We start from the raw sequence: 55439 nt of genomic DNA, 5'->3' as shown, positions 1-55439 counted from the left end.
TGCGATGACGGCGGCCTGACGGCCTACACCGCCGGCGTGGCCGGCGAAGGATTTGGACAGGACCGCCAGGGGGCTGGTCTGGACGGGGACCGCGCGGCGGCGGCCGTGAGCTTTGCCATTGGGCATGAAAGGGCCTCTCCCACTGCCTGCGAGGTTAGCTGTCGGATTCGGATGGGAGACACCCGGCCGTGGTGATGCACGAAAGGCATCAGGCACGGCTTCACCCCAAGGCCTGCCGGAAGCAGGCCGATATTGGGTTCCCCGTCTCTGCCGGACGATTTTGCGAACGGATCCCGGGCAGCGGCAGAGTTAGGCAAGTCTGCTCAGGAGTGCCGCATTCGGAGAAACCGGCACGGCTTCAGACCCTACGTCACAACAGCCACATTTGTCACATTTAGATAACGGCGTGTCAGAATCCCTCGGTTCCGAGGCTTGCGGAATATACCCCCTGGGGGTATCCTTGAGGTGTTGTCAGTGAAGTGGTATGTCCCGGCCGGTGCCCCGCACCGCCTTCACAGCCGTTCAACCCCAGCGCCCATCAAATCCTTCGTCTTCAAGGAATGGAAACTGACATGTGTGGAACTGAACACCGTACCGAACTGCCCCTCGTTTCAGCGGCTACAGGTTGCGGCTGCTGCTCAACCGAAGCGTCTTCCGCGCCCGCCACAACTGCCGGTGCCACCGGCACCGAATTTGCCGTGGAGGGCCTGACCTGCGGGCATTGCGTTCAGACCGTTCAGAAGGCGCTGTCCGCACTTGAGGGTGTGGAATCCGCCTCTGTTGATCTCGTGCCGGGCGGCCGTTCCCGTCTGACTGTCGGCGGTAAAGCCGACCGTTCCGCTGTGCGTGAGGCTGTTACCTCCGCCGGCTACACACTCATCAGCAACTGACCACTCCAAGCTCCTCCGGCAGCGAGCCTGCCTGGAGTGAGGCGGCGTCTCCTCTCAAAGGAGGAACCATGGAAGACCACACCCAGCACCACGGCGGCCACGCAGGCCACCACAACTCGCACACACCCGCCACCGAATCCCAGGACCCGTCGCCTGCAGCGGTCAGCACGGTCACGGTTACCGAGCACGACCACTCCCACAGCCACCACGAGGGCCATGGCGGGCAGGATGACCACGCAGTCCACAGCCATGGCCAGCACGCCGGGCACAGCACCGCGATGTTCAAAAACAGGTTCTGGCTGACCCTGGCCCTGTCCATCCCGGTCGTCTATTTCAGCCCGATGGTCGGGCACATCCTGGGCTACATGGCCCCGATGTTCCCCGGCTCGGCCTGGATCCCGCCCGTTTTGGGCACGGTGATCTTCCTCTACGGCGGCCAGCCCTTCCTTAAGGGCGGCTGGCGGGAACTGAAGGACCGCACCCCGGGCATGATGCTGCTGATCGGGATGGCCATCACGGTCGCGTTCGCCGCGTCCTGGGTCACCAGCCTTGGTATCGGCGGATTTGATCTGGACTTCTGGTGGGAGCTGGCCCTGCTGGTGGCGATCATGCTGCTGGGCCACTGGATCGAAATGCGGGCCCTGGGCTCGGCGCAGGGCGCCCTGGATGCCCTCGCGGCGCTGCTGCCTGACGAGGCCGAACGCGTCACCGACGCCGGCACCGAAACCGTTCCGGTGTCCGCGCTAGCCGAAGGCGACATGGTCCTGGTCCGCTCCGGCGCCCGGATGCCCGCCGACGGAACCGTCGTGGACGGCCAGGCCGAGTTCGACGAGTCCATGATCACCGGTGAATCCAAAACCGTCCCCCGCGGTCCCGGGGACACGGTCGTGGCAGGAACGGTCGCGACGGATAACAGCGTCCGGGTCCAGGTCACCGCCGTCGGTGAGAACACCGCACTGGCTGGGATCCAGCGTCTTGTCGCCGAAGCGCAGGCGTCCTCCTCCAAGGCCCAGGCATTGGCGGACCGGGCCGCGGCCTTCCTGTTCTACTTCGCCGCCGGCGCAGGCGTGCTGACCTTCATCGTCTGGACGCTGCTCGGGAGCGTCCCGGAGGCTGTCACCCGGACCGTCACCGTGCTGGTGATCGCCTGCCCCCACGCCCTGGGCCTGGCCATCCCGCTGGTCATCGCCATTTCCACCGAGCAGGCAGCCCGTGCCGGGGTGCTGATCAAGAACCGGATGGCGCTGGAGCGCATGCGCACCATCGACGTCGTCCTGTTCGATAAGACCGGCACCCTCACCACGGGCGAGCCGGAACTGAAGGACATCGCACCCGTTTCCGGCGGGGACGCTGACGCGCTGCTGGCACTGGCCGCGGCCGTGGAGGCCGATAGTGAACACCCCGTGGCACGGGCCATCGTCCGGGCGGCGCGGGAGCGGAACCTGAGCATTCCGCAGGCCAGGGACTTCAGTTCCCTGACCGGGCGCGGCGTCCGCGCCACCGTGGATGGCCGCACTGTCCATGTTGGCGGGCCTGCGCTGCTGCGCGAACTGGGCACCACCGAACCCGACGCGCTGGCACAATCCACCAGCACCTGGATGGGCCGCGGCGCGGCGGTGCTGCACGTGATCGACGGACACGAGGTTCTGGGAGCTGTCAGCCTGGAGGACAGCATCCGCCCCGAGTCACGGCAGGCCGTCGCCGCGCTGCAGCACCGCGGCGTGAAGGTCGCCATGATCACCGGTGACGCCCGCCAGGTCGCCCAGGCCGTGGCCGAGGACCTGCGCATCGATGAGGTGTTCGCCGAAGTCCTTCCTGCGGACAAGGACAAGAAGGTCGCAGAGCTCCAGGCCCGTGGGATGAAAGTCGCCATGGTCGGTGACGGGGTGAACGACTCCCCGGCACTGGCACGGGCTGAGGTCGGCATCGCCATCGGCGCCGGCACAGATGTGGCCATGGAATCAGCCGGGGTTGTCCTGGCCGGGAACGATCCCCGGGCTGTGTTGTCGATGGTGGACCTGTCCCGGGCCAGCTACGCGAAGATGTGGCAAAACCTCATCTGGGCCACCGGCTACAACGTCCTCGCGGTTCCTTTGGCAGCCGGTGTCCTGGCCTTCGCCGGGGTCGTGCTGTCCCCGGCAGCAGGGGCGGTGCTGATGTCCGTGTCAACGATAGTGGTGGCACTGAACGCCCAGCTGCTGCGGAGGGTGAAACTCAATCCCTCCCAGGCACGTTAGACAAGAGGCTGTAACCGGCAGGGGGTACCCCCCCTGCCGGTAGGCTTAAGACTCTGAACAACCTGCACGGAAGGGAGGAAACGTTGTGAGCGCACCATCTCGTGGACCCTTCACCGCGTTCCTCCTACGTGCAGGCTTCCTGACGGCCGCCCTGGCCATCATCGCCGGCATCTTCGGCATGCACATCATGACCGGGGCGCACCACATGAGCGCCGGGCACACTATGCCGGCGGCAGCCGCCCAGCCAACCGTGCACCTGGACAACCTCCCCTCCAGCCACTCCCATCCACCGGGAGCGTCAACGGACGGGGCTGCAGTTACTCCAGCGGCAACAGACTCGTCTTCCTGCGCCCCTGCAGGTTCCTGCCCGGAGATGTCCGCCGGGGGCAACGCCTGCGTTTTGTCTCCGGGAAACACCTCCCTGACCGCCCCTGCGCCGGGAACAGCACCCTATGCCTTACCGGACTTCGGCGCGGCGGCTGCAGCCAGCACGGGCTATTCCTACTCACCGGAGAGTCCCTCTCCCGGTGACCTCTGTATCAGCCGGACGTAAACACGCCCGACGGCGCCGTGCCATGCCCGGCGCACCTCCAGCCACTTCTGCACGCATAAGACACGCCGCCCGTAACGGGCCGCCGCATGCAATCCCCAGGCGCTACGCGCCGCTGATACTTTTGAGGACCCTGATTTCCATGAAAAAGACCCTGACCATTTCCGCTGCCGCCATCGCAGCAGCAATCGCCCTCGCCGGCTGCGCGGCCGGTTCGGGAACCGGCACGTCGGATTCGAGCAGCATGCCGGGCATGAACCACGGCAGCTCGGCGATGCCGTCCAGCTCAGCCCCGGCCACTTCCGCGGCAGCCTCGGCTGAGTTTAACGACGCGGACACCATGTTCGCGCAGATGATGATCCCGCACCACGCACAGGCCGTGACCATGAGCGACATGATTCTTGAGAAAGAGGGAATCCCTGCCCCGGTGACGGACCTGGCCACCAATATCAAGGCCGCCCAGGGACCGGAAATCGAGAAGATGACCGGCTGGCTTGAAAGCTGGGGACAGCCCACCGAAGCGCCCACCGGCGCCCACTCAGGCCACAGCATGTCCGGGGTGATGGGCGAGGAAGACATGGCAAAACTCGAAGCCGCCCAGGGCACCGAGGCCGCCAAACTGTTCCTGACCCAGATGATCGCCCACCACGAAGGCGCCGTCCAGATGGCCAAGACAGAAACCACCGACGGCAAGAACGCCGACGCGGTCCAGCTCAGCAAGGACATCGTCAGCGACCAGGAAGCCGAAATCCAGGAAATGAAAGACCTGCTGGCCACCCTGTAGCCAGCACACCACCGGCACCGGCCCCGTCCCCCCGTGGGGCCGGTGCCTTCCCCCACCTTCATTTTCCTTGGACCACTTTGGAGTTCCCCGTGTCCCTGCACTTCATGAACCGAGGACGTTCCGCCGCCGGGCTCACCGCGGCCGCCGCCCTCCTGCTGACCCTGTCCGCCTGTTCCTCCGGCCCAACACCCGGCACCGCACCATCCACTGCCGCAGCCGGCCTGCCCAGCTCCCACGTCCACGGCCTGAGCGTGAACCGCGAAACCGACCAGGTCCTGCTGGCCACCCATGAAGGCCTCTTCGACGTCACCAAGCAGCCCAAATCCCCCGCCACCCAGATCGGTGACACCAACGACCTGATGGGCTTCACCGCAGCCGCTGACCAAGGCGTGTTCTACGCTTCCGGGCACCCCGGCCCCGGCTCGGACCTGCCCAACCCCATGGGTCTGATCCGATCCGCGGACGGCGGCAAAACATGGGAACAGCTCTCCCGCCAAGGCGAGTCCGACTTCCACGCCCTCGCTACGGCCAGATCCGGGATTGTCGCCTACGACGGAACGCTGCAGACCAGCCCGGACGGGAAAACCTGGACCCCGGCCACCGCCGAGTTCGTACCGGCCGTTTTGGCCGGCAACCCCGAAACCGACACCGTTCTCGCCACCACCCGCGACGGTCTCCAACGCTCCACCGACGGCGGGAAGACCTGGCAACTGAACGCCGCAGCCCCTGTCGTCCAGTTCGTCGCGTTCGCCAGCGGCACCGAAGTCTTCGGCATCGAACCCGACGGTTCAGTCCACTACTCAGCAGACGCCGGAAGCACCTGGACCCAGACAGGCCACATCGAAGGCCAGGTCCAGGCGATCACCGCCGTGAAGAAGACCGACGACAAACCATGGATCTGGGCCGCGACCACTGAAGGGCTCGTCGTATCCACCGACGGCGGCATGGTGTTCCATGCCCCTGCCGCTACCCAATGAATGCCGCCGGGCCTGCTGCCCTCACAGGCGGTACCTGCAGGCTGATGACCGTGGCAGTGTAGGCGCATTGTTGGAGGATCAGGAAAGGGTCTGGTTCGTGGACCCCGCCACGCTGCGGGACGTGGTCGTGGACCGGGAAGCCATGGAAGCCCGGCTTGCCGGCTGCACTGACCTGGAACGCGTCTGGGTTCTATCCCTTCTGGGCCGGGGCGAGGAAGCAGTCAGCGAAGCCCAACAACTGCTGGCCGCCTCCACGGACCCCTTCCGCGCCCTGCTCGTCCTCGCCTACGCCTATCAACGGCTGTATCGCTGGCGGGACGCTGCACGGGTGCAGGAACGGGCCCTCCGCGCTGCACGCACGAAGTTCAGGGAAGCCCAGGTCCGCCACCAGATCGGGCGGCGGCTATTTGACGAGGGTCTCTACCTCGCTGCCGCGGCCGAGTTCGAGTGGGCTGCTGACCTGTTCAAAGCCGCCGGACGTCCCCGTGCGGCACTCACCTCCTACAGGGCAAAAGAACGGGCACTAAAGGTCCACCGGCAAAGCCGGCTCCCGGACTAAAGGGCAGTTACCTGCCAGCAGGAGGACAGCCATACTGGCGCATAGACAGCACGACCAGGGATGGAAAGGAGGTGCACACCGAACACAGGCCCGGACACCGCAAACACCATCCATGCGGTCCGGAACATTTTTCAGCTACTCAAACCTTTGGAAGAGAGTACAAAATGACGCACGGAAGCACTCACAAACTGCTCGATGCCTACCCCAAGGACCTTGGCGGCATTGACCCGCACAAGATGGCCGAATGCATCGCGGCCTGTTTTGACTGCGCACAAGCCTGTACCGCCTGCGCGGATGCCTGTCTCAGCGAGGACATGGTGGCCGAGCTGACCAAATGCATCCGCACCGATCTGGACTGTGCCGACATCTGCACCACGACAGGGAACATCCTCTCCCGCCACACCGGCTACGACGCCAACATCACCCGCGCCGTGCTCCAGGCCTGCGCCACCATATGCAAGGTCTGCGGCGATGAATGCGAACAGCACGCAGACATGCACGAGCACTGCCGGATCTGCGCCGAAGCGTGCCGGCGCTGCGAGACAGCCTGCAACGAACTCCTCGCCTCCCTCGGCTGACTAAAGCCGGGCTATCCGCGGTACCCTCATGGTGAAGGCCCGCCGTAGCGCGGGCCTTCACCAACTAGCCGCCCGACGGCGGAATGGGCTGCAGGGCTCCTAAGGTGACTTTGACCAGCCTGAGCACGGCTTCATGTGAAGAAAGTTGCGTTGCAGCCCCCAGGGCATGGAGACAGAAAGCTGCCAGCTCATCCGGGGCAACGTCCGCGCGAAACACCTTCGCGTCAGCCCCCTCTTCAATGAGCCCTGCGAGGAAATCCTGAAGGTGTCGCTGGGCCCGCCCCGCATGTCCTGCCTGATGCAGCCGTGCCGCGTCGGCGTCGTCGCGGCCCGAGCGGGACAGGAAAGCATAGGCATGTAAGACGGCTTCAAGCTGCTGCAAGGAACCAGCAGTCTGTTCTTTGATGCGGACCAGTTCATCCAGATGCGCCTGAACCTGGCGCTCATGCCAGGACAAAAGGATTGACTCCACATCCGGGAAGTACTTATAGAGGGTGGCCCGACCGATGCCTGTCTCCTGAGCGATCGCAGACATCGTTACCCCCAACGCTCCATGACCGGCAAAGAGTCGCGCAGCGGCGTCAAGAACCGCGCCGCGCACGGCGTCCCGGTGAGTCTCGACCGTCTCATTCCAAAGCCTTGGCATATCCGAATGCTACAACCTGTCATCCAATAGACACAGTGCCGTTTCCGATACATACTGTTTTACAAAATCAAACGAAGGACCATGATGGCGAACCCCGGCTCCAACCCAGACCACATAGACAGCAGAGAAACCCCGCGGCACAAGACGCCCTTGTGGGTGAAGGGATTTCTGATCGCTGCAGCTGTGCTGGTGGTGGTCTTTGCGGTCCTGCACCTCAGCGGCGGAATGGTCATGAACCACACGCCATGAAACTGATGCCCCCCGCGGTGCGCAAGGCAGCCCTGACCATCCACATCATCTCCTCCGTGGGATGGCTCGGCGCCATCGCGGCGTTCCTGGTCCTGGCCATCGCCGGACTCACAGCCTCTGACGCGCAGCTGGCCCGCGCCGCGTACGTGGGCATGAACCTCGTCGGCTGGATGATCATCTTCCCGCTCAGCCTGGCCTCCCTGATCTCCGGAATCATCCAAGGCCTTGGCACCGTGTGGGGCCTGTTCCGGCACTACTGGGTCCTGATCAAGCTCATCATCACCGCACTGGCCACCGCCCTGTTGCTAGTCCATCTGCAGCCGGTCACCGCGATGGCCGGCATGGCCCTTGCAGCAGATCTCGGCCCCTCGGAGATGAACTGGATGAGGGTCCAACTGGTCTTCGACGCCAGCGCGGCGATACTGGCGCTGCTCGTCACCAGCGTCCTCTCTGTCTACAAACCCCGGGGACTGACCCGGCATGGACAGAGAACTCTCAACAAGCAGCAGGCTCAGGCCGGCCGGTAAAACGACCTGCAGTTCGGCGGGCTGCCGTCAGGGCAGTTTCCCGGCACGCCGGCACCGGGCTGGGCCCCTTCCGAGGTAAAGACAGCCCGAAACGGGCCCAGGTGCGTATGTTTTAGTTGTTTCCGGCGTTGTCTTTCAGCCATTGACGGAAGTCCACGATTTCCTTTTCCTGGGTTGCGATCCCGGAGGCGGATTCGTCCCGCAACCTGGCATGCACGGCACGCGATTGGGGTTCAAGGAATTCGATGATGCCCCCGGTATGGTGCGGGATCATCAGCCTGACAAATTCGATATCGAATGCTTCGCCGTCCGGTACTTCGGCCAACTGCTTCATCTGAGCCTGCATCTCTTGCTCCATGGCCGCCATTACCTCCTGGGCTTCAGCCGGGGCCTGGGCGGCTGCTTGCTCCGGGGTCAGCCCGTACCACTGTTCAAGCCAGCGGGCGAACAAGTCGATCTGCTCCTGCTGCCCCTTAATGATGTCCCGGGCATGATTGCGGATATGGTTATCGGCGCCACGCTCAAGCTCCATTTCGGCCATGTCTATCGCCGCCTGATGGTGTGGAATGATCGCCGCGAGGAAGGTCGTTTCCAGTTCCTTGCCTTCAAGCGCGGCCAGGATTTCGCCGAAGCGGTAGGAAAGCGGCGACGTAGCCTCAGGCTGGATGTCACCCTGCTTCTGGACCTGAATTTGTGCAGAAGTTTCTGAGACAGGCAGGGCCGCCGATGCGGCAGGCGCGCCCACGAGCACGGTAGCCGCGATGGTCAGGCAGGCAAAAGCCGGGCGGACAGGCGAGGGTGCAGATTTCATTTCGGTCTCCAATGTTTTGGTTCTTATTCACGATCGCCGGCGAAAAACAGAGACCTGCCAGCGGAAGCCGGTGCACGTCACCCACAGTTGGGCAACCACACGGCGCAAGACGCGAATCCGAGCAGAGCTGGCTGTCGTCGCCCCCGCGACCTGAAAACGTCCAGTGCTCGTCCGGCGCTCAGGGTACTTACGATCTGCCCGCCAGCGTTCGCGTTGGCTGACTCTTAGCTGGATCAGTACCGGTCAAGGATGGATTGCATCTGGGTGATTTCTTCCTGCTGGGACTTCACGATCGAATCGCACAGCTCGATGATTTCCGGGTCGGTGATGTCCGATTCCTGGCAGACCAGGATCGCCCGGGAGTGGTGCGGGATCATGGATTTGAGGAACTGCTCATTTCCCACGAACGTTTCCGTCCTTCCCAGCGCGAACACGCCGGCAAACAGCACAGCGAACCCGACCAGTAGGGCGATATTCGCTTTCTTGTTTTTGAACATCGACCACATGCCGATGATCATCACGATGGCCATCGCCGAGACCATCAGCAGTGCCATCCAGAAGTTGCTCAGGTTGAAGTAAAAGTGATCGATCGAGCGGACCATCGACATCGACAACACCCACATCAGCCCGAGGCTCACCAACAGAATGACACCGAATTTCAGATACATCCGGGCTGAGCCGTGCCCGCTGGTGCCGTGTCCGGAGCCTTTGCTCCCGTTGGCGGCCGGGTCGTCATGTTGGTGCTGTGCTGCTTGCTGTTGCCGGTGCCCAACGTTTCCGGGCCGGCTTCCGGGGTTATTCGCTGCGCTCATAAAGGGGACTCCTTTCAAGCCCGCAGATCCCCGCTCCCCGCCTGTGCGGGCGCATGATCGGGATGGGGGTCTGAACGGGATTTTGCGGGACCGGGCCGGGGCCGGGTCCCGCCGTCGGTCATGTTCTGGAGTGGTTTATCCGAGTGAGGACAGAAGTTCCTGGCATGCTGTCTCGCAGCGGCGGCAGGCTTCGGCGCAGACCCGGCAGTGCTCGTGCATTCCGGCGTGCCGTTCGCACTCGTCACCACAGGCTTTGCAGGCGGTACGACAGGCCTCGAGGACGGCCCGGGTGAGGTTGGCGTCATAGCCGGTGTGCCGGGACAGGATGTTGCCCGTCGTTACGCAAATATCGGCGCAGTCCAGGTTGGTGCGGATGCACTTGGTCAGGTCCGCGACCATGTCTTCGCTCAGGCACGCGTCGGCGCACGCGGTGCAGGTCTGCGCGCACTCGAAGCAGGCCTGGATGCACTGGGCAAGCTTTTCCTTGTCCACCCCGCCAAGATCCTTCGGGTAGGTATCGAGCATGGACGTTACATGGTGGGTCATTGGTTTCTCCTCATTACAGGGTGGGCCAACCCAAGGGGTTCGCCGTTGAATGCTCATTCGCTTCGTTGTTGCTCTGGCCCTCGTCGGGCCGAGTGGCCGGTTCGACGGCCGTCCGATCAGCTGCTGCGCGTCAAGCAGGGCCGCAGCACCAACGCGCCGGTTTTTACGTCCGGCTGATGGACAGGGCCGTCAACGACGGGGTGAGATGATCCCTCTTTTCCAGCGCCGGATCAAACCAGCCAGGCGGCAGGTAACCGTTGGCGGGAGGCGCTAGTTTCGCCTGAACAGAGGCGGCAGAGGCAGGTTCGGGATACGTCCTTTGGGCCGGCGTGATTGCTTCGGGTGTGCTTTCCTGCCGATAACAGCAGGCATGCCGGGACGGTGACCCTGCGGGATCGTCCACGGCCGCGATTGCCTCGGCAGGGTTGGTGTTCCCGGCCGTGACCGGCACGGCGTGGGAGACGGTCACGGCCACAGCTCTTGGGTGGTCCATCTGCAGGCACAGGGCAGCCGCGGCAGATGCCGTGAAAGCCACCAACAGCGAAAGGCCCAGAACGACCCGCATCACCGCCTGGACGATGACGTTCGTTCTTGCGCGTACTGGTCGTGAAATAGGGGTTGCCTCCGGTCTCGCCGGTCAGTTCAAACCCAACCCTAATAAAAGATCAGCATGCTGACTAGTTGGATGGGGTCCCTATTTAAACACCGGCGCGCCGGAGGTGCCGGCATCAGCTCCGTCTCATAACCCTTGGGATACGAGACGTCTCACTGGCTCCGTCCCGTAGGGTCCTGATTCCTTTGAAATCTCGCGACTTTCTCTGCGTGCGGCGATTCTCATAACTATGTCTCGAAACCTTCTGCTTGAATCGACGTACCAATCATTAGTTATGAGACACATTGGAGGCAGGCATGTCGAAACTTATTGGCTATGCACGGGTTTCGACGCGGCAGCAATCCACGGACCGGCAGAGGGCAGATCTACTGGCCGCCGGCGTTCGACGCGATGACCTCTACGTCGACCAGGGTGTCTCCGGAGCGCGCGCGTCGCGGCCCCAGTTCGATCGAGCACTCCATGCGCTCATGGAGGGTGACACCCTCGTCATCACGACTTTGGACCGGCTCGGGCGATCCACCCAGAATATGCTTGCCTTCGCCGACGAACTCCGCAGCAGGGGCGCCGGCCTGCGCGTCCTGAACCTGGGCGGAGGCGACGTCGACACAGCAACACCTATGGGCTCTATGTTGTTCACGATCATGGCCGCCCTTGCGCAGATGGAACACGAGATCAAGCGCGAACGCGTCACGGATTCCATAATCAAGCGAAGAGAAGCTGGCAAGGACCTTGGCGGCCGGCCCCGCCGGGTCACTGATAGCCAGATCAGAAGTGCTGTTCGCCTGGTCAAAGGTGGCGAGCCCGCGGCGCAAGTTGCCCGGGATCTCGGCATGTCCCGAGCGACGTTCTACAGACGGTCACGAGCGCTTGCCGACTAGCAGGGCGACATTTAGCGCCGCAAAAAGACCGCCACTTATCGCCAACAGTCACACAGGGCGCGGCTGAGCGATCGATCCGACATTCTCGATTCGATGCTTTCTCGGAATCCTTCGTTAGTGAGAAGCGTGTACTTTGATATCGGGCGGCTTCCCGTCCTCGCCCATTCCCAGTTGGAGGCAGACGCCCATGGGTCTCATACACGAAGGGCTCTGGAAACTCTTTTCGTCGGTACCAAAGTCGGCGACGAGGTGATGCCGGGTGACTTTGTGGACCTGTTTTGAGTTGGTTCCGCTGGCCAAGACAACACCCAGGAGATCCAGGGATGGGTTAAGTCCTACGCCGCTGTCCATGCGTGCTGCGACCGCTGCAATGCCTTTGCGACTGGACATGTCCTGGATAACCGAAGGTATCGAAACCCTGTCGGCTCTGTCCAACGCACGCTAAGATGTTGGCCCCTAACAGAACTCCGAATCGCGACGGAATGTAAGGCGGCACCGATGGCAGTTTCCGAGCTGAGACAGGCGTCGCGCGCTCAATCTTCGGTACCAGGGAACCAGGAACTCCCTTGGAAACATGCGTGGTCTCTGTTGATGGCATATATTGGCCGACGAAAATCACTGCCGCCATTGAACCGCACATACCCTTTCGGGGCCGATGCGGTGACTGATCAACGGACTACGCTGCGTGAACTAAGAGAAGACCGCAAACTCGCCGCACAGTTCGCTGGATGCCTCATCATATTGTTCTTAATAGTTTTGTTTTCACCCATTCCGGATTCAACCTGGGAGGACCCACTTCTTGAAGCGCTGTTGTGGGGCGCCCTGATCGTGCTGGTCTGGGCCGGAATACAGGGAATTGGCTATGTTCCGTCCTTTGGGGAATGGATAGAGGCTCAGGAATCGGTCCAAGCAGCCAAGGACGTCAAATTGGCTGCCCGATCAATGCCTAGTTTTACGGACTACTTTGATTCTTGGCGGATCACCAGCACCGGAGTCGATTACTTTCGTGCATACCTAAAATGGCTTATTTGGGGCCTCGTTGCTGCGGTGTGGGTCCTAACGAGCTTGGAAGTGCTCTACGGAATCTCGTGGGCACGGACTGTGGCCGCTAGTGTTCTGTTGTATATTTTCTGCCTCCTACTTATTCGGCAATTAGTAAAGGACTCTGTCGAATGGACAGTGGCCGAAGAGATCGAAGCCGAGGACGGCCGCAGCGCAGCACTGGAGCGAAAGCATTCTTACCGCACCCTCTACTGCACGACGACCAAGATCTTTCGGTGGATCTTTCTATTCTCCGCGGTTCTGTCACTCCTCGTATTCCACGCGACGGTCAATCTGGCGATCCTCGGACGACTGAGTTGGACCCACGCGGGACTCTCGCTCGGCATGGTGATTCCTGTCCTCATGGCCTACAGGTTTTCCGCCCACCTTATCCGTTCGAGAGTCTCGGACCTGGACTACGTAAAGGGCACCTCCATGGCCCGTGAAGTTATTGTTTACTGGGTTGTAGAGGCAGCCATCTTGACGCAAAAAGCTCTCGTTCCTGCAGACAACTCTTTGACTTCGAGCATCAGCTCCTCGCTGTTGGTTGTCCTGTCAGCAGTGGCGGTCGTCAGGATGGCCGGAACTGGATACAAGGAATACCGGGAAGCCCTGGTATCAGTGAAAAGCTAGTTCCTCCCAGCACCGGACCCACTATGAGCTCGCCGACGCCGCATCTGGCTAACTACGCTGGTTCTTGGCTCACTTGTAAATCGTCTCCGAGAATACGTGAATGGAACCCTTCAAGCCGATCCCTCATTACTTGGAACCCGGCCCCGGTCAGTCCGGCAAATGCACAGACCCCTAGCCCGAACAAGAAAATCCATGCCATAGCTTGGAGATTGGGATCGCCGACTTCATATGGGCCGCTTGCGGCGGAGAAAACGAGTGATCCCACGGCTACTGCACCCGCCACTGCCGCTACGAGACCGGTCCTTTTTTGGAGTACGGAATATCGGCCAAGTCTGCTTTCCAATGGCTCTATATTGACATTCTCCATGCGCCACTCAATCTGGGCTCGAGGATGACCGTCGGTTAGAAATTGTTGTTGAAGAATGTATTTTGGAGCAACCAATGTTGGTTGGAGAGCTACTGCAGACCCTGACCGTTGATCGCGATCAGTGGGAGACCTATATCCTGACAAAGGTGCTGAGATACGTTTCGTTGGCTGAGTCCTGGATGGAGTGGCTGACCAACAATCAGCAGCTTGCCTTCGAAGCCTTGGAACTGTTAAGCACTGGCCCTATTGGGACCTCATCTAACAAAGTCGCTCAGTCCCCACCGACTGAAGGGACCGCCTCTGTGGTTGGCTTCTCTTGAACTCGCTTCAAACACAGTCTGAACGCCCGCGAGAAGCAAAGGTCATCTAGCTAGCCCGTAACGGTCCATGCGACAAGCTCGCGGTTCTCGATCTAAATCGAAATCAGAATCTTCGTTTGTAAGAAGTGAACTCCAGCGGCCCGCCAAGGTGTTAAGGCTGTCCGCCGGTTCTGGAGACACTCCGTCAACTTACGCGGGCGCTGCTACGTGACCTGTTGGGCCCAGGAGGCCAGTCCTGCGGTAGTACATTTGGCGGCTTTGGCTTCCCTTCATTCCCTTCTGCTGACCAGTCGAAGGCAGGATCTGGTCTCCACTCTTTTGGATACTCGAAAGAGACTCTGTTCTTGCCAAAGTCCGCCAATCGAAAACTAGTATTTTTTCCGCGGAATATGGCCTTTTCGAATGAAGTATCTTCACTGGAGAAGGTGGCCTTCTCGAACGAGATGTTCGCGCCGATGAAGGTGGCCTCTTCAAACGAAGTGTTCGCACTGATGAAGGTGGCCTCTTCAAACGAAGTATATTTGCCGAAGAAAGAAGCCTCTCCAAAGAGGGTGTACCTCCCGCTGAACGTCACCCCCGCAAACCTAACGGAATGACCGTTGAACACCGCATTCCGGAAATCAGCGTTTTCGAGATGACATCCAGAGAACTCGAAGTCGTTTGCGGACCAGGACCAGTTCCGGAGGTGATCAGTGATGACGCTAACGATAGCCTGGCGGACTTCCATATCGTTCTGGCGATACTGAAATCGGAGTTCTTCCTCGAGGCCACCTTCCCGCCTCAGAGGTCGTTTGATCGTTAGGCCTGACTGGTGGTTGTTGCCACGTTCGGGAGAATACGGCAAGCGCAAATAGCCGCATAACACGTCAATGCACTGCTGCCGTTTCAGCCTTGACGTCTGATCGGCGACGCCAGCCATAGCGTAAACACCTGCCATTCTCACCGCGACATCAGCGTCCCCAAGCTGCTTAGCTGCGGCGCCGAAACCTTCGATGAACCTGCTCTGTTCAAGGTCACGTTGCCGCCGGTACGCGACCACTAGTGCGACAACGCCTCCAACGCCAGCCGCGATAGTCAACGCAAGCCTGGTCAGATCTGCCGGTGACGTAGTCTCGTCGCCCATATTTAGCCATGGCGCAAGCATCCAAGCCGCAAGGATGGCGACGCCAACAGCGGCCGCCAGGGAGAGCAATAGGGCAAAGAATAAGTTGATATTTCGCAATCTCCAGCGCCACATGGTGCCAATGCTTACACGACTTCAGGCAAGATGAGCGTCAGGGCGGCAAATTAAGATCCGAGGGGGAGCATGAGTAAGGAATGGGGCGCTCAAGCTCATCCCTCGTCGCCAAAACGGGGGATACACAAAGCACCGAACGCTGAGTGGGTTTTGATGTACCGCAATGGCATTCCGACACCGAGGATCGCTGCTGTTACGGGTATGGCGGCGAGCACCGTCCGCTACCACATGCGCATCGCAGCTCAGGCTGATCCTGACATCAAAGTCCAGCACAAGTTGGCCAGGGGTCCTGTCAGCCCGGCGACAGCTGGCGGGCTGCAGAGCATGGCCGACACCATCAGCTTCTACGAAAGGGAGGGCCGGCTCCCATCCATAGGCGGATACACCGCGCGAGAACGGGCACTCGCCTCATGGCTCCTTTCCAGATCGAGGGCAGCGGCCCGCGGTACCCTCTCCCCGGCCTACCGCGACGGCCTGGCCGTCATTCCTAATTGGGACAGGCAACCGACCCGGGCCGAGGAAAACGCGGCCCGTTGGTACCGCCGCCTGACTGAACTGGTTCAATACCGGCAGGACGGCAACGGCTGGCCCCTGCACCACAATGCCTCCAGTGAAGAAGAACGTGTGCTGGGGTCCTGACTGCACGGACAACGAATAGAGCTCCACAAAGGAACCCTCACGAAGGAACACGAACAAAAACTCGACGCCCAGCTCCCTCAGCTGGCACCCAATGGGGAAGGCTATTTGGGAATATTCACCAAGGGTCGCAATAACGGCACGAACTCCCTGTTTACAGCTTGTGCATCCATCTCTGCTGGTTGACCCAGTACTGGGTAGTCGTCGGGGCTGTAGCGCCCCGGACGAGATTGAATGTTGCCGTAACCGCCCCAATGGCCAGTCGCGAAGACCACGCCGACTACTGCTCTACGTTGGCGCGTGACCATCCCCTGCAAACTACTCACTGGCTATTGCTGCAGCATTTCGCATGTCAATCCAGGCAATGGCATTCGGAAGGGCCACCAGGCCAGTGGAGGTCCGGAGGTATTCTCGGATTGCAGGTCTATCTTCTGGCTGACTATGCGCATGCCGTAGCAGAACGTAGAGGGCCGTGGTATCGAGAATGAGACCCTTTTGAGCAGCGAATGGCTCAATCTCGTCACCTCTGAGAATTGTGCTGCGCACATTAGGGTCCTTATCAATCTCCCTGTTCAGCAAGTACCACATTCCTGGAATGGTGTCGGGCTTCTCCTCGAAGACATACTTAGTTACGTATCCCTGCAGGACCGCCATTTTCCCGCCCTTTGCGTTGCCACTGACACCAGTAGCGTCACCAAGGACCAACCATTGAGGATCATCCGGGTCGGTAATCCTGAAGTCTTCCCGCCGCTCTTTATCGTCCCATTCCAGGTCCATGTCCCTGACTCCGAAACCCAAGCCTTCCAAGGCATCGCGGACAGCATTCTGCAGCGGGTCATCTTGCCCTCGCAGCAGCTGCCTGCTTCCCGCCGCAGCTTCTGCCCGCGCTTTTTCAAGCTTTGCTTCCAACTCTGCACGAATGGTTTCAAACTTGCTCTTAGCCTCTTCAATGATCGCGGTCTCCTCAGCAATTCTGAGTGCGATGGCAGATTCGGCTGCGGAGTACCATTCAGGCGAGGCCCACCAATCTGGAACTCCCGGAAACTTCTTGGGCTCCAGCCGGCGCCAGCTGGCGAATGCTGCACCGATCCAAGGCCCGAGCGTAGTTACCTCGCTCGGAAGGAACCACACTTCGCCCCGGTTAGGAGCCTTTAGGGTTCCAGCCAGAATGATCCCTTGGGGGCCAACGGCGAAGGAGTCCAAAACCAGGCCGGTAGGCACTTCAGTTGGGGCGACCAGCCCAGATTGGGTGTCCCGGCTTTCTGCTGCCTCAATCAACGAGGTTCGCAGTTCTCTGTCAAACCCTTGTTTGACTGCAATTTCATGGCCAGGAATCCCCCAGCGCAGCGTTAGGGTAACGCCGCCCTCTGCAGTGTTTAGCCCCGACACCCTGTCCAGAACTGCGTAATTTCCGTAGTGATCCTTGGGCAGCACTTTAAATATGTAAAGGTGCTCAGCCACTCGCGGGTATGTGGTAGTGAAAGCATTCGTCTTATTGACCGCCTGGTATGAGTCAATAAGGATCAGTGCGTCCCACTCCGTCTGATCGACAGAGCCAAGATCGTCAATCACCTTCACCGTCCCGGGAAGGTCCACTTCCCGCTGGACTCTGTCAGCAAACTCCCCTTGGCCATCAAGGATTAGGGTTCTCGGATGTTCTCGTCGGTTCGCGATTGCGTGGGTGCCTGACAAGTAGTTTCGTCCAATCTGGATGTAGCGGAACGTCATATGGGTAGATGGATCTTTGTCGCTTTAGCCTTGGGGAGCGTATCGATTCTCGGCGCGATCTCCTTTGACGGCGGCCCCGGAATCGCTCACAGTCGACACGTTTTCAGCTGTCCTTGAGCCTCCGACCTCCGGGTAGCTTCTCTCCCCATGCCGGGTACATCTCGCCCTGGTTATGTTCTGCTTCGCGTCGGATGGTTTCTGCTTCGATGGCCTTAGCCACGAAATGTGCCCACGTGTTATCTCCCTCGGCGTAGCTGGTCGCCTTGTACGCGGCTTTGGCGCGATTGCGAAGAGCCGTGGGAATGCTTACCGTCATGTTCTCAGTCGGGGCTTCCTTGGGTTCTTCCTTCTTCGTCAGCACCTCCTGACGGCGGCCGGGCAGCATTCGCGCTAGCGGCGCGTCGGTAGTTGGGGCTGCTGCGGGCCTGGGCGGCAGCCCGAGCGCGGGTCGGCTGGTGTTTTGCTGGGTGCTCATGCATTAACCTCGTGGGATTCTGCTGCGGCGACGCGTCGCGTTACTTCCATGGCGACTCCGTGCAGGTCTTCAGCAACGCTGGATGCAGATTTTGGTCCTGCATTAGTGGCTTTGGCTTCCCCGCGCCGGATCTCCCACCACTTTGGTGCTTTGCTAAGTTCCCGTTCGAGCTCGTGCGCCAGTAGCCCGCGCTCCCGGCATGCCTGGGCAGTTGCTTCTGCGTGACGGATGGTCATTGGGAACAGCACTTCGTCGGTTCCGAAGTCGGCGATGAGGTGATCACGGGTGACCTTATGGACTTGTTTTGAGTTGGTTCCGGTTCCAACCAAGACAACACCCAAGAGGTCCAGTGATGGGTTGAGTCCAACAACGCTGTCCATGCGTGCTGCGACCGCAGCAACGCCCTTGCGGCTAGACATGTCTGTCTTTAGGGGTACCAGTGCGTACCGTGCAGCCGCGACAGCTGCCGCCTGCAGAGGTTCATTGCCGGGCGGGCAATCAAGTAGAACGAGGTCGTACTCCCCCGCGACGGTTGCGAGCATCTTTGCTAGGGCTAGGTGGGCTGCATCGCGGTCCTTTTGGGCCTTGGCTCCGAGAAATGCTGCTGCATCGTCGAGTTCGGGTCCGCCGGAGATGACGTCCAGGTTGGGTCGGACACCCGTCAGCAAGGACGGCTCTGCGCCGAAGCAGAGCGCGGCTGCCAGGCTCCTGCCGCCATCTCCTTGGTCGGAGTAGCCCAGGTCCTCAGCGAGGTTGCCCTGGGGATCCAGATCCACGAGGAGTACACGTGAGCCAGCCTCCGCGAGGAGTCCACCGACGTTGGCTACAAGGCTGGTTTTGAAGACCCCGCCTTTACCGTTGATTACCGCGATTACCCTACTGAGCGCGCCGCGGTCCAGATCATGTTTCATCGAGCCCTTCCTTTGACAAGTGTTCCCAGCGTAAACAGCATGACTTGTTTCACTTGTGAAGCTGGCTTGCGTGTCTTCACTTTTTTTACTTGTAAAAAAAGTGAAGCTGGTATGACAAGCTTTACTTCTAGAGCATGGTTCACATGTTTCGCTGTATAAGCTTTTTTTACAAGTAAAAGTCAGCCGCATAGCCAATCCCTGTAAATGGTGAGTAGGAACCGCCCTGCCCGCTTGTGGCTGTCGCCCCCTGTAGAGACCAGGCGAGCCCCCCCTATGCCTTAAACGCCACCCACGTGCTCAGCGCTCCTAGACCTGCCAGACACACTGTGCCCGCACCCCGGGGGTGTGTGTCGTCCGTGCGGAAAGAGAAATCTTGCACCATGGGGAAGTGTCCCGTTGCGCTGGTCCTCAGTGTGGGCCGGTGGACCCCGGGAGGATGAATCTCAAAGCGGTCCACATTGAACGTCAGCGCTTGTCATCCGCATATTAAGTTCGCCGCGTTGCCGGGAAGATGCGTGCCGACACTCGGACAGCCGCTGCAGCACGGTTCGTCGTCTATGCGGCATTCCAGATAAAAGCATCCCCAGGAGGCAACCAATAATCATCCCGTTCCTGGTCGTACAGTGCGCCTTCATCGACCTCACTGATCCGGAAACGGTCCAGATATGCGTGCCAGCGGGCGCGTTCGAACCGGTTACGGCTGATATGGGATTGGTAATCTTCCAAAACGCCCAGCCTTACCGCCAGATTGGTGAGATTAACTGCCGTTCTCTTCCACTGACCGTGCTCGCGGTAGACCATACCCAGGGCCTCCATATCGGTCAACGCAGTTGATACGGCGTTGCGGCTGATGCTCGTGAAGCGGACGATTTCCGCGGTGGTGGGGGAGTGCCTAGCTCGTTCGATGGATTCGTAAACAAGGGCAGCCACGTCTCCCAGGCTTCGGAAGACGGGTCGCACGGCATGGATGCGTCCTTTGCGCCATGTCAGCTCCCTCGCTAATTGTTGATAGTGCTGGGGCAGCTGAATGAGGTAGACGTCCGCTGTCTTGCGGCGGGCGTCCGCGACTTTAGTGAGAATCCCGTCGGAGGCCTGGACCAGAACGGGCAGTAACCGAGCAACGGTGACATGGTGCTTTCCCAGGGCGACCGCAAGGGTACGGCAGCCGACATCGATAAAATCCGTTTCTTTCGCCCGCATGTAGCCCATCAGGCCGCGGATCAGGAGGCGGAGGCTGAGTCCTTCACGACCCCTGGCTGCCAAGCGATGGTCCAGGACGGCGTACAGGACATTTTCCAAGTCGTTCACGAGTTGGTGAATTGACGCGGAGCTGCGGGGGAGTGCCCCCCCTGTGGGTTCAGTGGGGCTTGTGTTGTTAATAAGAGCATCGATTTTCCCGGCATCACGGGACTTACGTTTTTGGGTGCTGCCGGCGTTGGTGAACGCTTGGGCGTTGGCCCATTCGCTGGAAAGGAGTCGCGCCTGTTTGGCTTGCGTGCCATAGAGGGCCGCTAGGCCCGGGAACTGGCCGGTGAGTTCGTTCCGTACGTCTTCCAGGGTCCATCCGCACGCAGCGAAGTGGTTCAGCACGCCCATGCGGGCCTCTGAGGCGCTAGCGTACTTGGCCGTGTCGTAAAGGCCAGTGCGTGCAATTCGGCGCAGTGGGGTTTCGCTGCGGCCAGCGAGGGGCAGCTGTCCAGCAGTGGTCCGTGCTGTTGTTGCTGCTTTGGCTTGGCGTTTCTGGATGGCTTTGTTGCGGGCCAGCTCCGGGGCCAGTGCGGCGCGCAATGCTGCCATAGCACGCGCTGAGTTGCGTACGCGGAGGGTGGCGTAGGCCTGGGATAGGGGAGTAATGAGGGTCTGGTGGCCGCCAGCCTTATGCCTTGAGCCCGGCACGCGGATGCAGCCGTCGGTGATGTTCTGGTGGGGGCTCGGGTCCAGACTTGCGGCGAGAAGGCCGAGGGCTTCGACAAGCTCGCGGGCTTTCGCGGCGGAGAGGCGTTGTTGAAGGGGAATGTAGATGTGCCTGCCGCCGCTGGGGGAGAAGTCCTCCACGTAACTGACGTTGGCTTCGTCCAGAAGCTTCTTGAGCCGGGCTGCGTCTGAGTCCACGACGCTCTTCAGTGCCTTGGATGTATCCAGGTCGATGCAGAGAGTGGCTACGGAACCGTCCGTACCGTGGATCATGACTGCTGCAGGGTGCTCGGGCAGAGATGTCGTAATGGTGGGCGGAGTCGCCGGCCGGGGGTATTGGAACCTGGTGCCCATCCATCGGCCTAGGCGGTAGGACGCTTGGCCGGCGATCAGGGGTGCAAGGATCCACGCCTGCTGAGGGCTAGGTTGGCCCGCGACACCCTTACGTGCGTGCGTTGACGCGGAATTGACTTCCGGTACCATAGACAGCAGTTACTCCTTCGGGGGAACGACAAAATCCACCCACTGGGTGGGTGTTGGACAAAAGTTCAGATCGACATCCCGCCAAGAACGAGATCTGAACTAAATACTTAACGAAGGCCCGCCATGTGCGGGCCTTCAGTTATTAACTGGCTTTCGGTATAGGCAATGTCTCCTGATTGCGCAGTTGTTCAAGGTCGATGGAATCTATATGGCTGGCAACCAGCGGAGTCAGGTAATCAACTGCGTTCGTGCCAAGAATTTCCATAATGGTCCGCAGCTTTTCGGCCCGCGCAAGATCGGGCTTGACCACAAACGTGTGGCGGGGCCCCTTGGAAGGGCGGCCTCCCTGAGCAAGCTTCTGAATTGCCATAGTGCTATCTAAGCGGTTTTGATAAACGAAACCCTGCACGTCGCCGCGGCGTGTCGCTCTTTTTGAAAGAGTCATCGAGTGGGCTGTGACTCGCTCAGCAAGCTCGTGACAGAGTTCGGAAGGCATGGTTCCAATATGTCATAAAACCAAGAATTTTGGGATTTGGGACCCTTTGGGTGTTACTTCTTCCACGCTCTTCGGACTATGGCTTCCGCGGACTCGCCGGCAGGATCAGTTGCAGGATTGGCAGCCATGGCATCCCGGAACAAGGTCCTGGTCGCTCTCAAGGACCGAAAGTAGCGTCCTTGGCGGTCGATACGCCATCGTGAGACTCCCAAGTAGGCGGCAGCTGCCCGCCGCTCCATGCCAGCTGCCAGGCACACAGTCACTGCCTGGTAGATGACGCGATAGGCAGCCTCGTGCTCCCGCGGTACTTCCGATAAAACACTTTTGACTGCTTCCTGCGCTTGTTGGGGGGTAGTCATGTCTCCCGGCCTTCCTAATCGAGTGAGAGGGCGGATCCCAGCTCGGTTTTCACTTTTCCGTTCCTGCGCGCGTAAGCAAACAGCGCGAGCCCCACGACCACAAGGGCAGTGGAGGCGTAGGAGATGAGCATGTACAGGTAAACCATATTCCCGGCACCAAACCACTCGACGGGGTACGCGCCTGCGCGCAAGAGGGAGAGGGCGAAACCGCCGGCAATCATTCCTGAAGCCGCCCGGCCTGTCCGGAGAGGGTTCTTCTTGGAGTCGAGGTACGCCGGCCGCACCAAGGGAAGGACAATGTAAGCCACGTAGAACAGCACTAGCCAGGTGTTGATTCGAACGCTGGGCTGTGTGGCGAAATCGAGCATTTGGGGGGATGAATACGGGGCGTCTGTGGCCACGACAGTCCACAGCAGGCCGGCGGAGACGAGGCCCAGCACAACGGTTCCGGAAGCGCCCACTGTCCACCGACGGGCAAAGGGGGATCCGTAGGCGACACTAAGGTGCCCGCCCAGAAAGGCGACGGCTACCAGTGCACAGTACTTGGAGATGAGGTCGGTAGCGTTGGTGATCGGCATTATCGAATCCAGCGCGTAGTACACGGGCGGTACCAGCAGCAGATAAGCGGTGGTGAGAAAGATGCCCGACAAAGCGATTCTGCTCGCCTTTCCCCGCAAGGCGTGCTCAAACCCGGATGCGGGTGTATTTATGCGCTTGAACGTAAGACTGCCCAGAAGGATGAGCATGAGCGTCACCGGCACGACACCTAGTGGATTCATCCCAGAAGCTCAGTCATCTTTTCCGCATACTCCTGGGCTTCCTTACGTTGTTTGACGCGCCGCTGCAGCAGGTTTATACGGCCGGAGATTAGCTCGACAAGAGCATCGTCCGTGATTTCAAGCAGCTCGTCCTCCCTGGCGCGTGGTTGCCAGCCTGCCTCGGCCGGAAGCACGAGGCCTACAACCACCAGACCTGATGCGAACGAAGTGCCTGCTGCCCTGGAGGCTGCTGCCGCAAGCGGTGCGGTCAGTTTGTTTTCGGTGAGCTGCGTGAAGATGTATGTCAGGGCCATGCCAGTCTCTTCTGCCATGCGGTGCCTGATGTCGCCGGAGTCGATGGCGTCAATCCATGCCCGATTGGATCCCTCGTGCGGGAAGTCTATGAGCGGAATATGTTTCCGCAGATCCCGCGGGTAGTACTTCTTCGAGGTGCGGAACTGTAGCTCGGCCATCAGGTCTGCGTGGTGTACCTGGCTAAGCACTTCTGCCGGCGTGGGCTCAATCCGTCTGGTGTATATGTCCCTGTACGGGTCAAAGGAGGCAAGGGACTCCAGCACGTTCGCTCCGGACGCGCGCGCCACGGCAACGACCGTCGATTCTGCAACATTTCCACGCCGCAGCTGGTTGCCCAAAGTGCCTCGGTGCAGCCCCGTCAGAGCGCTCAGAGCGGCAGGGGAAGTGCTGATGGACTGAGCGTCCAGCCAGCTCTTGAACTCTGAGGCTGAGACAGGCACAAACACTCCTTGGATGGGGCAAATACGACAAGACTCGCACGATTGATTCTGCTAAAATGATCCCAATAGTTAAGCATTCGCAGATACTTAACGGTTGGTTTCAAATCCATCCTAGCCTTACGGCTGAGTTTAGCCGGGATGGTTTTTCCGTCCGGGGACAAGCCCCGGAATAGCCCAGGGGAGGGGCGACATGCGAGTCACTATGCGGTGCAGGGGCGGGACTGACCTGTTCATCGGCTGCTGGTTTCGCACCGACAGAATCAGGCGGTCGTCCTAATGGGTGTCGCTGCTGCTGGGGCAGCAACAGCCGTTGCAGGTAACGCGTTTCGAAAAGTCGTCGTTCCTGTTGCCGCCGCTACCGCCCTCGCCCTGGGCTTCGTTGTTGTGGTTCTTGACGATGGCGGAACACCGGCTCAGGCCGCTTCTGCCTGTGTGGCACCTGGTACGTCAGCTGTATCCACAGCATCACCGGTCCCTGGCAGCACAGTGGCCGGGTTCGATGGTGAGCAGATGAAGAACGCGGCCGCGATCATGAAGGCTGCAGCGGATCTGAAGCTGCCCGTGGCCGCACAGCTGATCGGTGTTCAGGCTGCCATTGGTGAGTCAACGCTGCGGGTCATCGATTTCGGTGACGGTGCGGGCCCGGACTCACGCGGGCTGTTCCAGCAGCGGGCAAATGGTGCGTGGGGTTCTTACGAGGACCGCATGGACCCCCACGCCAGCGCTACAAACTTCTTCAAAGCTCTCCAGAACGTTCAGGGGTGGGCAACCCTTGAACCGACCATTGCCATCCACCGCACGCAGCGGAACGCGGATCCACACCACTACACCCGGTTCCGGGAACAGGCCACGCAGATCGTCAAGGCACTCGGCGGGGAATCGGCTTCCCTGGTGGATCCGTCCGGGGTGTGCCCGGGTGAGGGAAACCAGGTTGTCGGCGACATTGCCGGGAAGTGGGTCAAGCCCCTGCCGGAGGCTGTCATGACCAGTGGGTATGGCCCGCGGCCGGCCCCTCCCGGTACGGCCGGGGGAGTACTGGCCAACTTCCACTACGGAATCGACTTTTCCACTCCTGGCCAAGCGGGGGTGATCGTGGCGATCACGGATCTGAAAATCGTGAAGATCCGCAATCTCGAAGGCCAGTTCGGAACCGGCGTCACAGGCCAAACCTTGGACGGGAAACTGACCATCGGGATGTACCACATGGAGGCCGGCTCTTTGAAGGTCAAGGAAGACGACACCGTTGCCGCCGGAACCCCTCTCGGGACTGAGGGTGCGACCGGCAACGTTTTCGGCCGGCACCTGCATATGGAGTTTTACGCCGGGGCACTGCCGAATCCGATGATCCCGATCAACGCCACCATCGACCCCACACCGATTCTCAAAGAGAAAGGCATCCTGTGATGCGCAGAACTGCACTCGCCCCGGCCCTGCTGGCCACCGCAGCCCTGCTGACGGCCTGCGCCGGGACCCCAACCGCACACACGGCTACCACCGCGGCCGCGCCGGCCCCGACCATCACGGGCGATCCTGACGTGCACTCAGCCGGTGATGGCCACGAGCATGACGAGGTCTCTGAGCACTACCACGGCCCTAACGTCACCTGGGATGCCGCCGCCGAAGCGAAGGTCAAAGGGACCGCCGCGAAGGCCATGGCCCTGTTCGGCCGGCCTTCGGTGGAGGAGAAGACCTGGTTCAACGATCTGGAACCGATGCTCGCGACCGAGTACAAGGAAGACGCCCGCTACATCGATCCGGCCCGTGTTCCGTTCTCCACCGTCACGGACGGTCCCGCGATCAGCCGGGAGGCGCAAAACCCCATGACGGTTACAGCATCCTTCGACACCAACGCCGGGCCGTGGACGATGATGCTCCACCGCATCGGGCAGGACGATCCCTGGCTTGTCACCTCCATCAGCCCGGTGACTCCGCAATGAGCACGCCCACCGCCGGCGCTGACGAGTTCGGCACAGCACCATTGTTCACCGACCCGCTCACCGGTCCCCAACGGCCCAGCCCGCAGAGCACAGGCACAGACGGTGCCCCAATCCTGTTCCAGGAACGGGCACCACAGATTTTCAGAAGTCAGAACCCCGCGATCGAAAGGAAGACCCGATGAGCACCAACTGGTCAGGCGCCGAGCGGAAGTCACGCGCCCCCATCAGCCTGCTGAACCCCGAACCGTCGGCAGAAGACAATGCCGCAGAACCCGCCGAGGAAACCGCGGCCCCCGCCATTGCAGTAACCGGGCCGGCACTGGCCCAGCAGGCGGCCGTGGAAGCTCAGGCGGCCCCCTTGGTCAGCGGCCGGCGCAGCGCATCAGTGCTGCAAAAAGACAACATGAACGATGAACTACCACCGGCCACCGGCTGGCAGGCCTTCCTGCGGACCGTGACGTTCGGGCTGATCAGGCCCAAGGTAGGCGCGGCGGAGCTGGCCCGCCGCACGGACCTTTCGGCGATCCAACGGGTCTACTCCAGGCCCATGCGCATCATGGTCGCCCAGCCTCTGGGCGGGGTCGGCAAGACCATGTGCAGCGTGGGAATCGGCTCAACCTTCGGGATCCACTCCGGCCAGCACGCCATCGTCTGGGACAACAACGAAATGATGGGCACCCTCGGTGTGCGGACCAACGCCAACGGCTCCACCCGCACCGTGTGGGACCTGCTGAACGTGCTGGAAAAGTTCGAAACCATCGAGGCCCGTAAAGGCGATTTTTCCTACTACACCCGCCATCAAGGCAAGAACCAGTTCTCCGTCCTGGCATCGGACGAAGACCCGGACCGGATGAAGTCCATCGGCGCGGACGAATTCAACCGCATCCACACGGTGGTCAGCCGGTTCTACGACACCATTGTCCTAGACACCGGAAACAACACCCGCTCCGAAAACTGGCTGGCCTCCATCGACGTCACAGACCAGCTCGTGATCCCTGTCCGACTCCAGCGCAACGCCGTCGTCTCGGCCCTGCGAATGATCGAACAGCTCGAATCCATGTCCGAGCGCCAGGGCAACCCGCACTACAAGAACCTCGTCGCCAACGCCGTCGTCGTCATCACCCAGGGCGGGGGCGCCAAAGTCTCGGCGACCGATCAAGCGGACCTCCGCGCCCAGCTCGAATCCACGGTGCGGTCCATCATCGATATCCCCTATGACGCGGCCCTGGACAACGGCTCAATCATCGACTGGCAGCTCGTGGGCGATCCCGCCCGCCGCGCCTTCGAACGCGTCACCGCAGAAATCGCCGCAGGCCTGCTCGAGGTAGACAACCGCAACGCCCACGCACGTAACCCCACCACCAACCGATAGGAAACCCACACCATGTTCAAGAGCATCCTCACCACCGTCACCATCCCCGCGGCCGCAGATAACCCCCTGGACGGCGTGACCCCCAACATCAACGTCTTCGGAGTTCAGTTCCAAGGCGCGATCCAGCTGATCCTCGGGGGGCTCTGGGCCCTGGTGCTGATCCTGGTCACCGCCGCTTTCCTGATGAACCTGGGCAAGTGGGGAATCGCCCGGCAGCGCGGCCACTCGGACGACATTGCAGATGGCGCGGACGGTGCCAAGCGCAGCGGCGTCGCCTTCGCAGCCGTCGCCGGCGCCAGCGTCATCATCGGCGGCATCCTCGCACTGACAGCCGCAGCAGGAGCCTAAACACTAGTGTCAGACTTCGTCGCTGGCGGCTTTCTCCTACTGAAGAACGGAACCAGACCATGAGAACAAAATGGAAAATGCTGATCGCGATCGCCGCTGTCGTGGTGATCGTGGCAGTCGCCGTCGTCCTGATCAACCTCCGCCCCGCGGAACAGGCTGCACAGCCGGAACCCAGTGCAGAGACGGGCATGGTCGCTGGCACGCTTGGATTCCCCGTCTCCAAAATCAACATCGGGGAGGGCGGAACCAAAACAGCCGCCGACGGCAGGACCCCTATTGGCTACAACGGCTCCTGCGACTCCGCAGCGCAGGCAGCAGCCAACTACACGCCACTCCTGGTTGACGTAAATCTCGAAACTTGGGAGACACAGAAAGAGACCCTGAATTCTCTCGCCGTCCCCGGCCCATGGCTGGAGCAGACCCTTCTCCCGTTCAGCGTCATTGCCGATGCCAAAGCCCAAGGCAATCAGCTGAAGTCTTTTGCCGGTGGATGGATGGAACAGTCCAACGTAAAGGCCGGCGGCCTGTACCGAACGGTTTCCTGCGAGCCGAAGAAGACAGCCGTGGTGCAGGTGTTTTTTGGCGCCCTCGGAGTCAGTGACTCCCTGCCACAGGGATATTTCGGCACCAGAACCATGGAACTGACATGGAAGGAAGATTGGAAAATCTCCAACGCCGTGACAGGCGTAAATGACTCCGACCTGGTGTCCCGACTGAAAGATAAAGGCCCCACTGGCGGCCTGGGAGTGCCTCCCACGGGGAAAATCCCGCCGCTCGATGAGCAGATCCTGGCCCGGTATTTCGAGGACCTGAGCAAGGAAGGGTGGGTCGAGTATGCGAACGCTACGCGTTAGTACCCGACTCCGGCTTGGCGCCGCGTGCCTGGCCCTGTTCCTCGGCATGGGCGTCGTCACCGCTGGAGCGGCCCAGGCAGCGGACGAAGTCAACGCGTCCGAACAGCTGAATGCTGATCAGATGAAAAGGTTGGCTGGGCTTCCGGCCGATCAACGTGATGGCATCCGGGACCGATTGAACCGGGAAATGGCCAAAAGCGTCTGCCAACCGGGCCTTTTCAGCGGAAGCATGGTTGGGCAGGATTGCGAGGGAATGTCCGCGCGGGCTTTCAACAGCTTCCTGACCACCCCGGAACAGTCCCTTGATTACAAACCCGAGGTAAGCAAAACCCAGTTCTGCACTGCCATGGCTAATGAAGGGGCCCGCCCGGCCACCACAGGATTATGCGTCGCTGAAGCTGCTTGGTCGAAGTTTTCTCCGATTGCTGGGGCTGTGCTGCGTACGGCTGTTTCTACGCAGCCTGGTGGGCAGTTTGTGTTGGGCGCGGTAGACACAGTGGCGTTTATCGCCAATGCCAAGGACGGGTTTGAGAAGTTTGCGAACTCGACCAAGGAAGCCGGCGTAACGGCCACGAACGAGGTTCTGGTGAACCTCTTGAAAGTCTCGGAGTTTCAGGTCGATGACGGGTTCCGGAACACCTGGTCGGTCTTTTCCGGTGTCGGGATCGTATTGCTGGCTCTGATGTTCTTCAAGCTGTTCAAGGATTATTCGGACGAAAGGATCGACCCGGACGCTATGCGTGAGTCGGTGATCTGGTACGCCCCACTCGCGGTTCTTTTGGCGTTGTTCGGCCCGGTTCTGGGGTACGTGGGCAATAACGCATTGGTTCAGGTTACTGAGTCGATCAGCCCCTGGACCTCGAACCAGATCGGGGACTTCGCCACAAGCATTTCCCGTTTCGCCTCCTACGAGTCCAGTGGCGTTTTCGGACCGCTGGCAGCCGTGTTGCTGTTCGGGTTGCTGTTCATCGGAGCCTGGGCGCTCCTGGGGCTGTTCGCCCTGCAGCCGCTCGCCCTGTCACTGCTGGGCGTAGGCATTGCGTTGATGATCGGGTTCATGATCCATCCCGAACACCGGGGCCGCGTCGCCAAGGCCGGGTCGCTGTGGCTCGGTATCGCCTTGTCCAAACCGCTGATTCTGTTGATCATGGGTGCGCTGTTCAGCTTCATCTCGAACCGCCCCGCGTTCCAGGGCGAGGGTACCGGGGATGCCTTGGTGAACGCCTCCTCGGTGTTCATCGCGGCCGCCGCAATGGTGGTCCTGGCCTTCTCGCCCGCGCTGCTGTTCAAATTCGTCCCGATACTGCCATCCTCAGCCAGTTCATTGGGTGCTAACCGGCCCTCGATTGCAGGGGCAGCAATGGTGGCCGGCGCCGGTGCCGGGATCGGTGCAATGATCCGTCAGCGCCGCACCATGCAGGCACAGTCCAGCTCCGGCGGTGGGCGCTCCGGTGCTGCCGTGAGCGGGGCGGCAGCCCAGACATCAGGCGGACCCGGCTTCTCGGCCGGTCCTGAAGGGGGTCTGACCGGTGGTGCAGCCGGGGCCGGCGCAACTACAGGTGGTGGCCGTCGTAGTGCCGGCGGCACCAGACAGGGGACTGCCGGGATGGGAGCCGCTGGCCAAGATGCACCGGCTGCACCTGATACCCGCACCATTGCCCAGGCGCAGCGCGATGACCGGGCCGGTACTCCGGCCGGAAAAACTGCTGCTGCTGCCCGCAATGGAGTTGGGGCTGTTGGCCGGGGCACTATGGCGGCCACTCGCGGATCCGCCAAGATCGCCGCAGGCGGGGCGACAGCGTTCCTGTTGGCCGGGCGTGAAGCATCACGGCAGGCCGCACTGCGCGGCCGTCAGAGCGTGAACTCGATGGTGCCCGATACCGATCACATCAGCGGCCGGTAATGAGCAGAACGAAAGCAGGGGAGTAGGTCTGATGGGACGCATGGTTGTTGTCGGTGGTGAGGTTTCCCGCCGTGGTTTGTGGGGCGGGAACCGCACCGGTCCTGAGTGGATTGGGCTCAGTATCGCCCTGGCTTCAGGGATGGTGGCGATCATTGCTCTCTCGGACGTGATCGTGCTTGGCCTGATCCTGGGCGCTGCGATCATCGGCCTCGGTATCGTGCTGACCACTCCGAGCAAGATCACCGGGTACCGGTCCCTCGGTGCTCTGCTCGTGGAGCGGCACCACCAGCGCTCCCGCCGGAAAAACAAGACCGCGACGTTTGTTCCGGTGAAGTTCCGGGATCAGACCCGCATGGTCAAGGCCGGCAAAGCCGACCGTGCCCGGGCCGACGAAAAGGGCATGATCGAGGTTCCGGTGACACACCGGAACAATGCCCCGCTTATGGTCGGGACGGTCCGCCCGTTCACCGTGCAGACCCCTACCGGCCCGATGACGGTTTTTCGTCACGGCGGCCGGATCAAAACCCCGTACTACACGGTCACCGTGGAAGTCATGGGTTCCTCCTCCGGGATCCGCGAGGAAAACCGGGAAGACTCCGCTTATGTGGCCCGCGGTCAGTTCCTGGCCCGCATGGCCCGCCGGCAGTCCCTCATTTCCCACGTCCAAACTCTTTCCCGCGCCGTACCCATGGATTCCACAGACCACCTGCTGTGGATCAAGGACAAACAGGCCCAGGGCATCAACCGGCTGCTGATCACCTCCTACGGGGATCTGGTGCAAACCTTGCAGTCCCGCTCAGAACAGCACCGCACCTACGAGACCTTCCGCATTCCTCGGTCCGCTGCGTTGTCCCTGAAGGCCTCCAAACTTGGCGGCGGGGACACCGGACTGGGGTTGGCAATTCATCAGGAAATCCGCACCGCTTTGGCCCAGGCGCAGATGATGGGCGGCATTCAGGATTACCGCACCCTGGGACCTGAACAGATGGCGGCGCTCCTGCGGCACCTTCAGGATCCGGATTTCGACATCGACGATGATGAGAACGCGGACCTGGCAGACTGCTGGCAGCACTTGGACGGCGATTCCTCGGATTCTTCCGTGGTCATCAACGGCCACTGGCACACCCGCACCGGGTACGTCCCGGCCTCAGCTTTCAGCCCCGAAGCGATCCCCGTCTCCGCACTGCAATCCCTGGTCTCCGGAATCCAGCCGGCCGTGGTCCACACCGTCTCCATGGTGATGGAACTTTCCGATGCCCGCACCGCACGAGGGAAAGCCCGCACAGACGCGGCCATGGACCGCGCCAAGGGCAAGGAAGTCGCCAAATCCGGTGTCGTCACCGACGGATCAGAAGAAGTCCTCATGGGCGCATCCAGCCAAAGGCTCCTGGACCTCAAACCCGGTTCCGGGCACCACGGTGCCGCGTACGCGCTCTACATCTCCTACTCCGTCGAATCAGAGGATGAGCTGCTGGCCACCGCTGACCTGATCGAGGCTGCTGCCGCGGATGCCGGGATCGAATTCATTGACTGGATGGATCACCGCAACGATCTGGCCCTGATCACCACCATGCCGTTCACGAGAGGAATCCGATGAACACCCCCAAACTCATCAAAGGCCTGCGGATGCCCTGGGCCCTGACCACCACATCACGCCGCACCCAGCGCTCCCGCGCTAAGCAGCAGCACCTCAACGCCGAACACGGGGCCGCACTGGCGACCGAGGATGCCCTGGCAGCCAAACGCCGGGCAGGAAAGAAAAAGCGCACTAACGATGCCCAGAGCAAGGCAGCCGTGCAGTGGCATTGTGAGCGGAAGAGTCCGCGTGCCTCGCATCTGGGCTACTACGATCCGGCGGCCCCGGGAGTGCTGTCCTCCACCCGGCAGATGGAATTTTCACACATGGCCATCGCCTCACCTCCCACCTCGCACCGGGGCCTGGCGTTCGGGATCGATGCCGGATCGGGTTGGATGGTCGTCCACGACCCGTTCACGTCTTACGGCAACGAGCTCGAATCCCCGAACGTCTGCTTCATCGGGGATCTTGGCCAGGGCAAGTCCTCCGGGATCAAAACCTGGGCGGTGCTGCGGCAGCTGCTCCTTGGCCGTCGGGTTGTCGTGATCGATAAGAAGTACCAGCTGGACCAGAACGGCGGGGAATACACCTCGCTTGCCCAACGCCTGGGCATCACACCGGTGAAGTTCATGGTCGGCGGCGGCGGGGCCAGGATCAACATCCTGGACCCGCGCATCGCTGCCCGGCTGAATGAAGACAGCCACGACGACACCGCGCTCTCCACCCCGGCAGGCCAGTCCATGCTGGTCCGTGCTGTTGTTGAAGAAGCCCTAGGCCGGCCGCTGCTGCCCAAGGAAGGCAAAGCAGTCCGCATGGCCCACAAACAGGCTCTCCGCACGGCGGCAGCGAACCATGAAATCGCCCATATCCGCCACGTCCTTTCCGCTCTCTACGCACCCGACGCGGACGCGGCAACGGCCTCGAACCTGAGCGTGGAAGAAATCCGACAGTGGGGACAGGACCCCGCGTTTGAGCTCGAACGCATGATAGAAGACGACCTAGCCGGCCTGATAGACGGACCAACGAGCGAGGAAATTTCCCTGAACGCCGGGCTGACCGTCTTTGACGTGTCCCTGCTGCCGGAGGATGGGCCGGCCCTAGCGATCGTGATGACGATCATCAACACGTGGCTGGCGAACACTCTCTACCGTCAGAGCGAAGCAGTCCCCACTGTCCTGGTCATCGAGGAAGCCTGGCACACAGTCCAGGGCTCGGTTGCCAAGGTAACCCGCCGCAACACCAAGCTCTCCCGCGCATTGTCGCTCTCGTGCATGTTCGCGTTCCACCACATCTCCGACATTCCCGAAGACTCACCGGCCATCGCCATGCTCAAAGAATGCGGAACGGTCCTGCTCTACAAGCAGCAAAAATCCGATGATGCCTGGGCATGCGAACGGATGTTCAACCTGCCCGCCGGGTCCGCGGCCGATATCGCGTCCCTGACCAAAGGCACCTGCATGATGCGGATCGGCGGTAAGGATCCTTTTATTGCCATCCACGTCCGCAGCGCCCTGGAAATCGAACTCACCGACACCGATAAGGCCATGAAATCCACGGCCACCATCAACCAGGTTGAAGCCGACACACGGGAGGAAGCAGCATGAGCACCGCCAAGGCCATGTCCACGGATTCAGTCATGAAGATCGCTCTGGCCGCCCTCGCCACCGGGCTGGTTGTTCTGGGCTGGGTCTCGGCGTTCCTGGGAGAACTGATCACTCCCACCGGGATGCCTTGGACGGACTTCTCCGCCCTGTGGGCCAAGATCAAGGCCGGCGAATTTCTCTGGCCCGGAGCGGCGACCTGGATCCTGATCGTTCTCGCTGTCCTGGCCCTCGTCGGGACGGGCATGCTCATGGCCATCTTCGGCGGGAACAAGCACCGCGATGACGGGCTGCCCCGGTACAAGGACCTCGAAAAGCGGATGGGCAAGAACGCAGCACTGGCCAAAGCCAAGCAGTCCCTGGAGCTGCCGGCGGATGCCACTGAAGAGGACATGATCGTCGCCCTGTGCAAGCTCGACGGTCAGACCCTCTACGTCCAGCACGAAGACTCGATGTGGGTGTTCGCGCCGCAGCGCTCCGGTAAGACCCTGTTCCTGGCCGTAGGCATCACCTTGGATGCACCAGGTGCCGTGATTGCCACGTCCACCAAAAATGACCTGCTCATGCTCACCGCCATCGCCCGCGAACGTCGGGGTGATGTTTCCGTGTTCGACCTTCAGGACATTTCCGGGTGGTCGAACAAGGTCAGGTGGAACGTCGTGGACGGCTGCGAAGATCCCGACGAAGCGCTGGCCCGAGGTAAAGCCTGGGCCGGGGCGCAGCCGATGGGAGACGTGAAGAACGGGGACTTCTTCAATTCCAAAGCCGCCGCGATCCTGGGTAGGTTCCTCCACGCGGCCGCGCTGGGAGATAAGAGCATCGATGACGTCGTGAAATGGGCCAACGACTTCACCGACACCGAGCCGCTGGAAATACTGACCCAGCACAAAGCCCCCGCAGCTTTCACAGCCAGGCTCCGTACTCTCACGACCTCCCGGGCCGGCGAAACGGTGGACTCCATCCAGGAAACCCTCGCCGGCCTCCTGGAACCATTGACGTCCCCCAAAGCCCTCGACACCCTGACCCCACCCAAGGGAGAAGGATTCGACATGGAGAAGTTCCTGGAAAAGCCGAACACGATCTACCTGCTCACGGACGGGGAACGTTCTCCGGTCGCCCCGCTCGTGGCGATGTTTGCCGACTTCATGTTCCGCAAAGCCCAGCGCATTTCCCAGGGCATGCCCGGGGGCAGGCTCTGGCCGGTACTGACGATGGTCCTGGACGAAGCCCCGAATGTCGCTGCCATCCCGGACATGGCCGGTGCCCTCTCGGATTCCGGCGGCCGCGGGATCCGCATCATCGGGTTCAGCCAGTCCTTTGCCCAGAACCGGCAGCGATGGGGAGCCGAAGCAGCCACGGCAATCCGTGGAACGTCATCGATCAGGCTGTTCCTCCCTGGCCTGGAAGAACTCGATGAACTGGACAAGATTGCCCGGGCCGCGGGGACTACCCGCAAGGAACGCGTCTCCACTTCCCAGGGGCGCGGCGGATCTTCCCGGACCATCAGCGAGGAAGAACGACCCGTGATCCGAGGCAACGAGATTCAGCAGCTCCCTGTAGGAGAAGCCTTCATGCACTACAGCAACGTCGCCCCGGCCAGGGTCAAACTCATGCCCTGGTGGGAACGCGCGGACGCAAATCAAATCAAGGAAGACAAGGCCACAGCGCAACAACGCCGCGACAGGCAAGGAGCAATCCGATGACCGAAGAATCTCGCGAACCTTTTCCGCCCTCCCCTGCGGACGGCGGCGATGCGATGGTGGCCGAGGGCATTGAAGAGGTGCTGGTCGAGCACGAGGAACGGCTTACCGTCCTGCAAGGATCCGTCGAAGCGATGGGCCAGGCGGTCGAAGACCTCCTGGCATCACCGCCGAAAAAGACACCAGCTCCTTGGAACTGGAAAGAACTCGATGGTGAGAAGTCGGTCGCTCTCATGGAAACGCTGCGCGAGTGGGTGGACTGGATCAACGACCGATACGGCGTATCGGACACTTCCCGCATCTACGGCTGCTGGTACCGGCATAGTCCCGTGGTGGAAGAACTCACCGCAGCCTGGCTCAGCTGGAGGGCAGCGAACTACGGCCACAAAGACCCCGTGACCGACCCGGCCAGCTGGCACAGGGACATCTTCTGGCCGATGCTCGACCGCATCGCATCCAAGCCTTGGGGACTGAGCAACTGCCACACCGAACATGTGGACCCCCGGCCTTCTTTCCGAAACTCCACCGACGACAAATTCACCGAATTTCTCGCCAAACTCGGCGCTAAAGAACCATCCACCGCCGAAAACTAGGGCTGAAAAATGAAATGCACGGAACCACTGGTTCCGTGCACTTCTTTGCATACTGCTGGATGCCACGGAGACAACCGGCTGTCAGGTTTGAACCTAAGACTGGCGAGCGGGAGCGTGTGGCAACCGCATTCAGGGCCTAGTCTGACGCTCACCTTGTTACTGCCTGACGTCAGGTTGGGGCGTTCACCAACTGGGCGAACTCGCGCTCCAAAGGTGCAGGACACTGCCGGCACATGGGGCGCATGAGCGCTGGCGGCCCGGGGTAGGAACGCAGCCGGTGCGCTGCGTCAAGCCGTTCCCGGTACGGTTTCTTGCAGGTTTCGTGGATGCTTGCCGGTTGGGCTGGGGCGCCAGGTGGTGACCATGGCGAAGGCCAGGATCAGTTCGGCGATGTCTCCGGCGTAGTACATCAGTTCCCCGGCCTGGCGGAGCTCCAAGGCGGTGGCTGTGACCTGGACGTACAGGCCGGCGTAGAGCAGTTGGGAGATGATGGCGTGCGCGGCGATCGCTACGCCGAGGATGACGAGTCTGGCCGGGACTGTGGGCCGTCGGGGTGCGGGGTCGGGCCCGGCGATGACCCAGGCGAAGAGGTATCCGGCGAGCAGGAAGTGCATGTGGATGAGCCAGTGCAGGCCCGGCGCCTGCGTTGCTGCGGTGTAGAGCGGGGTGAAGTACAGGACAGCGAGGCCGCCGACGTTCAGGACCAGTGCGGTGACAGGGTGGGCGAGGAGGTGCAGCGGGCGGGATCTGAATGCCCGGCCGATGGTTTTTCCGGTCCGGCGTGGCAGGGAGCGTAGCAGCAGGGTGACCGGCGCCCCCAGGACGAGTCCGATCGGTGCGTACATGCCGATCAGCAGGTGCTGGTACATGTGGGAGGGCAGGCTGCCTGGCGGGTACGGGGCGGTCTGGGGCATCAGGCCCAGGGCGAGGAGCACAGCGCCCGTGACGAAGGCTGTGGTGCGCCAGGGGTTCCAGCCGCGCGGCTCGGTGCTCCGGGCGTAAGCGAGGACCACGTATCCCAGGACGATGAGGACGAGCAGGACCAGCGGCACCCCTGCCTCGAGTGCCCCTGCGCCCTGGTGGGCGTGGGTGTCATGGCCAGGTGTCATCGGCTGCCGGCTGCCGCCCGCCGGTCACCTGCGGCCAGGTCCAGGACCTGGCCGGTGCGCTGCAGCGCCCAGCCGCCGGCGATCAGGAGCACCCCGAAGATCAGGAACAGGATGTCCGCCACCGTCTGGAACTCACCTGTGACGACGTGGTGGATGCCGAGCAGGTGATGGTCCAGGATGCCTTCGGTGACGTTGAAGATCCCCCAGCCGACCAGTACCCAGCCCCAGAGGACTTTCGAGGCCCAGATCCGGCCGCGGGATCCGCGGATCCGGGAGTACAGGATGCCGAGCCCGATGAGTACCGCGAGCCAGGTGATGGTGTGGAAGAACCCGTCCCAGAGGGTGTTCATCTGCAGCCCGTGGACGGTGGTGACCGGGTATGCGCCGATGTCGACGTTTGCGGTCTCGGAGCTGGAGAGCATGTGGTGCCACTGCAGGATCTGGTGCAGCAGGATCCCGTCAACGAACCCGCCAAGCCCGACCCCGAGAATGATCCCGGGAAGGGTGATCGCTTTGGGCGCGGTTTCGTGATTCCTGTCAGGTGTTGCTGCTGGGTTTGACATGTTCGCTCCGTTCTCATCGTTTGGGTAATCCTCGGAGTTGCACCCACTGTTTACACAGTATGCTTACTATCTTTCGGGGTCCACGCCTTTGTCCGTCTGACCTGCGGGGATATTGTGGTCGGTTCCGCGCATCCGGAGGGCGACCAGGACCCCCGAGGCGACGGTGAGGGCAGCGACTGCTGTGACGGCTGCCGGGATGCCGTAGACATCGGCGATGAGGCCGGAGAGCAGGGCGCCTACAGCGAAGCCCCCGTCGCGCCATAACCGGTAGATCCCGACTGAGCGGGCCCGCCAGGCAGGGTGGGCAACGTCGCCGATAGCGGCCAGCAGTGTGGGGTAGACCATGGCCGTTCCGGCGCCGAGCAGGATGACGGCGGCGAACCAGGTTCCGAAGTCTTCTCCTGCGGCGATCAGGGCCAGGGCCAGGGCTTGAACGAGCATGCCCCCGGCGATGAGCGGTTTGCGGCCGATCCGGTCCGAGAGGGGGCCGGTGATCAGTTGCCCGGCGCCCCAGACGGCAGGGTAGACGGCGGCGAGGATGCCGATAAGTTCGATGCTGAGCCCTGCTGCGGCGAACAGGACGGGGAACAGGCCCCAGGCCAGCCCGTCGTTGAGGTTATTGACCAGGCCGGCCTGGCTGACGGAGGACAGGGATTTGTCGCGGAAGCTGGTCAGGGTGAAGACGTCCCGGTTGCTCAGCCCCCCATGACTGCCGGCATGGACCGGGACATGGGTAGCAGCTTCGGCTTTGGCATGGTGGTGGGTTTCCCGGACGGTCAGGACTGAGAGTCCGAGGCCGACGGCGATGAAGGCGGCACCGAGGAGGAAGGGACCTGGACGCAAACCGTAGGTTGAAGCGATGTAGCCGGTGGCCAGCGCAGTGCCCGCAACGCCGAGGTAGCCGGCAGCTTCGTTGAGCCCCATGGCCAGGCCGCGGCGTTCGGGACCGACGAGATCCATTTTCATCATGACTGTGGTGGACCAGGTCAGGCCCTGGCTGACGCCCAGGACGACGTTGGCCGCGACGATCCACCCCCAGGAAGGGGCGAAGATCAGCAGCAGCGGCACGGGGAGGGCGATAAGCCAACCAGCGACCAGGACGGGTTTGCGGCCGTAGCGGTCCGAGAAGGTTCCGGCGAAGTAGTTGGTGGCAGCTTTGGCCAGCCCGAACGCCGCGATGTACGTCAGGGCGGCCGTGTACTGGCCCACGCCAAAGACTTGGTCCGCAAGCAGCGGCAGCACGGTGCGCTCCTGGCCCAGGGTGGCGCCCACCAGGGCGTTCACTGCCACCAGCAGCATGAACTGCGCCAGATTTTGCCGCAGGCCCAGCACGACACCGACGGAGTCCAGTGTCCTTCCCGTCTTTGTTCTGGCCATTCCGTGATGCTCGCTTTCGTGCCGGGGACATAAAGATGCCCGGACGCGTGGGGGACGCGTCCGGGCGGGCCCGGGCAGGAGGGGGGTCCTGCCCGGGCGGTCTTAGGGGTTTACTTTGCTGACACGGCGTTCTGTCGGGTCTGCTGGAAGGCGTCCCAGGCGGCGTAGCTGCCGTCGAGTTCGACGACGTCGTACCCGGCCCGGCGCAGGGCGCTGGCTGCCACCGAGTTCCGCACGCCCGACTGGCAGTAGGTCACGATGGTTCCGTCCGTGGGGAGCTTGTCCAAGTGCCACATAACCCGGCCGCCGCTGAGCTGGTACGAGCCGGGGATGTTCCCGGCGATGTGTTCGCTGCGGTTACGGACGTCCACGACCATCGCGGCGTCAAAACCCTGCAGCTCTTCCGGCTGGATCAGCTTCGGGGTGGTCACGGGGAGCCCTTCGATGCTGGTGACGTAACCGGCGACATTATCGATGCCGACCCGGACCAAGTGGTCCCACATGTCCATGGCCTGCTCCTGGTCTGCCGCGAGCAGCACCAGCGGGTTCTTGTCCGTCTCGGGGTTCACTACCCAGGCGCCGTAGCTGGCCACGGACTTCCCGGCCGGTACGTTCAGGGAACGGGCTACCGTTCCTTCGTGGACCTCGCTGTTGGGCCGGGTGTCAATGAACGTGACCTTGTCCGCCGCCAGGTCCTTTGCGACGTCAGCGGTGTCCAGTTCCTCGAGCGGAGCGCGTTCTCCCATGACGGCGGGGCCTTCACGGTTTTCGCGCTTCATCCGGCCGAAGTAGGCGTGCGCGTCGGGCTGGCCGTCGAGGAGCTCATCGATGAAGCCCTGCTCGTCGTTGGCGGCGAGGTAGGGGCCCCACCAGGAGTAGAGCCGCTCGTAGCCAACCGTGGAGGACGGGATGGCACCGAGGGCCTTGCCGCAGGCGCTGCCGGCGCCGTGCGCCGGGTGGACCTGGACGTAGTCCGGCAGCGTCAGGAACTTGTCCCGCAGGCTGGCGAACAGCTGCTTGGCGCCTTCGAAGCGGGTGTCGATGCCGCCGGCTGCCTCGTCCAGCAGGTCCGGCCGGCCCAGGTCCCCGGAGAAGACGAAGTCACCCGAGAGCAGGTAACCGGGCTGGTCGCTAAAGGCACCGTCGGTGACCAGGAAGGACAGGTGCTCGGGGGTGTGGCCCGGGGTGTGCACTGCCTGGATGCTGATGTTGCCGATGGTGATCTTATCGCCGTCGTAAAGGCGTTCGCCGTCGAATTCGTACTGCCAGTACGGCCCGCCCTCACCGGAGACGTAGATCTTCGCGCCGGTGGCAGCGGCGAGTTCGCGCGTGCCGGACAGGTAGTCGGCGTGGATGTGGGTTTCGGTAACGGCCACGATCTTCATGCCGTTCTTTTCAGCCAGGTCCTGGTAGACCGCGATGTCGCGGCGGCCGTCAACGACGATGGCGGTGCCGTTGGCCTGGCAACCGATCAGGTAGCTGGCCTGGGCGAGGTCTTCATCGTAAATGCGCTCGATAAGCATCTGGTGATCTCCTTCGGTTGAAAGGGGTTTGGAGGTTTGTTCTGAATCCAGATACCCCGGGGGGTATCGCACAAGTGGACTGGGGCCTAGGTGTTTTTCCTGCGGAGCAGCCGGTGGAGGAGCCTGCGCAGGCCGGCCGGGGCATGGCCCGGCTGTTGTCGCGACGGGACTTCCGGGGTGGGTTGATAGGTGACGGGGTGGCCGTTGCGGTACCACTCGGTGATCCCGCCGGCCACATTGACGGCCTGGTATCCGCGGTCGGTAAGGATCCGTGCGGCCTGGCTGCTGCGTTTTCCTGACCCGCACATGAGGTAAAGCGTGCCGCCGGGGAGGTCGGCAAGCCGGGAGGGCATTCGTCCAGGGGAATGTTCAGGCTACCCGGGACGTGTGCGGTCGCATGCTCTTCCCTGCTCCGAACGTCCACCAGTGTTGCCTGGGGCCACACTGTGGCGAGTTCGCCTGCCGAGACAGTGCGGTACGCAAGGTCCCCTGGCATTGCCGTCACACGCTTTGGGGGCCGGCCTGGGCGCGGAGTTCGTTCATGTCAACGTTCTTGACGGCCTGGATGACTTCTTCGAGGCCGGTGGCGTTGAGAGCGCCGGGCTGGGAGAAGACCAGGGTCTTGTCCTTGAAGGCCATCAGGGTGGGGATGGAGGTGATGTTCGCTGCTGCGGCAAGTGCCTGTTCGGCTTCGGTGTCCACCTTGGCAAAGGTGATGTCCGGGTGGCGCTCTGCCGCGGCCCCGTAGGTGGGGGCGAACATGCGGCAGGGGCCGCACCATGCTGCCCAGAAGTCAATGAAGACGATCTCGTTGCTCTCCAGGGTCTCGGCAAAGCTTTTTTCGGTGAGGTCGATGGTTGCCATCGTCTTTCGTGTCCTTTCGGGAGTTGTCTTGGTCTGCGTGTGCGTGTGCGCCGAGCGGTAAGGCTTAAGTCGTGGGGAGGCCGGCGCGGGTCCAGGCGATCATGCCGCCGGCCATGGTGTCGGCGGTGTAGCCGGCTCCGTTGAGGGCGTCGGCCACGCGGGCTGAACGGTTGCCGCTGCGGCAGACGGCGATGACGGGCACTGCGGGGTCCAGTTCGGAAAGGCGTGCCTGCAGCTGGCCCATGGGGATGTGCAGTGAGCCGGGGATCATGCCTTCGGCGACCTCGAAGTCCTCGCGGACATCGAGGATGCGGGCGGTGGCACGGCGCTGGTCGGCCTCGGTGATGTTGATTTCAGCCATGGGATTCTCCTTCGAAATAGTGGGCTGTTGCTAGCGGACGGGTTCGCCGGCCGAGCGCCAGGCGCCCATGCCGCCGCGCAGGGAGTAGGCCTCGTACCCCTGGGAAGCGAGGAGCCGGGCCGCTGAAGCGGAGCGGACCCCAGACTGGCACATGGCTATCACTGCCCGGTTCTTATTGATTCCGGCGGTGCCGGTCTGCAGCCGGTCCAGCGGAATGTGCTTGGCCTGGGGTGCCCTTCCGGTACGCCATTCCTGTGCGGAGCGGACGTCGACCAGCGCGGCGCCTGAGGACAGGAGGTCCTTGGCCTCAGCTACTGAGACCGTTGTGTAGGGCTTGCTGAACGCTTTTTTCAGGGAGCTGATGAGGCCCATGATGTTCTCCTTGGTGGTGGCGGGTTTAGACGGGTGAGGGTATCTTGCTGCGGGGGCCGGTGCGGTTGCGCAGGGGGCAGGAGCTGATGAAGAACCAGCAGATGCCGGCCGTTGCTGCGGCGAGGGCTGCGACTCCGGCTGCGATGAACCAGCGCAGGTCTGCCGGTGCCTGCTGAATGAGGACGAAGGTTCCCATGGCCAGGACGAACCAGCCGAAGGCTTTGCGTAGGGCGGCTTCCGGGATGCGGCCTGCCAGCTTTGAACCGATCAGGCTGCCAACGATCGCGGCGGCCGTAACGCCGAGGGTGATGCCCCAGTCGAGCTGGACGGTGGTGAGATATCCGGCGAGCCCGGCGAAGGACTTCATGGCAATGACCACCAGGGAGGTGCCCACGGCGACGGACATCGGCAGGCCGCCCAAGAGTGCCAGGGCCGGGACCACGAGGAATCCGCCGCCCGCGCCGACCAGGCCGGTAATGAGCCCGACAACGGCCCCGTCCAGCAGCACCCTGCCCAGGGGCAGTTCATGCTTGACCGGTGCGGCGCCGTCGTCGTTCTTCTTCTTCTTCCGGCCGCGGAGCATGGCCACGGACGTGGCCACCATCATGATGGCGAAGGCGATGAGCAGGATCTGGCCGGGAATGTGCCCGCCCAATAGGCCGCCGATGAACGCGCCGGCCATGCCGGCCGCACCGAAGATCAGGCCGGTTCGCCACATCACCCTTCCCCCGCGGGCGTGGCTGATCACGCTGACCGCGGACGTGATGCCGACGACGAACAGGGACGCAGCGATGGCTTCCTTGGCCTCAAACCCGGCCACATACACCAGGATCGGGACCGTCAGGATCGATCCACCGCCGCCCAGCACGCCGAGCGAGAGTCCGATGACTACCGACAGGGCGAGAACCAGGACGAGGGTGAGGGTCATTAGGCTGCGGCTTCCGTGCTCTTGTTGCTGACGGCGGGCAGGGCGAGGATGGCGCTTTCGCGGGTGGGTTCCTTGGCGGCCTTGTTCCACGGCATGGCCGAGATGGCCTTGCCCATGGCGCAGGTGTTGGTGGCGGCAGAGAAGGTCAGGCCCGTGCCGATGACCCCGGCAAGGGTCCGGATCTTCGGGGAGACGAACTTGCCGCCGGCCAGGCCCAGGACCACCAGGGAACCGGCCACAAGGCGGACCTGCCGTTCAAGGTCCCAGCGGTCCTTGCCCTTCACGACGTCCCCGCCGGCGGCGGCGAAGCCGGGTGCGCCGCCGGTCAGCACGTAGGCGGTCTCGATTCCGGCCTTGGCAAGGCGCTGGCGTGCCTGCTCGGCGCGCACGCCGGACTGGCAGACCAGGACTACACGGGAGCCGAGACGGGCGGCGAGCTCATCGGTGTGCTCGGACAAGAGCGGCAGCGGCACGTTGTAGGAGCCGCGGATGTGCATGGACTCGAACTCAGCGGCGGAGCGGACGTCGATCACCACGAGGTCCTGGTGCTCTTTGAACCAGGACTGGAGGGTTTCAGGAGCAAGGGCGGTGACGGCCGGTGCCGTGGAAGGGGAAGTCATGTGCTGGCCTCTCGGAAGGGGGAAGGTGAATACCCCACCGAGTATTACAGATACCCCCCGGGGTAGTCAAAACACCCTAGGGGGTATAGAATCGATATAAGCCCCCAATATTTGGAGAAACCCGTGGAACTCAATCCCTCTGAACTGACCCCAGTCATCAACCGCCTGAAGCGCGCCCAGGGCCAGCTGTCCGCTGTCACCCGCATGCTTGAAGAAGGCCGGGACTGCAAGGACGTCGTGACCCAGCTCGCCGCCGTATCGAAGGCGCTGGACCGGGCCGGGTTCGCCATCATCGCCACTGGCCTTGAGCAGTGCATTGTCCAAAAAGACGCAACGATGGACAAGAAGGACCTGGAGAAGCTCTTCCTCTCCCTCGCCTAACCAGACCTGTTGTCGATCAGTCCAAGGAGAACCATGACGTACACCCTGACCGCCACCGTTGACCTTCCATGGGCCGAGGCCCTGGACCGCACCCGGGATGCCCTGTCCGCCCAGGGGTTCGGGATCCTCACCGAGATCAACGTCCGTTCCACCTTCGAGGCCAAGCTTGGCGCCGAAGCCGCGGACGCGGTCGGGGACTACGTCATTCTCGGGGCCTGCAACCCGGCCCTGGCCAGCCGCGCCCTCGCTGCGGAACCGGAAATCGGCGCGCTGCTGCCGTGCAATGTCGTGGTGCGCCGGGGCAAGGATGCAGAGATAACCACGGTGGAAGCCATTGACCCGCAGACCATGGTCCAGCTCAGCGGCGCCCCGTCAGTCAAAGAAGTAGCCGACGACGCCGGGACCCGCCTTCGAAAAGCCCTCGCCGACCTGGGCGAAGCGGCGAAGTAGGGATGTCCGCGAACGCAACGGTTCCGGAGGCTGTGCAGGCCCAACCCGGACTGCTCATCCATTCCGCGGGTCCGCTCGAGGAGGATGCCCTGGCCGCCATCCTGCGCAGTGCCGCCAACGCCCGTGCCGCGCTCGGCCAGGGAGCCAGCATTGAAGTGGTGGTCCAGGGGCCAGGGGTTAAGCTCCTTGCCAAAAATTCAGCCGCCACTGAGGCCATCACCAACGCCGGACAGCTGCACGTGGGCATCCTCGCCTGCGGCAACAGCATGCGCTCATCAGGCATGGACGACGAAGACCTGGCCCCGGGCGTGGGCACGGTGCCCGCAGCCATCGCCCACCTGGCCCGGCGCCAATGGGACGGCTGGGCCTACGCCAGGCTGTAGCTTTGGTCCTTTGTCCATAGCTGGGGTCAATTCAGGCTATCCACGGCTGGAAATTGCGAGCCGTTAGGGTAGCTCCCTAGCAGCAGTAGCCGTGGATAACCTATGAGAATTGTCCCCGGCTATGGGCGGGGCGAGCTGTTCGGAGGACAAGCAAGGAGCCGTGTGTCAGCTTTGGGTGTACCTCAGCTGGCAGATGGTTTTGCCATCGGTAAAGGGCAGTTTCCTCGTTGCTTCTTTGACCGCTGCCACCTGGAGGTCCCGGGCCTGTGCCGACTCGTTTGATTAGTCAGTTATGCCGGAGTTTGAATGAACGAATGCCTCACCATTCTGCACGCGCTAGACGGAGTTCCTGAATTTCTTAGGGTTGCTGCAGCTATGGTTTTCTCATGAAGGCCACCTGTGCGCTGGTTCTCGTGCCGCCCTCAATCGAGTTAAGTGGGCCGCAGTTTTTTTCGGAGGGTAATGCGGCCTTCGGTTGCACCTTTGTCCCCATCGGGGGCCTGTCGGTGGGCATGGTGCTGCAGGACGTTACCGTCAGGGATGACGGGTTTCGTGCCAGCCTGCGAGGCGAAAACGTCGGGCTCTTCCCGTGAATCTGTCCCTGTCCGTCGTGATTCCGTGCAAGGACGACGCAGGTCCCTTGTCCCGGTGCCTTGAAGCGCTCAAGGCACAAACGGTGGCTCCACTGGAGGTCATCGTGGTGGACAACAACTCAAGCGATGACAGCGCGCGGGTAGCGGCCGGGTATGGTGCACGGGTGTTCAGCGAGACAGCACCGGGGATCGCTGCCGCTGCTTCCACCGGTTACGATGCCGCCCTTGGGGACGTGATTGTCCGCTGCGATGCCGACACGCTTCCGCCATGCGATTGGCTGGAACGCATCGCCCACCGCTTCACTCTCGATTCGGACGTGGCGCTCCTGACCGGCCCGGGTGACTTTTACGACGCCGGTCCGGTCAGGGCCCGGCTTGCCGGGCTCGGCTATATGCAGGCCTATTTCCTCTTCATGGGCGCCGCCATGGGCCGTTGGCCACCTTTCGGCTCGAACTCTGCGTTCCGGCGTGCGGACTGGGTAAAGGTCCGCCACCGGATCCATCGCCACGATCCAAACGTGCACGACGACGTCGACCTCGGCTTTGTCCTCGCGCCCGCCCAACGCACCGCGTATGACCGCCGGCTGCGGGTCGGTATCTCGGCGCGTTCCCTTGCAGGAGGTGCCGCCGGCCGCCGACGGCTGCGCCGCGCGTTCCACACACTGGCCCTGCACTGGCGCGAGGTGCCGCCCTGGGAGCGCTGGCGCCGGACCCTCAGTGTGGGACGGGACCGTCGTCGGACATGACATCCGCGGTGACCACCAGTAGTGAATCACTGCATCGTGGGGCCAAACTGTTCTGGGTAGAGCAGAGGCAACTGGAGGGTCAGCCACGGGCTGAAGGCCCAGGGGGCCGCAGCGACGGCGGCGGTGACCTGCAGCGGATCTACCCACCGCCACTCCATCACCTCGTCATCGCTGGGATCCAAGAGGGACGCTGCGCGCGCTGTGTAGACGGGGCAGATTTCGTTCTCGACCACTCCTGATGCGTCCACAGCCCGGTAACGGAAGTCCGGCAGGCGGAGCTCCACGCATTCGAGCCGTAGTCCAAGCTCTTGCTCAGCGCGGCGCGCCACCGCGTCTTCGGTTGCCTCGCCCGGGTAGGGGTGCCCGCAAAAGGAGTTGGTCCAGACACCGGGCCACGTCCGCTTCGACAAAGCGCGCCGGGTGATGAGGAGGCGGCCTTCGTCGTTGTACACATGTGTCGAAAAGGCCAGATGCAGCGGCGTGGACGCGGAGTGAACCGTGGCCTTCTCCTGGGCGCCGACAGGTGTTCCGTCTTCGGCCGCCAGAACAACAAGCTCTGCACCGCGGTTCATTTCCCTCCAATGGTTCGCCCGTGTTTACTTTACCTATGGATGAGGAGACCACACCGGTGAGTGCAACCGAGAGCCGCTTGGTCAATGAGGTCCTGACGTCCTTTTTCGCCCGGTCAAAGGCCCGGGCCGCAGCGCTGCACCCCGCCTACCACGCCATGTGGGAACACCTGGAAACCTGCACAGTGGGTGGGAAGCGTTTCCGCCCCCGTCTGGTGATGACTGTCTACCGTCTGCTCGACGGAAATGATACAGCCACGGCGGCCACTGTCGCCGCGGCCTTCGAACTGCTGCATACGGCGCTGATTGTGCACGACGACGTAGTGGACCGGGACTTCGCCCGCCGCGGCGTACCGAATGTTTCAGGAACCTACCGCAACCTCGCCGCAGCCCAGGGAAGCAGCCCTGAACGCGCAGAACACACGGGGATGTCGGTAGGAGTCATTGCCGGTGATCTGGCCCTTTCCAACGCCTACCGGCTGATGGGCGAGGTGGACGTTGACCTCCTCACCCGGCAGCGGCTCGCTGAGATTCTCGACGAAGCCGTCTTTGCCTCCGCAGCCGGCGAGTTGCTGGACGTGCTTGCCCCCCTCGACCCCACGCCCCAGCCCGTTGCCGAAGTACTCACGATGGCACGCCTGAAAACCGCCGTGTACTCCTTCGAGGCGCCGTTGCTGGCCGGTGCTGTCCTTGCCGGCGCTGACGAGAGGCTGGTGGCGGCGCTGGGGGAGTTTGGCCGCTTCATCGGCATTGCCTACCAGGTGGCCGATGATTTGACCGGCGTGTTCGGCGATGAATCCCGGACCGGCAAAGTCGGGTGGGGCGACCTGCGCGAGGGCAAACGCACTGCCCTCATCTCGCATGCGGCAGCCGAGCCGCAGTGGCCAAGGATCGCCGAGCTGCTGTCCGGCCCGGACCTGACCGCAGCCGATGCGGCGGAAGTGCGCGGCCTGCTGATTGAAGCAGGTGCCCGCGACCGGACCATGCAGCTCGCCGCCGACCTCACCGAACACGCGCTGCGGGCCCTCGACCAGCCATTCGTGCCACAGGCCTTACGCGACGGGCTGGCGCCCATTTCCGCCGTCGTCACTGAACGGATACCAGCATGAGCCGGAACCGTGACCCCCTTGCCGATTACACAAGTGCGGCTTTGAAGTCCTCCGCTGTAGTGCTGCGGTCCTACTCGACCTCCTTCGGCCTGGCATCACGGCTGTTCGGGGCCTGCGTGCGCCGCCAGGTGGAGTCCGTTTACGCGCTGGTGCGGGTTGCAGACGAAATTGTCGACGGCGTGGCGTCCGCCGCAGGCCTGGAACCTGACGAGAGCCGGTGCCGGCTGGACGGGTTCGAACACGAGACCGAACAGGCCATGGCCACCGGTTACAGCACCAATCTGGTGGTCCACGCCTTTGCCGACACTGCCCGCCGCACGGGCATCGGAACGGACCTCACCCGTCCGTTCTTTTCCTCGATGCGGGCAGACCTCGACCAGGTGGAACACACGCCGGAGTCCTTCGCCGCATACATCTACGGTTCGGCGGAAGTGGTGGGCCTGATGTGCCTTAAGTGCTTCCTGCACGGGCATTCGTTGAGCGCGGAAGAAATGGCCCGGCTGGAGCGCGGCGCCCGCCACCTCGGTGCAGCCTTCCAAAAGGTCAACTTCCTGCGGGACCTGGGTGAGGACTTCACCTCCCTGGGGCGCAGCTATTTCCCGGGCGTCTCGCCGGCCAACTTCGATGAAGCCCACAAGAACCGGCTGCTGGACGACATCGACCACGACCTGCAGGAGTCCCGCGCAGTGCTGCGCCGGCTGCCACGCTCCAGCCGGCTGGCCGTCGCCCTGGCCCAGGAGCTCTTCGCTGAACTTGCTGGGCGCATCCGCGCCACCCCCGCGCCGGAGCTGATCCGGGCCCGGGTCAGCGTGCCAAACCCGGTGAAAGTGCAGATCGCCGCCGCAGTCCTGACCGGCAGGCGGGGACTGGCCCCCTCCAGCCCGGACACCGCCCGGGTAGAGGCACCGTGAAGCCCCCCGTCCCCTCCGGAGGCACCGCCGTCGTGATCGGTGGCGGCATCAGTGGCCTGGCAGTTGCCGCGCTGCTGTCCGCGGAGGGGCACCGCGTCACGGTGCTTGAGCAGCAGGACAGGGTAGGAGGGCGCGCCCATTCCTGGAGCCAGGACGGTTTCCGGTTCGACGCAGGTCCCTCCTGGTACCTGATGCCGGAGGTGATTGACCACTACTTCCGGCTGCTGGGAACCTCAGCTGATGAGCAGCTGGACCTGGTGAAACTCGATCCGGGCTACCGGCTCCTGTCGGAGGGCTTCGCTGGACCCGTGGACGTCCCGGCCGGGCGGCGCCGCGTAGTGGAGCTCTTCGAGCGGCTGGAACTTGGAGCGGGCGAACGGCTGGAGAGGTATCTTGATTCGGCTGCCGAGACCTACACCATGGCCACCCGCCGCTTCCTGTACTCCACATTCGAGTCGTTCGCCCCGCTGCTGACGCCGGACGTGCTGGGCCGTCTGCCCCGCCTTGGCCGCCTGCTGCTGCAGCCGCTGCACAGCTACGTCCGGGGCCACGTGTCCAACCCGCGCCTGCAGCAGATCCTTGAGTACCCCGCGGTGTTCCTGGGAACCTCGCCCTTCACTGCGCCGAGCATGTACCACCTGATGAGCCACCTGGACCTCGACGACGGCGTGCTCTATCCGATGGGCGGCTTCGCCCGGCTTGTGGACGCCCTGGAGAGGCTTGCCCGGGACACCGGAGCCACCATCGTGACAGGTGCCGAAGTACTTGCGATCGACACCGGATCCACCGGGTCCCGGCGGCGTCCCGCGGCGGTACGGGGCGTGCGCTACCGCACCGGGGACGGAACCGAACATACAGTAGCGGCCGACATCGTTGTTTCCGCCGCCGACCTGCACCACACGGAAACCACACTCCTTCCGCGGAACCTGCAAACCTACCCTCAGCGTTACTGGTCGCGCAGCACCGCCGGGCCCAGCGCCCTGCTCCTGTACCTGGGCGTACGCGGTGAGCTGCCCCAACTGGAGCACCACACCCTCCTCTTCACCGGCGACTGGGAGGAAAACTTCCGGGCCATCTTCGGCCGGAAGACCTTCATCCCCACCCCCGCCTCAATGTACGTGTGCAAGCCCAGCGCCACCGATCCCACCGTGGCACCGGACGGACATGAGAACGTCTTCGTCCTGGTGCCCATCCCGGCGGATCCAGGCCTCGGCGGCAGCGGAGAAGAGCAAATCGAACGCGTGGCCGACGCCGTGATCCAACAACTCAGCGACTGGGCCGACATACCGGACCTTGCGGAGCGCATCGTCCTGCGCCGCAGCTACGGGCCTGCCGATTTTGAGCGCGACTACCACTCATGGAAAGGCACCTCCCTGGGACCGGCCCACACGCTGCGGCAGAGCGCCTTCTTCCGCGCCGGCAATGCCAGCCGGAAAGTCCAGGGGCTCTACTACGCGGGCGGTTCCACGATTCCGGGCATCGGCATTCCCATGTGCCTGATCAGCGCGGAACTCGTCATCAAGCGGCTGCGCCATGACGTGAGCACAGGACCGCTGCCGGTCCCGCTGCGCCCGGACAAGGTGCGGGAGGAAACGGTCAGATGATCGCTGCAGCCTACTTGTCGTTGCTCCTGGTCTCGCTGGGCTGCATGGTGCTGCTCGACCAGCGGCTGCGCCTCTTTTTCTGGCATGATGCCCGCCGCGCGGCTGCAGTCCTTGCCGCCGGATTGGTCTTCTTCCTCGCCTGGGACCTGGGCGGCATCGGGCTCGGCATTTTCTTTCGCGGACACAACGAGACGATCGGCATCGAACTCGCCCCCGAACTGCCCGTGGAGGAGCCCGTCTTCCTGGTCTTCCTCAGCTATCTGGTCATGAACCTGTTCCTGCTGTTCCGCCGGGGCCTTGAGATGCGGGCACGCCGGACTGAGCACGCGGAGGAACGCTCGTGACGTACTGGGCACTAAACGCAGTGTTCCTCACGGTGGCACTCGCCGTGGCCATCGCCGCGGTGCGCGTGCTGACTGCTGCCCGACGCAAAGTGGTGCTGGCCGCGGCAGGTGGCGCCGCCGCCGTCGTCCTGGTGCTGACGGCCGTGTTCGACAACCTGATGATCGCAGCAGGACTCTTCAACTACTCGTCTGACCGAATCTCAGGCGCCTCCGTCGGACTGGCGCCGCTGGAGGACTTCGCCTACCCGGTGGCCGCGGTGCTGCTGCTGCCATCGCTGTGGATTGTCCTCGGCGAACGCTCCCGGAAGCGGCGGCCATGAAGACCCTCCGCACCCTGCTGGTCTCCTCGCGCCCGCTGTCCTGGGTGAACACCGCCTACCCGTTTGCGGCGGCCTACCTGCTCACGGCCGGACAGATAGACCTTGCCTGGATCGTGGGGACCCTGTACTTCCTGGTTCCATACAACCTGGCGATGTACGGGATCAATGACGTGTTCGACTACGAATCGGATCTCCGGAACCCGCGTAAGGGGGGTGTGGAAGGTGCCGTGCTCGAGCGGTCCATGCACAGGACCACGCTGCTCGCCGCGGTTGCCACGAACGTGCCGTTCCTTGCCGTGCTGGTGCTGCTCGGCGGACCCCTGTCGTGGCTGGTGCTGGCCATCAGCATTTTCGCGGTGATCGCATACAGCGCGCCGGGCCTGCGCTTCAAGGAACGCCCCTTCCTCGACTCGGCCACGTCCAGCACCCACTTCGTCAGCCCTGCGCTCTACGGACTGGTCCTGGCGCAGGCCGACTTCACGCCCGCGCTCTGGGCACTTTTAGGCTCCTTCTTCCTCTGGGGCATAGCGAGCCAGGCCTTCGGGGCGGTGCAGGACGTCGTCGCTGACCGCGAAGGAGGCATCGCCTCGATTGCCACCGTCACCGGTGCCTCCGCGACCGTCCGGTTCGCCATCGCCGCCTACCTGCTCGGCGGGGCGCTGATGCTGTTCACCCCCTGGCCCGGCCCGCTGGCAGCCCTCCTGGTGTTGCCGTACGTGCTGAACATCGTCCCGTTCGCATCCTTGAAGGACGACGACGCTGAGTTCGCCCACCGCGGCTGGGAACGCTTCCTGTGGCTGAACTACGTGACCGGGTTCTTCGTCACGATGCTGCTGATCTGGTACGCAACCATTCGCTGACACGTTAGGCCTCGGCTTCACGCCCGGCGGCGGAGAGCTGGCCGCCATGAGCCAGGCGGGCGTGGTCAACAACTTAAACGACGGCCTGCATGGATGGGCAGGAGGTGGCGCATGCCCTGCAGGCCCTGAGCCCGGCACCGTTGTTGTTCCTCACGGGCAGGGCAGAGGAAGACGATGTCTTTTCCGGATTGGCTTCGGGAGCGGCCGCTTACCTCACCAAACCGTTCCGTCCTGGCACCCTCAGGGAAGGCCCTGAGACTTTGCCCCATTTCCGGCCCACGCAGCAGCACGGGCTCAGTCCTAGCAGCTAAGCCCCAACGGTGATGGGCAGATCGCCACAGCCCTGTACAGGGGGTTACCGCGGCAGCAGAACGCAGCCGAGTGTGCTATTTGCCATGCACTCGCGGGCTTATCAATGGAGGACTGGTCTTCATTCGTAAAACAGCATGACCCAGGTGCTTCTGCCCCCGGGCATCGTTTCCCAGCCTCGCCTGTCCCAGCGCCGGAAATAGATGATCTAGAGACAGGCGGCAGGGGCATGGCGTAATGTTCAAGGCCAAACAGATGGGTCGGGCTGCGCCGCTTTTGTTGCTGTCTCCAGTGGTTTTGGTTTTCGGTATGGCCTTGAATCGGAGCTTCGATTGGCGCAGCTCGTTGAGGAGTGAGTCGGGAAGGGGCAGGGGAGTGCCTGCAGGTCGGAAGGTTCTCAATATCGTCGCTGGTGCCACCGCTATTGGCGGATTCGCGGCCGACTGGAATCGGACCCATTTGTTCAACCCGAACTGGCCCCCGCACGCGAAGTTCCATGACGCACAGACGATCGCCATGGCGGCGCTGCTGGGGCTGGGCGGTCTGTACGCGTTGAACCGCAAGGGCTCCGCCCCACAGCGAAACACAGCAATGGGAGCGATATTGCCCGCTTTCTTCTGGGCGTCGATGGGTGCCGCCTTCGGGTTTCCTCGTACTGCAGGCTTGCAGTCCGAGTTCCCCGAGAGGGTCCCGCGGGTCCGGGGCGTGTGGATCGATGAGCGGTTCGCCAGCGGCGGAATGCTGGGGTTGATCGCTGTGGGCTACTGGCTGGATCGCCGGTGGCAAACCGGCAAGGCCCGACGGCGTTAGGGCGAATTAGGACCGGCTTGTCCCACAGCTCCGCAAGTGGGAACCCGCTGGTGCCGCCACAATCCCGGAAATAGACAGGCAGCAGCCCGGATGATCTCAGGTGCTGGGTCCTCGTGTTTCCTCCCATCCATCTGCTCGTGCCGGCATCCTCATCGACTCCCATCGTTCAGCGGGCGGCGGCACAACGGGGCCAGTTGTCCGAGGGGCAGCGCGGTGCAAGCCCTTCCTGTCTTGAACACTTCATTGGCTATGGTCCAGCATCCACCCATACAGCTCGGCAGGTGGCGCGAAAGGGGTTCACAGCCCATTGTCAGGAACAGTCCGTAGGTTGCAGTGAATAAAGCGAAATATGCAGTGACTGCATAGGGCGGGGTGCTTTGAGAAGGTGGAGTGATATGAGGAGAGACGGGCAGTGAGCGGCCGTTTCGTGATTGATGCCGAAGGCATCACCAAGTCCTATGGTGCGGGGTTGTCGCGTTTCGACGCTTTGAAGGGCGTGTCCCTTCAGATCGTTGCGGGGGAGAGTGTGGCCATTGTCGGGAAGAGTGGTTCGGGTAAGTCCACGCTGATGCATATCCTCGCTCTTTTGGACGAGCCGGACGCCGGGTCTTTGCGGGTCACCGGGGCGGACGCCCGGGAGTTATCGGCGAAGCAACTGAACGCTTTGCGTAACCGGGAGTTCGGGTTCGTGTTTCAGCAGTTCTTCCTCACTCCGAATACCACGGTGTTGGATAATGTCGTACTTCCGCTCAAGATCGCGGGAGTCAGCCCCTCCGAGCGGCGCCGTTCAGGCATGGCGGTGTTGGAGCAACTGGAACTGGCAGACAAGGCTGCGAACAAGGCCACAGATCTGTCGGGCGGGCAGAAGCAGCGGGCGGTGATCGCCCGTGCGCTGATAAACAAGCCCAGCATCATCTTCGCCGACGAGCCAACCGGGAACCTGGACACAGCCACCGGCGCGACAGTGGAGGACATTTTGTTCGGGTTGAACAAAGACAACGGCATCACCCTCATCGTGGTAACCCACGACGTGGATCTGGCCGCCCGCTGCGACCGGCAGGTATTCCTCCGAGACGGGCTGATCGAGCGCACGAGCCGGTCAACGCACGATGGTGCGGCTGTAGGGAGGCAGGTGTGAACGCCCCTGACCTGGTCTCCTCAGCGGTGGCCAACACGTTTCGTTCCAAGTTGCGCACCACTTTGACTGTGTTGGCGATCTTCGTGGGAGCTTTCACCCTGACTATCACCAACGCGGTCGGTGCAGGGGTTTCGGACTACGTGGACAAGCAGGTCTCGGCCATGGGGTCAGAGGACATGCTCTTCGTCCAGAAGGCTACCGGGGACACCGCCTCGGGCGAGCGACCGGAGGTGTACGACCCGGAGGCCGCCCGCAGTGCCCGCGTGCCGGGTCCCCGTCAGAGTGATCCGCTGACCGATGAGGACCTCAAGACGATACGGAGCACGGCCGGCGTCGTTGGTGCGGACCCGTTGCGCCTGGTCGCCCCGGATTACATCGCGCGTGAGGGTGGAACCGCTTACCAGTTCACGGCGAACCGGGTGGGCAGCATCGCCCGTGCTGATCTCGAGGCCGGTCAGCAGCTTGACCGGGCCTCCGAGGAGTACCAGATTGTCATTCCCACCACGTACGTGGCGCCGCTGGGCTTCGGCTCCGCCGAAGAAACCATCGGGTCGGCTGTCCAGTTGGGCATCACTGATGTGCTCGGGAAACAGGACACAGTGGAGGCAACCGTGGTTGGCGTCTCCAGGGAGAGTCTTTTGGCTTCCGGGGCAAGCATGAACGAGGCCCTGCTTGCAGAGCTCTCAGGGGTCCAGTCCGCCGGTATCGACAGCGGGACGCCCGGTTATGCCGCTGTCATTGCCCGTTTCGACACATCCCTGCCCGGTGAAGAGGTTGATGCGCTCAAGTCCTCCCTCGAAGCGGACGGGTTCACCGCCCAAACCATCGAGGATCAACTCGGAATGGTCCAGACCGTCATCAACGGTATCGTCGGAATTCTTAACGCTTTCGCCGTGATCGCCCTGGTAGCGGCAGGCTTCGGGATCATCAATACCTTGCTGATGAGCGTGCAGGAACGCACCCGGGAGATCGGACTGATGAAGGCCATGGGCATGAGCGGGGGAAGGATTTTTACCCTGTTCAGCCTCGAGGCCGTCGTCATCGGTTTCCTTGGCAGCGCGATTGGCGCCGCCGCTGCCGTGGCCCTCGGATCCACGATCAGCTCCCTACTGGCCGGCGGGGCACTTTCCGGGTTGCCGGGGTTGACGATCATGCTCTTCGAGCCTGTCACCGTGGCCGGGGTGATCCTGTTGATTATGGCGATCGCTTTCCTGGCCGGGACCCTGCCCGCCAGGCAGGCCGCGAAGCAGCACCCCATCGATTCCCTGCGCTACGAATGATGCGGGAAGGGGGAACGGAAGTGTATAGCCGTGGGATACACGGGGCTCTTATGCCCCGTAGTATCTCCGATGACTTGTCTCGTGCTTTACAAGCATGGATTAGTCAGGGGTACCAACCCTGCATAAGGTGGGCGCTAATCCTTCTACACTCATTCTCTTAAACACTAAGAAGGTTTTTTGCCTAATACCCGTGGATAAGCGTGTGCCATAAGAAGTGACGACATGTAGGCATGCAAGCTTTTGAACTTCCCTCAGGCGAAC

At 62.5% G+C, this 55439-nt stretch carries 59 protein-coding genes, 1 pseudogene and 1 riboswitch (1 of these 61 running past the window's edge); of the genes and pseudogenes, 35 read left to right on the top strand and 25 right to left on the bottom strand.

The window, feature by feature from the left end:
- A protein-coding gene (locus tag ABRP28_RS21390) for an NlpC/P60 family protein (protein ID WP_104443539.1) crosses the window boundary here: on the bottom strand, positions 1-126 show its 5' end (the start). 660 nt of this gene lie to the left of the window's left edge; only the first 126 of its 786 coding nucleotides appear in the window; the start codon lies at positions 124-126; its stop codon lies off the left edge, out of view.
- A 3-nt stretch (positions 127-129) separates the two neighbouring features.
- Positions 130-326: riboswitch (cyclic di-AMP (ydaO/yuaA leader) on the bottom strand.
- Between the two features lie 234 nt (positions 327-560).
- On the opposite strand from ABRP28_RS21390, the gene ABRP28_RS21385 reads away from it, so the two are divergent.
- The 7 genes from ABRP28_RS21385 to ABRP28_RS21355 all read left to right on the top strand — a co-directional run bounded on the left by ABRP28_RS21385 (position 561) and on the right by ABRP28_RS21355 (position 6575).
- Entirely contained in the window at positions 561-890 is a 330-nt protein-coding gene (locus tag ABRP28_RS21385; RefSeq protein WP_364274737.1) for a heavy-metal-associated domain-containing protein, read from the top strand.
- Positions 887-3127, top strand: coding sequence for a heavy metal translocating P-type ATPase (locus ABRP28_RS21380; RefSeq protein ID WP_374153030.1), 2241 nt, complete (start codon positions 887-889; stop codon positions 3125-3127). The genes ABRP28_RS21385 and ABRP28_RS21380 overlap by 4 nt, the downstream gene beginning before the upstream one ends.
- Before the next feature lie 85 nt (positions 3128-3212).
- Positions 3213-3680, top strand: a complete 468-nt coding sequence (locus tag ABRP28_RS21375) for a hypothetical protein (protein WP_104443542.1) — start codon at positions 3213-3215, stop codon at positions 3678-3680.
- A gap of 139 nt (positions 3681-3819) precedes the next feature.
- Positions 3820-4461: a DUF305 domain-containing protein gene (locus ABRP28_RS21370; protein ID WP_104443543.1), complete on the top strand. Its 642-nt coding sequence runs from the start codon at positions 3820-3822 to the stop codon at positions 4459-4461.
- 89 nt (positions 4462-4550) lie between these two features.
- Positions 4551-5438, top strand: a complete 888-nt coding sequence (locus tag ABRP28_RS21365; RefSeq protein ID WP_350004739.1) for a F510_1955 family glycosylhydrolase — start codon at positions 4551-4553, stop codon at positions 5436-5438.
- Between the two features lie 70 nt (positions 5439-5508).
- Positions 5509-5997: a hypothetical protein gene (locus tag ABRP28_RS21360; RefSeq protein ID WP_350004741.1), complete on the top strand. Its 489-nt coding sequence runs from the start codon at positions 5509-5511 to the stop codon at positions 5995-5997.
- Positions 5998-6161: 164 nt separating this feature from the next.
- Complete coding sequence (locus tag ABRP28_RS21355; protein ID WP_104443544.1) at positions 6162-6575, top strand: four-helix bundle copper-binding protein; 414 nt, start codon at positions 6162-6164, stop codon at positions 6573-6575.
- A gap of 64 nt (positions 6576-6639) precedes the next feature.
- On the opposite strand, the gene ABRP28_RS21350 is transcribed toward ABRP28_RS21355, so the two are convergent.
- Entirely contained in the window at positions 6640-7221 is a 582-nt protein-coding gene (locus ABRP28_RS21350) for a TetR/AcrR family transcriptional regulator (protein WP_104443545.1), read from the bottom strand.
- A gap of 81 nt (positions 7222-7302) precedes the next feature.
- Between ABRP28_RS21350 and ABRP28_RS21345 the strand changes: the two genes are divergently transcribed.
- Complete coding sequence (locus ABRP28_RS21345; RefSeq protein WP_181039490.1) at positions 7303-7470, top strand: hypothetical protein; 168 nt, start codon at positions 7303-7305, stop codon at positions 7468-7470.
- A complete protein-coding gene (locus ABRP28_RS21340) occupies positions 7467-7997 on the top strand; it encodes a DUF2269 domain-containing protein (RefSeq protein ID WP_219821791.1) in 531 nt (176 codons plus the stop codon). The genes ABRP28_RS21345 and ABRP28_RS21340 overlap by 4 nt, the downstream gene beginning before the upstream one ends.
- Before the next feature lie 112 nt (positions 7998-8109).
- On the opposite strand, the gene ABRP28_RS21335 is transcribed toward ABRP28_RS21340, so the two are convergent.
- The 4 genes from ABRP28_RS21335 to ABRP28_RS21320 form a co-directional block, all read right to left on the bottom strand.
- Positions 8110-8808, bottom strand: coding sequence for a DUF305 domain-containing protein (locus ABRP28_RS21335; RefSeq protein WP_104443546.1), 699 nt, complete (start codon positions 8806-8808; stop codon positions 8110-8112).
- Positions 8809-9041: 233 nt separating this feature from the next.
- Positions 9042-9620 (bottom strand): DUF305 domain-containing protein, encoded by a 579-nt coding sequence (locus ABRP28_RS21330; protein WP_350004745.1) that lies wholly within the window; start codon positions 9618-9620, stop codon positions 9042-9044.
- A 135-nt stretch (positions 9621-9755) separates the two neighbouring features.
- A complete protein-coding gene (locus ABRP28_RS21325) occupies positions 9756-10166 on the bottom strand; it encodes a four-helix bundle copper-binding protein (RefSeq protein ID WP_104443547.1) in 411 nt (136 codons plus the stop codon).
- Between the two features lie 163 nt (positions 10167-10329).
- Positions 10330-10731, bottom strand: coding sequence for a hypothetical protein (locus tag ABRP28_RS21320; RefSeq protein WP_104443548.1), 402 nt, complete (start codon positions 10729-10731; stop codon positions 10330-10332).
- A gap of 344 nt (positions 10732-11075) precedes the next feature.
- On the opposite strand from ABRP28_RS21320, the gene ABRP28_RS21315 reads away from it, so the two are divergent.
- Both ABRP28_RS21315 and ABRP28_RS21310 read left to right on the top strand, forming a co-directional pair.
- Positions 11076-11657, top strand: a complete 582-nt coding sequence (locus ABRP28_RS21315; protein WP_104443549.1) for a recombinase family protein — start codon at positions 11076-11078, stop codon at positions 11655-11657.
- A gap of 498 nt (positions 11658-12155) precedes the next feature.
- On the top strand, positions 12156-13331 hold the full coding sequence (locus ABRP28_RS21310; RefSeq protein ID WP_146088608.1) for a hypothetical protein: 1176 nt from the start codon (positions 12156-12158) through the stop codon (positions 13329-13331).
- A gap of 871 nt (positions 13332-14202) precedes the next feature.
- Here the strand turns inward: ABRP28_RS21310 and ABRP28_RS21305 are convergent.
- Positions 14203-15255 (bottom strand): pentapeptide repeat-containing protein, encoded by a 1053-nt coding sequence (locus ABRP28_RS21305; RefSeq protein ID WP_104443552.1) that lies wholly within the window; start codon positions 15253-15255, stop codon positions 14203-14205.
- 153 nt (positions 15256-15408) lie between these two features.
- Here ABRP28_RS21305 and ABRP28_RS21300 point away from each other — a divergent pair, with 153 nt between their 5' ends.
- The gene (locus tag ABRP28_RS21300) at positions 15409-15894 is read left to right on the top strand and encodes a helicase-associated protein (protein ID WP_374153028.1); all 486 of its coding nucleotides are present in this window, start codon (positions 15409-15411) and stop codon (positions 15892-15894) included.
- A 315-nt stretch (positions 15895-16209) separates the two neighbouring features.
- On the opposite strand, the gene ABRP28_RS21295 is transcribed toward ABRP28_RS21300, so the two are convergent.
- The 7 genes from ABRP28_RS21295 to ABRP28_RS21265 all read right to left on the bottom strand — a co-directional run bounded on the left by ABRP28_RS21295 (position 16210) and on the right by ABRP28_RS21265 (position 23770).
- A complete protein-coding gene (locus tag ABRP28_RS21295; RefSeq protein WP_104443554.1) occupies positions 16210-17619 on the bottom strand; it encodes a hypothetical protein in 1410 nt (469 codons plus the stop codon).
- Positions 17620-17722: 103 nt separating this feature from the next.
- The gene (locus ABRP28_RS21290) at positions 17723-18094 is read right to left on the bottom strand and encodes a hypothetical protein (protein WP_104443555.1); all 372 of its coding nucleotides are present in this window, start codon (positions 18092-18094) and stop codon (positions 17723-17725) included.
- The gene (locus tag ABRP28_RS21285) at positions 18091-19005 is read right to left on the bottom strand and encodes a ParA family protein (protein ID WP_104443556.1); all 915 of its coding nucleotides are present in this window, start codon (positions 19003-19005) and stop codon (positions 18091-18093) included. Before ABRP28_RS21285 ends, ABRP28_RS21290 begins: the two co-directional genes overlap by 4 nt.
- Positions 19006-19560: 555 nt before the next feature.
- A complete protein-coding gene (locus tag ABRP28_RS21280; protein WP_374153027.1) occupies positions 19561-21117 on the bottom strand; it encodes a hypothetical protein in 1557 nt (518 codons plus the stop codon).
- A gap of 427 nt (positions 21118-21544) precedes the next feature.
- Positions 21545-21898, bottom strand: a complete 354-nt coding sequence (locus tag ABRP28_RS21275) for a hypothetical protein (RefSeq protein WP_181039491.1) — start codon at positions 21896-21898, stop codon at positions 21545-21547.
- A 373-nt stretch (positions 21899-22271) separates the two neighbouring features.
- Entirely contained in the window at positions 22272-22907 is a 636-nt protein-coding gene (locus tag ABRP28_RS21270; RefSeq protein WP_374153026.1) for a hypothetical protein, read from the bottom strand.
- A gap of 125 nt (positions 22908-23032) precedes the next feature.
- Entirely contained in the window at positions 23033-23770 is a 738-nt protein-coding gene (locus ABRP28_RS21265; RefSeq protein ID WP_104443559.1) for a hypothetical protein, read from the bottom strand.
- 276 nt (positions 23771-24046) lie between these two features.
- Here ABRP28_RS21265 and ABRP28_RS21260 point away from each other — a divergent pair, with 276 nt between their 5' ends.
- The 10 genes from ABRP28_RS21260 to ABRP28_RS21215 all read left to right on the top strand — a co-directional run bounded on the left by ABRP28_RS21260 (position 24047) and on the right by ABRP28_RS21215 (position 35654).
- Entirely contained in the window at positions 24047-25174 is a 1128-nt protein-coding gene (locus tag ABRP28_RS21260) for a M23 family metallopeptidase (protein WP_104443560.1), read from the top strand.
- Positions 25174-25707 carry a hypothetical protein gene (locus ABRP28_RS21255; RefSeq protein ID WP_104443561.1) on the top strand — a complete coding sequence of 178 codons (534 nt, stop codon included), beginning with the start codon at positions 25174-25176 and terminating at the stop codon, positions 25705-25707. Before ABRP28_RS21260 ends, ABRP28_RS21255 begins: the two co-directional genes overlap by 1 nt.
- 178 nt (positions 25708-25885) lie before the next feature.
- Positions 25886-27079, top strand: coding sequence for a hypothetical protein (locus ABRP28_RS21250; RefSeq protein ID WP_104443562.1), 1194 nt, complete (start codon positions 25886-25888; stop codon positions 27077-27079).
- A 12-nt stretch (positions 27080-27091) separates the two neighbouring features.
- The gene (locus ABRP28_RS21245) at positions 27092-27427 is read left to right on the top strand and encodes a hypothetical protein (RefSeq protein ID WP_104443563.1); all 336 of its coding nucleotides are present in this window, start codon (positions 27092-27094) and stop codon (positions 27425-27427) included.
- A gap of 77 nt (positions 27428-27504) precedes the next feature.
- On the top strand, positions 27505-28281 hold the full coding sequence (locus ABRP28_RS21240) for a hypothetical protein (RefSeq protein ID WP_374153025.1): 777 nt from the start codon (positions 27505-27507) through the stop codon (positions 28279-28281).
- A gap of 46 nt (positions 28282-28327) precedes the next feature.
- Positions 28328-30184: a hypothetical protein gene (locus tag ABRP28_RS21235; protein WP_350004756.1), complete on the top strand. Its 1857-nt coding sequence runs from the start codon at positions 28328-28330 to the stop codon at positions 30182-30184.
- A gap of 31 nt (positions 30185-30215) precedes the next feature.
- Entirely contained in the window at positions 30216-31781 is a 1566-nt protein-coding gene (locus ABRP28_RS21230) for a hypothetical protein (RefSeq protein WP_104443565.1), read from the top strand.
- Positions 31778-33364 carry an ATP/GTP-binding protein gene (locus tag ABRP28_RS21225; protein WP_104443566.1) on the top strand — a complete coding sequence of 529 codons (1587 nt, stop codon included), beginning with the start codon at positions 31778-31780 and terminating at the stop codon, positions 33362-33364. The genes ABRP28_RS21230 and ABRP28_RS21225 overlap by 4 nt, the downstream gene beginning before the upstream one ends.
- On the top strand, positions 33361-35064 hold the full coding sequence (locus tag ABRP28_RS21220; RefSeq protein ID WP_104443567.1) for a type IV secretory system conjugative DNA transfer family protein: 1704 nt from the start codon (positions 33361-33363) through the stop codon (positions 35062-35064). Before ABRP28_RS21225 ends, ABRP28_RS21220 begins: the two co-directional genes overlap by 4 nt.
- On the top strand, positions 35061-35654 hold the full coding sequence (locus tag ABRP28_RS21215) for a DUF4913 domain-containing protein (RefSeq protein WP_104443568.1): 594 nt from the start codon (positions 35061-35063) through the stop codon (positions 35652-35654). Before ABRP28_RS21220 ends, ABRP28_RS21215 begins: the two co-directional genes overlap by 4 nt.
- Before the next feature lie 287 nt (positions 35655-35941).
- Here the strand turns inward: ABRP28_RS21215 and ABRP28_RS21210 are convergent, their stop codons facing one another.
- From ABRP28_RS21210 to ABRP28_RS21165, 10 genes and pseudogenes are all read right to left on the bottom strand, one after another.
- On the bottom strand, positions 35942-36763 hold the full coding sequence (locus ABRP28_RS21210) for a cytochrome c oxidase assembly protein (protein WP_104443569.1): 822 nt from the start codon (positions 36761-36763) through the stop codon (positions 35942-35944).
- On the bottom strand, positions 36760-37326 hold the full coding sequence (locus ABRP28_RS21205; RefSeq protein WP_104443570.1) for a DUF2243 domain-containing protein: 567 nt from the start codon (positions 37324-37326) through the stop codon (positions 36760-36762). Before ABRP28_RS21205 ends, ABRP28_RS21210 begins: the two co-directional genes overlap by 4 nt.
- 66 nt (positions 37327-37392) lie before the next feature.
- Positions 37393-38703: an MFS transporter gene (locus ABRP28_RS21200; protein ID WP_181039492.1), complete on the bottom strand. Its 1311-nt coding sequence runs from the start codon at positions 38701-38703 to the stop codon at positions 37393-37395.
- 110 nt (positions 38704-38813) lie between these two features.
- Positions 38814-40226 (bottom strand): MBL fold metallo-hydrolase, encoded by a 1413-nt coding sequence (locus tag ABRP28_RS21195; protein ID WP_350004760.1) that lies wholly within the window; start codon positions 40224-40226, stop codon positions 38814-38816.
- 86 nt (positions 40227-40312) lie between these two features.
- Positions 40313-40722, bottom strand: a pseudogene (locus tag ABRP28_RS21190) (rhodanese-like domain-containing protein).
- Between the two features lie 5 nt (positions 40723-40727).
- Positions 40728-41090 (bottom strand): thioredoxin, encoded by a 363-nt coding sequence (gene trxA, locus ABRP28_RS21185; RefSeq protein WP_104443572.1) that lies wholly within the window; start codon positions 41088-41090, stop codon positions 40728-40730.
- A 64-nt stretch (positions 41091-41154) separates the two neighbouring features.
- The gene (locus ABRP28_RS21180) at positions 41155-41451 is read right to left on the bottom strand and encodes a rhodanese-like domain-containing protein (RefSeq protein WP_104443573.1); all 297 of its coding nucleotides are present in this window, start codon (positions 41449-41451) and stop codon (positions 41155-41157) included.
- Positions 41452-41481: 30 nt separating this feature from the next.
- Positions 41482-41823: a rhodanese-like domain-containing protein gene (locus ABRP28_RS21175; RefSeq protein ID WP_104443574.1), complete on the bottom strand. Its 342-nt coding sequence runs from the start codon at positions 41821-41823 to the stop codon at positions 41482-41484.
- A gap of 25 nt (positions 41824-41848) precedes the next feature.
- Positions 41849-42751, bottom strand: coding sequence for a sulfite exporter TauE/SafE family protein (locus ABRP28_RS21170; protein ID WP_104443575.1), 903 nt, complete (start codon positions 42749-42751; stop codon positions 41849-41851).
- Positions 42751-43371 (bottom strand): rhodanese-like domain-containing protein, encoded by a 621-nt coding sequence (locus tag ABRP28_RS21165; protein ID WP_104443576.1) that lies wholly within the window; start codon positions 43369-43371, stop codon positions 42751-42753. Before ABRP28_RS21165 ends, ABRP28_RS21170 begins: the two co-directional genes overlap by 1 nt.
- Positions 43372-43494: 123 nt before the next feature.
- Here ABRP28_RS21165 and ABRP28_RS21160 point away from each other — a divergent pair, with 123 nt between their 5' ends.
- The 4 genes from ABRP28_RS21160 (at position 43495) to ABRP28_RS21145 (ending at position 45924) form a co-directional block, all read left to right on the top strand.
- Positions 43495-43752 (top strand): metal-sensitive transcriptional regulator, encoded by a 258-nt coding sequence (locus ABRP28_RS21160; protein ID WP_014920545.1) that lies wholly within the window; start codon positions 43495-43497, stop codon positions 43750-43752.
- A 33-nt stretch (positions 43753-43785) separates the two neighbouring features.
- Positions 43786-44202: a DUF302 domain-containing protein gene (locus tag ABRP28_RS21155; protein WP_104443577.1), complete on the top strand. Its 417-nt coding sequence runs from the start codon at positions 43786-43788 to the stop codon at positions 44200-44202.
- A 2-nt stretch (positions 44203-44204) separates the two neighbouring features.
- Complete coding sequence (locus ABRP28_RS21150) at positions 44205-44585, top strand: DsrE family protein (protein ID WP_104443578.1); 381 nt, start codon at positions 44205-44207, stop codon at positions 44583-44585.
- A 589-nt stretch (positions 44586-45174) separates the two neighbouring features.
- Positions 45175-45924, top strand: coding sequence for a glycosyltransferase family 2 protein (locus ABRP28_RS21145; protein WP_321202339.1), 750 nt, complete (start codon positions 45175-45177; stop codon positions 45922-45924).
- A gap of 26 nt (positions 45925-45950) precedes the next feature.
- Here the strand turns inward: ABRP28_RS21145 and idi are convergent, their stop codons facing one another.
- Complete coding sequence (gene idi, locus ABRP28_RS21140) at positions 45951-46496, bottom strand: isopentenyl-diphosphate Delta-isomerase (RefSeq protein ID WP_104443580.1); 546 nt, start codon at positions 46494-46496, stop codon at positions 45951-45953.
- A 56-nt stretch (positions 46497-46552) separates the two neighbouring features.
- Between idi and ABRP28_RS21135 the strand changes: the two genes are divergently transcribed.
- The 9 genes from ABRP28_RS21135 to ABRP28_RS21095 all read left to right on the top strand — a co-directional run bounded on the left by ABRP28_RS21135 (position 46553) and on the right by ABRP28_RS21095 (position 55178).
- On the top strand, positions 46553-47602 hold the full coding sequence (locus tag ABRP28_RS21135; protein WP_251424515.1) for a polyprenyl synthetase family protein: 1050 nt from the start codon (positions 46553-46555) through the stop codon (positions 47600-47602).
- Complete coding sequence (locus ABRP28_RS21130; RefSeq protein WP_104443582.1) at positions 47599-48513, top strand: phytoene/squalene synthase family protein; 915 nt, start codon at positions 47599-47601, stop codon at positions 48511-48513. Before ABRP28_RS21135 ends, ABRP28_RS21130 begins: the two co-directional genes overlap by 4 nt.
- Positions 48510-50117: a phytoene desaturase family protein gene (crtI, locus tag ABRP28_RS21125; RefSeq protein ID WP_104443583.1), complete on the top strand. Its 1608-nt coding sequence runs from the start codon at positions 48510-48512 to the stop codon at positions 50115-50117. The genes ABRP28_RS21130 and crtI overlap by 4 nt, the downstream gene beginning before the upstream one ends.
- Complete coding sequence (locus ABRP28_RS21120; protein ID WP_192044166.1) at positions 50114-50461, top strand: lycopene cyclase domain-containing protein; 348 nt, start codon at positions 50114-50116, stop codon at positions 50459-50461. The genes crtI and ABRP28_RS21120 overlap by 4 nt, the downstream gene beginning before the upstream one ends.
- Positions 50458-50781, top strand: coding sequence for a lycopene cyclase domain-containing protein (locus tag ABRP28_RS21115; protein WP_104443584.1), 324 nt, complete (start codon positions 50458-50460; stop codon positions 50779-50781). Before ABRP28_RS21120 ends, ABRP28_RS21115 begins: the two co-directional genes overlap by 4 nt.
- Complete coding sequence (locus tag ABRP28_RS21110) at positions 50778-51641, top strand: prenyltransferase (RefSeq protein WP_104443585.1); 864 nt, start codon at positions 50778-50780, stop codon at positions 51639-51641. Before ABRP28_RS21115 ends, ABRP28_RS21110 begins: the two co-directional genes overlap by 4 nt.
- A gap of 546 nt (positions 51642-52187) precedes the next feature.
- Complete coding sequence (locus ABRP28_RS21105) at positions 52188-52760, top strand: DUF6640 family protein (protein ID WP_219821792.1); 573 nt, start codon at positions 52188-52190, stop codon at positions 52758-52760.
- 412 nt (positions 52761-53172) lie between these two features.
- Positions 53173-53898: an ABC transporter ATP-binding protein gene (locus tag ABRP28_RS21100; RefSeq protein ID WP_251424517.1), complete on the top strand. Its 726-nt coding sequence runs from the start codon at positions 53173-53175 to the stop codon at positions 53896-53898.
- A complete protein-coding gene (locus ABRP28_RS21095) occupies positions 53895-55178 on the top strand; it encodes an ABC transporter permease (RefSeq protein WP_104443587.1) in 1284 nt (427 codons plus the stop codon). The genes ABRP28_RS21100 and ABRP28_RS21095 overlap by 4 nt, the downstream gene beginning before the upstream one ends.
- Positions 55179-55439 lie beyond the last annotated feature (261 nt).

This window comes from Pseudarthrobacter sp. WHRI 8279 (genome assembly GCF_040224115.2).
In the GTDB taxonomy this organism is placed as follows: Bacteria; Actinomycetota; Actinomycetes; order Actinomycetales; family Micrococcaceae; genus Arthrobacter.
The sequence above is the reverse complement of the archived record's forward strand: the minus strand, read 5'-3'. Positions and strand labels throughout refer to the sequence as shown.

What these genes read in the sequence shown, in the direction of transcription:
- ABRP28_RS21255 (WP_104443561.1), top strand. Translation starts at nt 25,174, where the DNA reads ATGCGCAGAACTGCACTCGCCCCGGCCCTGCTGGCCACCGCAGCCCTG.
- ABRP28_RS21300 (WP_374153028.1), top strand. Translation starts at nt 15,409, where the DNA reads ATGTACCGCAATGGCATTCCGACACCGAGGATCGCTGCTGTTACGGGT.
- ABRP28_RS21320 (WP_104443548.1), bottom strand. Translation starts at nt 10,731, where the DNA reads ATGCGGGTCGTTCTGGGCCTTTCGCTGTTGGTGGCTTTCACGGCATCT.
- ABRP28_RS21105 (WP_219821792.1), top strand. Translation starts at nt 52,188, where the DNA reads ATGTTCAAGGCCAAACAGATGGGTCGGGCTGCGCCGCTTTTGTTGCTG.
- ABRP28_RS21240 (WP_374153025.1), top strand. Translation starts at nt 27,505, where the DNA reads ATGCTGATCGCGATCGCCGCTGTCGTGGTGATCGTGGCAGTCGCCGTC.
- ABRP28_RS21315 (WP_104443549.1), top strand. Translation starts at nt 11,076, where the DNA reads ATGTCGAAACTTATTGGCTATGCACGGGTTTCGACGCGGCAGCAATCC.
- ABRP28_RS21295 (WP_104443554.1), bottom strand. Translation starts at nt 17,619, where the DNA reads ATGACGTTCCGCTACATCCAGATTGGACGAAACTACTTGTCAGGCACC.
- ABRP28_RS21120 (WP_192044166.1), top strand. Translation starts at nt 50,114, where the DNA reads ATGATCGCTGCAGCCTACTTGTCGTTGCTCCTGGTCTCGCTGGGCTGC.
- ABRP28_RS21305 (WP_104443552.1), bottom strand. Translation starts at nt 15,255, where the DNA reads ATGTGGCGCTGGAGATTGCGAAATATCAACTTATTCTTTGCCCTATTG.
- ABRP28_RS21230 (WP_104443565.1), top strand. Translation starts at nt 30,216, where the DNA reads ATGGGACGCATGGTTGTTGTCGGTGGTGAGGTTTCCCGCCGTGGTTTG.
- ABRP28_RS21235 (WP_350004756.1), top strand. Translation starts at nt 28,328, where the DNA reads ATGGGCGTCGTCACCGCTGGAGCGGCCCAGGCAGCGGACGAAGTCAAC.
- ABRP28_RS21150 (WP_104443578.1), top strand. Translation starts at nt 44,205, where the DNA reads ATGTCCGCGAACGCAACGGTTCCGGAGGCTGTGCAGGCCCAACCCGGA.
- ABRP28_RS21245 (WP_104443563.1), top strand. Translation starts at nt 27,092, where the DNA reads ATGTTCAAGAGCATCCTCACCACCGTCACCATCCCCGCGGCCGCAGAT.
- ABRP28_RS21345 (WP_181039490.1), top strand. Translation starts at nt 7,303, where the DNA reads ATGATGGCGAACCCCGGCTCCAACCCAGACCACATAGACAGCAGAGAA.
- ABRP28_RS21290 (WP_104443555.1), bottom strand. Translation starts at nt 18,094, where the DNA reads ATGAGCACCCAGCAAAACACCAGCCGACCCGCGCTCGGGCTGCCGCCC.
- ABRP28_RS21220 (WP_104443567.1), top strand. Translation starts at nt 33,361, where the DNA reads ATGAGCACCGCCAAGGCCATGTCCACGGATTCAGTCATGAAGATCGCT.
- ABRP28_RS21325 (WP_104443547.1), bottom strand. Translation starts at nt 10,166, where the DNA reads ATGACCCACCATGTAACGTCCATGCTCGATACCTACCCGAAGGATCTT.
- ABRP28_RS21130 (WP_104443582.1), top strand. Translation starts at nt 47,599, where the DNA reads ATGAGCCGGAACCGTGACCCCCTTGCCGATTACACAAGTGCGGCTTTG.
- ABRP28_RS21210 (WP_104443569.1), bottom strand. Translation starts at nt 36,763, where the DNA reads ATGACACCTGGCCATGACACCCACGCCCACCAGGGCGCAGGGGCACTC.
- ABRP28_RS21275 (WP_181039491.1), bottom strand. Translation starts at nt 21,898, where the DNA reads ATGCCTTCCGAACTCTGTCACGAGCTTGCTGAGCGAGTCACAGCCCAC.
- ABRP28_RS21175 (WP_104443574.1), bottom strand. Translation starts at nt 41,823, where the DNA reads ATGGGCCTCATCAGCTCCCTGAAAAAAGCGTTCAGCAAGCCCTACACA.
- ABRP28_RS21330 (WP_350004745.1), bottom strand. Translation starts at nt 9,620, where the DNA reads ATGAGCGCAGCGAATAACCCCGGAAGCCGGCCCGGAAACGTTGGGCAC.
- ABRP28_RS21170 (WP_104443575.1), bottom strand. Translation starts at nt 42,751, where the DNA reads ATGACCCTCACCCTCGTCCTGGTTCTCGCCCTGTCGGTAGTCATCGGA.
- ABRP28_RS21205 (WP_104443570.1), bottom strand. Translation starts at nt 37,326, where the DNA reads ATGTCAAACCCAGCAGCAACACCTGACAGGAATCACGAAACCGCGCCC.
- ABRP28_RS21385 (WP_364274737.1), top strand. Translation starts at nt 561, where the DNA reads ATGGAAACTGACATGTGTGGAACTGAACACCGTACCGAACTGCCCCTC.
- ABRP28_RS21110 (WP_104443585.1), top strand. Translation starts at nt 50,778, where the DNA reads ATGAAGACCCTCCGCACCCTGCTGGTCTCCTCGCGCCCGCTGTCCTGG.
- ABRP28_RS21225 (WP_104443566.1), top strand. Translation starts at nt 31,778, where the DNA reads ATGAACACCCCCAAACTCATCAAAGGCCTGCGGATGCCCTGGGCCCTG.
- ABRP28_RS21165 (WP_104443576.1), bottom strand. Translation starts at nt 43,371, where the DNA reads ATGACTTCCCCTTCCACGGCACCGGCCGTCACCGCCCTTGCTCCTGAA.
- ABRP28_RS21370 (WP_104443543.1), top strand. Translation starts at nt 3,820, where the DNA reads ATGAAAAAGACCCTGACCATTTCCGCTGCCGCCATCGCAGCAGCAATC.
- ABRP28_RS21285 (WP_104443556.1), bottom strand. Translation starts at nt 19,005, where the DNA reads ATGAAACATGATCTGGACCGCGGCGCGCTCAGTAGGGTAATCGCGGTA.
- ABRP28_RS21155 (WP_104443577.1), top strand. Translation starts at nt 43,786, where the DNA reads ATGACGTACACCCTGACCGCCACCGTTGACCTTCCATGGGCCGAGGCC.
- ABRP28_RS21350 (WP_104443545.1), bottom strand. Translation starts at nt 7,221, where the DNA reads ATGCCAAGGCTTTGGAATGAGACGGTCGAGACTCACCGGGACGCCGTG.
- idi (WP_104443580.1), bottom strand. Translation starts at nt 46,496, where the DNA reads ATGAACCGCGGTGCAGAGCTTGTTGTTCTGGCGGCCGAAGACGGAACA.
- trxA (WP_104443572.1), bottom strand. Translation starts at nt 41,090, where the DNA reads ATGGCAACCATCGACCTCACCGAAAAAAGCTTTGCCGAGACCCTGGAG.
- ABRP28_RS21355 (WP_104443544.1), top strand. Translation starts at nt 6,162, where the DNA reads ATGACGCACGGAAGCACTCACAAACTGCTCGATGCCTACCCCAAGGAC.
- ABRP28_RS21195 (WP_350004760.1), bottom strand. Translation starts at nt 40,226, where the DNA reads ATGCTTATCGAGCGCATTTACGATGAAGACCTCGCCCAGGCCAGCTAC.
- ABRP28_RS21180 (WP_104443573.1), bottom strand. Translation starts at nt 41,451, where the DNA reads ATGGCTGAAATCAACATCACCGAGGCCGACCAGCGCCGTGCCACCGCC.
- ABRP28_RS21310 (WP_146088608.1), top strand. Translation starts at nt 12,156, where the DNA reads ATGGCAGTTTCCGAGCTGAGACAGGCGTCGCGCGCTCAATCTTCGGTA.
- ABRP28_RS21335 (WP_104443546.1), bottom strand. Translation starts at nt 8,808, where the DNA reads ATGAAATCTGCACCCTCGCCTGTCCGCCCGGCTTTTGCCTGCCTGACC.
- ABRP28_RS21200 (WP_181039492.1), bottom strand. Translation starts at nt 38,703, where the DNA reads ATGGCCAGAACAAAGACGGGAAGGACACTGGACTCCGTCGGTGTCGTG.
- ABRP28_RS21340 (WP_219821791.1), top strand. Translation starts at nt 7,467, where the DNA reads ATGAAACTGATGCCCCCCGCGGTGCGCAAGGCAGCCCTGACCATCCAC.
- ABRP28_RS21260 (WP_104443560.1), top strand. Translation starts at nt 24,047, where the DNA reads ATGGGTGTCGCTGCTGCTGGGGCAGCAACAGCCGTTGCAGGTAACGCG.
- ABRP28_RS21215 (WP_104443568.1), top strand. Translation starts at nt 35,061, where the DNA reads ATGACCGAAGAATCTCGCGAACCTTTTCCGCCCTCCCCTGCGGACGGC.
- ABRP28_RS21250 (WP_104443562.1), top strand. Translation starts at nt 25,886, where the DNA reads ATGAGCACCAACTGGTCAGGCGCCGAGCGGAAGTCACGCGCCCCCATC.